The 56,004-nt window shown below is 58.7% G+C and carries 56 protein-coding genes and 6 tRNA genes (2 of these 62 cut by a window edge); 55 read left to right on the forward strand and 7 right to left on the reverse strand.

Annotated features, from left to right (window positions below; genetic code table 11):
- From secA to FEZ21_RS09480, 4 genes are all read left to right on the forward strand, one after another.
- Positions 1–2,575 carry the 3' portion of a preprotein translocase subunit SecA gene (gene secA / locus FEZ21_RS09465; protein ID WP_010655778.1) on the forward strand. 179 nt of this gene lie to the left of the window's left edge, so the window shows 2,575 of its 2,754 coding nt (coding positions 180–2,754); the start codon falls outside the window, past its left edge; it ends in the stop codon at positions 2,573–2,575.
- A gap of 116 nt (positions 2,576–2,691) precedes the next feature.
- A complete protein-coding gene (gene argJ, locus FEZ21_RS09470) occupies positions 2,692–3,909 on the forward strand; it encodes a bifunctional glutamate N-acetyltransferase/amino-acid acetyltransferase ArgJ (RefSeq protein WP_003442593.1) in 1,218 nt (405 codons plus the stop codon).
- Positions 3,910–3,958: 49 nt separating this feature from the next.
- Entirely contained in the window at positions 3,959–4,591 is a 633-nt protein-coding gene (locus FEZ21_RS09475; RefSeq protein ID WP_003442582.1) for a glutathione S-transferase, read from the forward strand.
- Positions 4,588–5,532, forward strand: a complete 945-nt coding sequence (locus FEZ21_RS09480; protein WP_160626938.1) for a Nudix family hydrolase — start codon at positions 4,588–4,590, stop codon at positions 5,530–5,532. The genes FEZ21_RS09475 and FEZ21_RS09480 overlap by 4 nt, the downstream gene beginning before the upstream one ends.
- A gap of 115 nt (positions 5,533–5,647) precedes the next feature.
- On the opposite strand, the gene FEZ21_RS09485 is transcribed toward FEZ21_RS09480, so the two are convergent.
- Positions 5,648–6,403, reverse strand: a complete 756-nt coding sequence (locus FEZ21_RS09485) for a hypothetical protein (protein ID WP_178092365.1) — start codon at positions 6,401–6,403, stop codon at positions 5,648–5,650.
- Positions 6,404–6,710: 307 nt separating this feature from the next.
- Between FEZ21_RS09485 and FEZ21_RS09490 the strand changes: the two genes are divergently transcribed.
- The 12 genes from FEZ21_RS09490 to FEZ21_RS09545 all read left to right on the forward strand — a co-directional run bounded on the left by FEZ21_RS09490 (position 6,711) and on the right by FEZ21_RS09545 (position 12,724).
- Positions 6,711–6,786: transfer RNA gene (locus FEZ21_RS09490), tRNA-Glu, on the forward strand.
- Between the two features lie 2 nt (positions 6,787–6,788).
- Positions 6,789–6,864, forward strand: a tRNA-Gly gene (locus FEZ21_RS09495).
- A gap of 103 nt (positions 6,865–6,967) precedes the next feature.
- Positions 6,968–7,043, forward strand: a tRNA-Glu gene (locus tag FEZ21_RS09500).
- A 5-nt stretch (positions 7,044–7,048) separates the two neighbouring features.
- A tRNA-Gly gene (locus FEZ21_RS09505) sits at positions 7,049–7,124 on the forward strand.
- Positions 7,125–7,227: 103 nt separating this feature from the next.
- A tRNA-Glu gene (locus tag FEZ21_RS09510) sits at positions 7,228–7,303 on the forward strand.
- A gap of 5 nt (positions 7,304–7,308) precedes the next feature.
- Positions 7,309–7,384: transfer RNA gene (locus FEZ21_RS09515), tRNA-Gly, on the forward strand.
- A 188-nt stretch (positions 7,385–7,572) separates the two neighbouring features.
- Positions 7,573–8,514, forward strand: coding sequence for a fatty acid desaturase (locus tag FEZ21_RS09520; protein WP_160626940.1), 942 nt, complete (start codon positions 7,573–7,575; stop codon positions 8,512–8,514).
- Between the two features lie 18 nt (positions 8,515–8,532).
- Positions 8,533–9,324, forward strand: coding sequence for a phosphate/phosphite/phosphonate ABC transporter substrate-binding protein (locus FEZ21_RS09525; protein ID WP_160626942.1), 792 nt, complete (start codon positions 8,533–8,535; stop codon positions 9,322–9,324).
- A gap of 124 nt (positions 9,325–9,448) precedes the next feature.
- Positions 9,449–9,997 carry a sigma-70 family RNA polymerase sigma factor gene (locus FEZ21_RS09530; RefSeq protein WP_160626944.1) on the forward strand — a complete coding sequence of 183 codons (549 nt, stop codon included), beginning with the start codon at positions 9,449–9,451 and terminating at the stop codon, positions 9,995–9,997.
- On the forward strand, positions 9,994–11,016 hold the full coding sequence (locus FEZ21_RS09535; protein WP_003442572.1) for an ABC transporter substrate-binding protein: 1,023 nt from the start codon (positions 9,994–9,996) through the stop codon (positions 11,014–11,016). The genes FEZ21_RS09530 and FEZ21_RS09535 overlap by 4 nt, the downstream gene beginning before the upstream one ends.
- A 26-nt stretch (positions 11,017–11,042) precedes the next feature.
- On the forward strand, positions 11,043–11,894 hold the full coding sequence (locus FEZ21_RS09540) for a proline/glycine betaine ABC transporter permease (protein WP_003442571.1): 852 nt from the start codon (positions 11,043–11,045) through the stop codon (positions 11,892–11,894).
- A complete protein-coding gene (locus FEZ21_RS09545) occupies positions 11,891–12,724 on the forward strand; it encodes a glycine betaine/L-proline ABC transporter ATP-binding protein (RefSeq protein ID WP_127196186.1) in 834 nt (277 codons plus the stop codon). Before FEZ21_RS09540 ends, FEZ21_RS09545 begins: the two co-directional genes overlap by 4 nt.
- Here FEZ21_RS09545 and FEZ21_RS09550 read toward each other — a convergent pair.
- Positions 12,717–13,343 (reverse strand): alanyl-tRNA editing protein, encoded by a 627-nt coding sequence (locus FEZ21_RS09550; protein WP_127196187.1) that lies wholly within the window; start codon positions 13,341–13,343, stop codon positions 12,717–12,719. The genes FEZ21_RS09545 and FEZ21_RS09550 overlap by 8 nt on opposite strands.
- 87 nt (positions 13,344–13,430) lie before the next feature.
- On the opposite strand from FEZ21_RS09550, the gene FEZ21_RS09555 reads away from it, so the two are divergent.
- Positions 13,431–14,357, forward strand: coding sequence for a LysR family transcriptional regulator (locus tag FEZ21_RS09555; RefSeq protein ID WP_003442568.1), 927 nt, complete (start codon positions 13,431–13,433; stop codon positions 14,355–14,357).
- 90 nt (positions 14,358–14,447) lie between these two features.
- Here the strand turns inward: FEZ21_RS09555 and FEZ21_RS09560 are convergent, their stop codons facing one another.
- Positions 14,448–14,864, reverse strand: a complete 417-nt coding sequence (locus FEZ21_RS09560) for a PA2817 family protein (RefSeq protein ID WP_003442567.1) — start codon at positions 14,862–14,864, stop codon at positions 14,448–14,450.
- A 62-nt stretch (positions 14,865–14,926) separates the two neighbouring features.
- Entirely contained in the window at positions 14,927–17,374 is a 2,448-nt protein-coding gene (locus FEZ21_RS09565) for an acyl-CoA dehydrogenase (protein ID WP_160626946.1), read from the reverse strand.
- 149 nt (positions 17,375–17,523) lie between these two features.
- Here FEZ21_RS09565 and FEZ21_RS09570 point away from each other — a divergent pair, with 149 nt between their 5' ends.
- From FEZ21_RS09570 to FEZ21_RS09580, 3 genes are all read left to right on the forward strand, one after another.
- Positions 17,524–18,147 (forward strand): glutathione S-transferase family protein, encoded by a 624-nt coding sequence (locus FEZ21_RS09570; protein WP_003442564.1) that lies wholly within the window; start codon positions 17,524–17,526, stop codon positions 18,145–18,147.
- A gap of 146 nt (positions 18,148–18,293) precedes the next feature.
- Positions 18,294–19,226 (forward strand): ABC transporter ATP-binding protein, encoded by a 933-nt coding sequence (locus tag FEZ21_RS09575; protein ID WP_003442562.1) that lies wholly within the window; start codon positions 18,294–18,296, stop codon positions 19,224–19,226.
- Positions 19,223–20,002 (forward strand): ABC transporter permease, encoded by a 780-nt coding sequence (locus FEZ21_RS09580; RefSeq protein ID WP_003442560.1) that lies wholly within the window; start codon positions 19,223–19,225, stop codon positions 20,000–20,002. The genes FEZ21_RS09575 and FEZ21_RS09580 overlap by 4 nt, the downstream gene beginning before the upstream one ends.
- A 218-nt stretch (positions 20,003–20,220) precedes the next feature.
- Here FEZ21_RS09580 and FEZ21_RS09585 read toward each other — a convergent pair whose 3' ends face one another.
- Entirely contained in the window at positions 20,221–20,736 is a 516-nt protein-coding gene (locus tag FEZ21_RS09585; protein ID WP_003442559.1) for a DUF2062 domain-containing protein, read from the reverse strand.
- A 133-nt stretch (positions 20,737–20,869) separates the two neighbouring features.
- On the opposite strand from FEZ21_RS09585, the gene FEZ21_RS09590 reads away from it, so the two are divergent.
- The 9 genes from FEZ21_RS09590 (at position 20,870) to FEZ21_RS09630 (ending at position 28,365) form a co-directional block, all read left to right on the forward strand.
- Positions 20,870–23,086, forward strand: a complete 2,217-nt coding sequence (locus FEZ21_RS09590) for a DNA internalization-related competence protein ComEC/Rec2 (protein ID WP_178092366.1) — start codon at positions 20,870–20,872, stop codon at positions 23,084–23,086.
- A gap of 118 nt (positions 23,087–23,204) precedes the next feature.
- Positions 23,205–23,840 carry a MotA/TolQ/ExbB proton channel family protein gene (locus FEZ21_RS09595; protein WP_003442555.1) on the forward strand — a complete coding sequence of 212 codons (636 nt, stop codon included), beginning with the start codon at positions 23,205–23,207 and terminating at the stop codon, positions 23,838–23,840.
- Positions 23,837–24,265 carry a biopolymer transporter ExbD gene (locus FEZ21_RS09600; protein ID WP_003442553.1) on the forward strand — a complete coding sequence of 143 codons (429 nt, stop codon included), beginning with the start codon at positions 23,837–23,839 and terminating at the stop codon, positions 24,263–24,265. The genes FEZ21_RS09595 and FEZ21_RS09600 overlap by 4 nt, the downstream gene beginning before the upstream one ends.
- On the forward strand, positions 24,265–25,275 hold the full coding sequence (gene lpxK, locus FEZ21_RS09605; protein ID WP_003442551.1) for a tetraacyldisaccharide 4'-kinase: 1,011 nt from the start codon (positions 24,265–24,267) through the stop codon (positions 25,273–25,275). Before FEZ21_RS09600 ends, lpxK begins: the two co-directional genes overlap by 1 nt.
- A gap of 26 nt (positions 25,276–25,301) precedes the next feature.
- Complete coding sequence (locus tag FEZ21_RS09610) at positions 25,302–25,487, forward strand: Trm112 family protein (RefSeq protein ID WP_003442540.1); 186 nt, start codon at positions 25,302–25,304, stop codon at positions 25,485–25,487.
- Positions 25,484–26,248 carry a 3-deoxy-manno-octulosonate cytidylyltransferase gene (gene kdsB / locus FEZ21_RS09615; protein WP_003442538.1) on the forward strand — a complete coding sequence of 255 codons (765 nt, stop codon included), beginning with the start codon at positions 25,484–25,486 and terminating at the stop codon, positions 26,246–26,248. Before FEZ21_RS09610 ends, kdsB begins: the two co-directional genes overlap by 4 nt.
- On the forward strand, positions 26,248–26,712 hold the full coding sequence (locus FEZ21_RS09620; protein ID WP_003442536.1) for a low molecular weight protein-tyrosine-phosphatase: 465 nt from the start codon (positions 26,248–26,250) through the stop codon (positions 26,710–26,712). Before kdsB ends, FEZ21_RS09620 begins: the two co-directional genes overlap by 1 nt.
- Positions 26,709–27,728 carry a UDP-N-acetylmuramate dehydrogenase gene (gene murB, locus FEZ21_RS09625; protein WP_160626948.1) on the forward strand — a complete coding sequence of 340 codons (1,020 nt, stop codon included), beginning with the start codon at positions 26,709–26,711 and terminating at the stop codon, positions 27,726–27,728. The genes FEZ21_RS09620 and murB overlap by 4 nt, the downstream gene beginning before the upstream one ends.
- A gap of 25 nt (positions 27,729–27,753) precedes the next feature.
- The gene (locus FEZ21_RS09630) at positions 27,754–28,365 is read left to right on the forward strand and encodes a hypothetical protein (RefSeq protein ID WP_029612302.1); all 612 of its coding nucleotides are present in this window, start codon (positions 27,754–27,756) and stop codon (positions 28,363–28,365) included.
- Positions 28,366–28,481: 116 nt separating this feature from the next.
- Here the strand turns inward: FEZ21_RS09630 and rne are convergent, their stop codons facing one another.
- Positions 28,482–31,700, reverse strand: a complete 3,219-nt coding sequence (rne, locus tag FEZ21_RS09635) for a ribonuclease E (RefSeq protein ID WP_160626950.1) — start codon at positions 31,698–31,700, stop codon at positions 28,482–28,484.
- A 707-nt stretch (positions 31,701–32,407) separates the two neighbouring features.
- Here rne and rluC point away from each other — a divergent pair.
- The 3 genes from rluC to FEZ21_RS09650 are packed head-to-tail and all read left to right on the forward strand — an operon-like array spanning position 32,408 to position 35,026.
- A complete protein-coding gene (gene rluC, locus FEZ21_RS09640; protein WP_003442528.1) occupies positions 32,408–33,367 on the forward strand; it encodes a 23S rRNA pseudouridine(955/2504/2580) synthase RluC in 960 nt (319 codons plus the stop codon).
- Positions 33,357–34,019 (forward strand): HAD-IA family hydrolase, encoded by a 663-nt coding sequence (locus tag FEZ21_RS09645; RefSeq protein ID WP_160626952.1) that lies wholly within the window; start codon positions 33,357–33,359, stop codon positions 34,017–34,019. The genes rluC and FEZ21_RS09645 overlap by 11 nt, the downstream gene beginning before the upstream one ends.
- Positions 34,020–34,039: 20 nt before the next feature.
- A complete protein-coding gene (locus FEZ21_RS09650) occupies positions 34,040–35,026 on the forward strand; it encodes a S49 family peptidase (protein WP_003442525.1) in 987 nt (328 codons plus the stop codon).
- A gap of 49 nt (positions 35,027–35,075) precedes the next feature.
- Here FEZ21_RS09650 and FEZ21_RS09655 read toward each other — a convergent pair whose 3' ends face one another.
- A complete protein-coding gene (locus tag FEZ21_RS09655; RefSeq protein ID WP_127196191.1) occupies positions 35,076–35,654 on the reverse strand; it encodes a nucleoside triphosphate pyrophosphatase in 579 nt (192 codons plus the stop codon).
- A 105-nt stretch (positions 35,655–35,759) separates the two neighbouring features.
- Between FEZ21_RS09655 and FEZ21_RS09660 the strand changes: the two genes are divergently transcribed.
- From FEZ21_RS09660 to dgoD, 23 genes are all read left to right on the forward strand, one after another.
- On the forward strand, positions 35,760–36,287 hold the full coding sequence (locus FEZ21_RS09660; protein WP_003442521.1) for a YceD family protein: 528 nt from the start codon (positions 35,760–35,762) through the stop codon (positions 36,285–36,287).
- Positions 36,288–36,300: 13 nt separating this feature from the next.
- Positions 36,301–36,483: a 50S ribosomal protein L32 gene (rpmF, locus tag FEZ21_RS09665; RefSeq protein WP_003442519.1), complete on the forward strand. Its 183-nt coding sequence runs from the start codon at positions 36,301–36,303 to the stop codon at positions 36,481–36,483.
- A 4-nt stretch (positions 36,484–36,487) separates the two neighbouring features.
- Positions 36,488–37,498 (forward strand): phosphate acyltransferase PlsX, encoded by a 1,011-nt coding sequence (gene plsX, locus FEZ21_RS09670; protein WP_127196192.1) that lies wholly within the window; start codon positions 36,488–36,490, stop codon positions 37,496–37,498.
- 126 nt (positions 37,499–37,624) lie between these two features.
- Positions 37,625–38,563: an ACP S-malonyltransferase gene (fabD, locus tag FEZ21_RS09675; protein WP_029612305.1), complete on the forward strand. Its 939-nt coding sequence runs from the start codon at positions 37,625–37,627 to the stop codon at positions 38,561–38,563.
- 16 nt (positions 38,564–38,579) lie between these two features.
- Positions 38,580–39,323: a 3-oxoacyl-ACP reductase FabG gene (gene fabG / locus FEZ21_RS09680; protein ID WP_010655790.1), complete on the forward strand. Its 744-nt coding sequence runs from the start codon at positions 38,580–38,582 to the stop codon at positions 39,321–39,323.
- A gap of 191 nt (positions 39,324–39,514) precedes the next feature.
- Positions 39,515–39,751 carry an acyl carrier protein gene (gene acpP / locus FEZ21_RS09685; RefSeq protein ID WP_003442511.1) on the forward strand — a complete coding sequence of 79 codons (237 nt, stop codon included), beginning with the start codon at positions 39,515–39,517 and terminating at the stop codon, positions 39,749–39,751.
- 111 nt (positions 39,752–39,862) lie between these two features.
- Positions 39,863–41,107, forward strand: coding sequence for a beta-ketoacyl-ACP synthase II (fabF, locus tag FEZ21_RS09690; RefSeq protein ID WP_010655791.1), 1,245 nt, complete (start codon positions 39,863–39,865; stop codon positions 41,105–41,107).
- A complete protein-coding gene (pabC, locus tag FEZ21_RS09695) occupies positions 41,107–41,925 on the forward strand; it encodes an aminodeoxychorismate lyase (RefSeq protein ID WP_010655792.1) in 819 nt (272 codons plus the stop codon). Before fabF ends, pabC begins: the two co-directional genes overlap by 1 nt.
- 3 nt (positions 41,926–41,928) lie before the next feature.
- Positions 41,929–43,014, forward strand: a complete 1,086-nt coding sequence (gene mltG / locus FEZ21_RS09700; protein ID WP_160626954.1) for an endolytic transglycosylase MltG — start codon at positions 41,929–41,931, stop codon at positions 43,012–43,014.
- A 22-nt stretch (positions 43,015–43,036) separates the two neighbouring features.
- Complete coding sequence (gene tmk / locus FEZ21_RS09705; protein WP_003442480.1) at positions 43,037–43,669, forward strand: dTMP kinase; 633 nt, start codon at positions 43,037–43,039, stop codon at positions 43,667–43,669.
- Positions 43,662–44,648 (forward strand): DNA polymerase III subunit delta', encoded by a 987-nt coding sequence (locus FEZ21_RS09710; protein WP_160626956.1) that lies wholly within the window; start codon positions 43,662–43,664, stop codon positions 44,646–44,648. The genes tmk and FEZ21_RS09710 overlap by 8 nt, the downstream gene beginning before the upstream one ends.
- A 32-nt stretch (positions 44,649–44,680) precedes the next feature.
- Positions 44,681–45,466: a TatD family hydrolase gene (locus FEZ21_RS09715; RefSeq protein ID WP_003442476.1), complete on the forward strand. Its 786-nt coding sequence runs from the start codon at positions 44,681–44,683 to the stop codon at positions 45,464–45,466.
- Positions 45,467–45,823: 357 nt separating this feature from the next.
- Positions 45,824–46,465: a TetR/AcrR family transcriptional regulator gene (locus tag FEZ21_RS09720; RefSeq protein WP_003442473.1), complete on the forward strand. Its 642-nt coding sequence runs from the start codon at positions 45,824–45,826 to the stop codon at positions 46,463–46,465.
- 95 nt (positions 46,466–46,560) lie between these two features.
- On the forward strand, positions 46,561–47,529 hold the full coding sequence (locus FEZ21_RS09725; RefSeq protein ID WP_160626957.1) for a GTP 3',8-cyclase MoaA: 969 nt from the start codon (positions 46,561–46,563) through the stop codon (positions 47,527–47,529).
- Positions 47,530–47,826: 297 nt separating this feature from the next.
- Positions 47,827–48,645 carry an SDR family oxidoreductase gene (locus tag FEZ21_RS09730; protein ID WP_160626959.1) on the forward strand — a complete coding sequence of 273 codons (819 nt, stop codon included), beginning with the start codon at positions 47,827–47,829 and terminating at the stop codon, positions 48,643–48,645.
- Positions 48,646–48,705: 60 nt separating this feature from the next.
- Positions 48,706–49,710, forward strand: a complete 1,005-nt coding sequence (locus tag FEZ21_RS09735) for a substrate-binding domain-containing protein (RefSeq protein WP_010655797.1) — start codon at positions 48,706–48,708, stop codon at positions 49,708–49,710.
- 12 nt (positions 49,711–49,722) lie between these two features.
- Complete coding sequence (araG, locus tag FEZ21_RS09740; RefSeq protein WP_003442459.1) at positions 49,723–51,255, forward strand: L-arabinose ABC transporter ATP-binding protein AraG; 1,533 nt, start codon at positions 49,723–49,725, stop codon at positions 51,253–51,255.
- A gap of 25 nt (positions 51,256–51,280) precedes the next feature.
- On the forward strand, positions 51,281–52,249 hold the full coding sequence (araH, locus tag FEZ21_RS09745) for an L-arabinose ABC transporter permease AraH (protein ID WP_127196200.1): 969 nt from the start codon (positions 51,281–51,283) through the stop codon (positions 52,247–52,249).
- Positions 52,250–52,362: 113 nt separating this feature from the next.
- On the forward strand, positions 52,363–52,968 hold the full coding sequence (locus tag FEZ21_RS09750) for a DUF4823 domain-containing protein (protein WP_003442451.1): 606 nt from the start codon (positions 52,363–52,365) through the stop codon (positions 52,966–52,968).
- Between the two features lie 15 nt (positions 52,969–52,983).
- Complete coding sequence (locus FEZ21_RS09755; RefSeq protein WP_003442449.1) at positions 52,984–53,550, forward strand: DUF1285 domain-containing protein; 567 nt, start codon at positions 52,984–52,986, stop codon at positions 53,548–53,550.
- Positions 53,551–53,794: 244 nt separating this feature from the next.
- Positions 53,795–54,784: a 2-dehydro-3-deoxygalactonokinase gene (locus FEZ21_RS09760; protein WP_160626962.1), complete on the forward strand. Its 990-nt coding sequence runs from the start codon at positions 53,795–53,797 to the stop codon at positions 54,782–54,784.
- Position 54,785: 1 nt separating this feature from the next.
- Entirely contained in the window at positions 54,786–55,415 is a 630-nt protein-coding gene (locus tag FEZ21_RS09765) for a 2-dehydro-3-deoxy-6-phosphogalactonate aldolase (protein ID WP_003442445.1), read from the forward strand.
- Positions 55,416–55,453: 38 nt separating this feature from the next.
- Positions 55,454–56,004, forward strand: partial view of a galactonate dehydratase gene (gene dgoD / locus FEZ21_RS09770; RefSeq protein WP_003442443.1) — the beginning only. It continues 598 nt past the right edge of the window; 551 of the gene's 1,149 nt are visible here — the first part of the coding sequence; it begins with the start codon at positions 55,454–55,456; the stop codon falls past the right edge of the window.

Raw genomic sequence — 56,004 nt, forward strand, 5'->3', positions numbered from 1 at the left:
CGACCAGTTGTTGCCAGAAGCCTTTGCGGTGTGCCGCGAAGCGGGTAAGCGGGTCATGGGCATGCGCCACTTTGATGTCCAGCTGATCGGCGGCATGACCTTGCACGAAGGCATGATCGCAGAAATGCGCACCGGTGAAGGCAAGACCCTGGTAGCAACCCTGGGTGTTTATCTCAACGCATTGTCGGGCAAGGGCGTACACGTTGTAACCGTGAACGACTACCTGGCTCGTCGAGATGCCAACTGGATGCGTCCGCTCTATGAATTCCTGGGCCTGACGGTCGGTGTTGTCACGCCGTTCCAGCCGCCTCAGGAAAAGCGTGAAGCCTATGCTGCCGACATCACTTACGGCACCAACAACGAATTCGGTTTCGATTACCTGCGCGACAACATGGCTTTCAGCATGGAAGAAAAATTCCAGCGCGAGCTCAATTTTGCCGTAATCGACGAAGTCGACTCGATCCTGATCGACGAAGCCCGTACTCCGCTGATCATCTCCGGCCAGGCCGAAGACAGCTCCAAGCTGTACACCGAAATCAACAAGCTGATCCCGCGCCTTGAGTTGCATGTCGAGGAAGTCGAGGGCGAAGTGACCAAAGCCGGTCATTTCACTATCGATGAAAAGACCCGTCAGGTTGAGTTGAACGAAGCCGGTCACCAGTTCGTTGAAGACATGCTGACCCAGATCGGTCTGCTGGCAGAGGGCGAGAGCCTGTACTCCGCACACAACCTGGGCCTGCTGACCCACGTCTATGCCGCATTGCGCGCCCACAAGCTGTTCAACCGCAACGTTGAATACATTGTTGAAGACGGTCAGGTATTGCTGGTCGACGAACACACCGGCCGTACCATGCCGGGCCGTCGTCTGTCCGAAGGCTTGCACCAGGCTATCGAGGCCAAAGAAGGCCTGAACATTCAGGCTGAAAGCCAGACCCTGGCATCGACCACCTTCCAGAACTACTTCCGTCTGTACAACAAGCTGTCCGGCATGACCGGTACGGCTGATACCGAAGCGTTCGAATTCCACCAGATCTACGGTCTGTCGGTGATGGTCATTCCGCCGAACAAGCCCCTGGCACGTAAAGACTTCAACGACCTGGTGTTCCTCACCGCTGACGAGAAGTACGCGGCGATTGTGGCTGACATCAAGGACTGCATGGCCAAGGGCCGTCCGGTGCTGGTAGGTACGGCCACCATCGAAACCTCCGAGCACATGTCCAACCTGTTGAAGCAGGAAGGTATCGAGCACAAGGTTCTGAACGCCAAGTTCCACGAAAAAGAAGCTGAAATCATTGCCCAGGCCGGTAGTCCTGGGGCACTGACCATCGCGACCAACATGGCCGGTCGTGGTACTGACATCCTGTTGGGCGGCAACTGGGAAGTGGAAGTGGCTTCCCTTGAGAACCCGACTCCGGAGCAGATCGCACAGATCAAGGCCGACTGGCAGAAACGTCACCAGCAAGTGCTGGAATCGGGCGGCCTGCATGTGATCGCTTCCGAGCGTCACGAGTCGCGCCGTATCGACAACCAATTGCGCGGTCGTGCCGGTCGTCAGGGTGATGCGGGTTCCAGCCGTTTCTACCTGTCCCTTGAAGACAGCCTGATGCGCATCTTCGCCTCTGACCGGGTGAAGAACTTCATGAAGGCCCTGGGCATGCAGTCCGGCGAAGCGATTGAGCACCGTATGGTGACCAACGCGATCGAAAAGGCGCAGCGCAAGGTTGAAGGCCGCAACTTCGACATCCGCAAGCAATTGCTGGAGTTCGATGACGTCAACAACGAACAGCGTAAAGTGATTTATCACATGCGTAACACGTTGCTTGCTGCGGACAATATCGGTGAAACCATCGCCGACTTCCGCAAGGACGTTCTTGAAAGCACTGTCAGCGCGCATATTCCACCGCAGTCGTTGCCGGAACAGTGGGACGTCAAAGGTCTGGAGTCGGCTATCGAAACCGGTTTCGGGGTGAAGCTGCCGATCCAGCAATGGCTCGATGAAGACGACCACCTGTACGAAGAAACCCTGCGTGAGAAGCTGCTGAACGAGTTGCTGGCGGCTTATAACGAGAAAGAAGAGCAGGCGAGCCCGGAAGCGCTGCGCACCTTCGAGAAACAAATTGTGCTGCGTGTACTGGATGACTTGTGGAAAGACCACCTGTCGACCATGGATCACCTGCGCCACGGTATTCATTTGCGCGGCTATGCGCAGAAGAACCCGAAGCAGGAGTACAAGCGCGAGTCGTTCAACCTGTTCTCCGAGCTGCTTGATTCGATCAAGCGCGATTCGATCCGTGTGCTGTCCCATGTACAGGTTCGTCGCGAAGACCCGGAAGCAGAAGAGGCTCGTCTGCGTCAGGAAGCGGAAGACCTGGCTTCGCGCATGCAGTTCCAGCATGCCGAAGCACCGGGCCTTGATCAGCCCGAAGCGCTGGCTGAAGTGCTGCAGGGGGCCGATGTTGAAGACGTCGTACCGGCTACCGAGCCTGTTCGTAATGAGCCGAAGCTGGGTCGCAATGAGCTGTGCTACTGCGGCTCGGGCAAGAAATACAAGCATTGCCACGGGCAAATCAATTAAAACCCGTTCCAACTGCTGAAGTACCTGCGCCGCGACCGGCATTAGCCGTCGCGGCGTTTTACCATTGAATTTGCGTGCTTTCGCGGCGGCGCACAGAACTTATTTAGGAGCGCGTCATGGCTGTTGGTCTTGGTCCTTTGCCTACTTTGCACCCGGTTGCCGGTTTTGAACTGGGTATTGCTTCTGCCGGTATCAAGCGTGTGGGACGCAAGGATGTCGTGGTAATGCGCTGCGCCGAAGGCTCCAGCGTTGCAGGCGTATTCACTTTGAATGCGTTTTGCGCTGCGCCGGTGATCCTGGCCAAGCAACGTTTTCAGGGCGCGATCCGCTACCTGCTGACCAACACCGGCAATGCCAATGCGGGCACCGGTACCCCGGGTCTGATCGCGGCTGCCCGTACCTGCGACAAGCTCGCTGAACTGGCAGGGGTTGATGCCAATTCGGTTCTGCCGTATTCCACGGGGGTAATCGGTGAGCCGCTGCCGGTCGAGAAAATCGAAGGCGCACTGCAAGCCGCGCTGGACGACCTTTCCGAGGACAACTGGGCACAAGCGGCCACCGGTATCATGACTACTGACACTTTGCCCAAAGGTGCCAGCCGCCAGTTCGAGCACGAGGGTGTAACCATCACCGTGACCGGTATCAGCAAAGGCGCGGGGATGATTCGTCCCAACATGGCCACCATGCTCGGGTACATCGCGACCGACGCCAAGGTTTCCCGTGAAGTGCTGCAAAACCTGCTGCTTGACGGCGCCAACAAGTCGTTCAACCGCATCACCATCGATGGTGATACGTCGACCAACGATTGCTGCATGTTGATTGCTACCGGCAAAGCCGACCTGCCTGAGATCACCGAAGCCAACGGCCCGCTGTTCGCTGCCCTGAAGCAGGCAGTGTTAGAGGTCTGCATGGAAGTGGCGCAAGCCATTGTGCGTGACGGTGAAGGTGCAACCAAGTTCGTCACTGTTGAAGTGAATGGCGGCGCTAACCATCAGGAATGCCTGGACGTGGGTTACACCGTTGCCCATTCGCCACTGATCAAAACGGCACTCTTTGCATCTGATCCGAACTGGGGTCGCATCCTGGCCGCTGTAGGCCGTGCTGGCGTACCTGATCTGGACGTGAGCAAAATCGACGTGTACCTGGGTGAGGTATGTATCGCCAGCGGTGGTGCGCGTTCGGTCAGTTATACCGAAGAGCAGGGCTCGGCAGTGATGGCCCGGGAAGAAATCACCATTCGTATCGAACTGGGTCGCGGTGTGTGCAGTGAAACCATCTGGACCACTGACCTGTCCCACGAGTACGTGAAAATCAACGCCGAATACCGCACTTAAATCCGGTTCTGCAACAAGTACCCTGTATTCGTCAAAAGGACGGCCCACCATGAGCTTGCATCTGATCATTGGCGACAAGTTGTACTCATCCTGGTCCTTGCGTGCCGCTCTGGCGCTGGAACTTGCAGGTGTTTCGTATAGCGAACAGATGATCAAGCTGGGTCAGCCCGATACCCGGGCTTTGATCCTGCAGTACTCGGCAACGGGCAAAGTACCCCTGTTGCAGACCGAACACGGCACCATTGCCGATTCTCTGGCAATTGCCGAATACCTGAATGAGCAATTCCCGGCCGCTCAATTGTGGCCGGCAGATATCGCCGCGCGGGCCCAGGCCCGATCGGCATGTGCGCAAATGCACAGCGGCTTTTTTGGCTTGCGGGCAAACTTGCCCTTTGATTTGAGCCACGATCAGGCGTTGGCGTCCATGCCTGCCGAAGCTCGGGCCGATATCGAAAGAATCAGTGCGTTGTGGGCAGAGTGCCGCGCACTGGCAATCGAAAGCGGGCCGTATCTGTTCGGGCCTCCGAGCCTGGTGGACGCTTTTTTCGCACCGGTGGCAGTCCGTCTTCATACCTATCGTGTAGCTCTGTCGGCTGAAGATGCCGCCTATGTTGAAGCCATTTACCAATGGCCCGCGTTCAAAGCCTGGCAACAGGCCGGATTAGAGGAAGTACAAGGGTGAAACGAGTTCATGTGGCTGCGGCCGTTATTCGAGGTACAGACGGTAAAATCCTGATCGCACGTCGTGCAGATTCCCAGCATCAAGGCGGGCTTTGGGAGTTTCCTGGCGGCAAGGTTGAGGCTGGTGAGTCGGTTGAGGCTGCTCTGGGTCGTGAACTGCAAGAAGAGTTGGGGATCAGGGTTGAATCGGCTCGCCCCTTGATCAAGGTGCAGCATGATTACCCTGACAAACAGGTCTTGCTGGATGTCTGGGAAGTCTCGGCCTTTGCAGGTGAGCCACATGGGGTAGAAGGCCAGCCAGTGGCCTGGGTCTCTGCGCGCGAATTGGCTGATTACCAGTTTCCGGCGGCTAACGAGCCGATCGTGGCCGCTGCCCGTTTGTCTGATCAGTACCTGATTACTCCGGACGGGCTGGAAACGCCGGAACTGCTACGGGGGCTGAAGAAGGCCATTGCTGGCGGCATCAAACTGGTTCAGCTGCGAGCCCCCAATGGTTATGACCCCAAGTACCGTGATCTGGCTGTAGATGCTACGGGGTTGTGTGCGGGCAAGGCGCAACTGATGCTCAAGGGGCCACTGGAGTGGCTGGGTGACTTTCCTTCGGCGGGCTGGCATTTAACTGCTGCGCAACTGCGTAAGTACGCGTCCAAGGGGCGGCCTCTGGCGAAAGATCGCTGGCTGGCAGCCTCATGTCACAACGCAGAAGAGTTGGCGTTGGCTGAGCAAATGGATGTGGATTTCGTGACCCTGTCACCGGTTCTGCCCACTCAGACCCACCCTGATGCGCAACCTTTGGGTTGGGAGCAGGCTCAGCAACTGGTTGCCGGCTTCAGCAAGCCGGTATTTTTGCTGGGCGGCCTGGGGCCGGATGATCTTCAACAGGCATGGGCGATTGGTGCGCAAGGTGTTGCCGGGATTCGCGCACTCTGGCCTGAGGCTTGATACGCAATCTGCAGGGGTTCTGGCAGTCGAGTGATTGCGCCCTGATTTAAAACGCTGCGCCTGAATAACCAAACCCGGCGCCTGCCGGGTTTTGCTATGCAGGGCGCGTCGGCCTTCAGTCGTAAATGGCTTTTTTCTTCCAGTCGCCGTCGGTCTCATCTGTTCTGAGTCCCTCGGTCAGTTCATTGACCTCGTCCGTGGACGGCTCAAGCCCGTTCTGCAACATTGCGTTGGCGCGGGCCAGCTGAGCTTCAAACGCCTTGAGCTGGGCGCTGTACTGCGCGTCAGGCTGTTTACGCAGGTATTGCACGCCACGCTCAAAGGCCAGGCGCGCCTGGCCCGGCTGATTCTGCTGCAGGGCCAGCTGGCCAAGGTTGTTGAAAAATTCGATATGCAAGATCACCAGCAGGTGACGGATTTCTTTGAGCCACTGCTTGGCTTCGTTGGTCGCCAGCACTCGATCCTTGGTGGCGCGGGTGATCTGGCCGTGCAGTGTTTCCAGCTGGAAACGCACATCCTTGGCTTTGGCTTCGGTGAGAATCGGGCGCGGAGGGTTGTTGACCGGTATCGACTCGCCTTGCGCGAGCAGGGCATTGAGCTCGGCAACCCGGGCTTTCAATGCAGCACTGGATTTGTTAAGGAGTAACAGTCGCTGGGTGGCGTTGAGCTCGAGCCGAGTCAGTAGAAGTTTCAGGGCAGGGGACATCATTTGCCCTGGAAACGTTTCGTTCACTTCACTCAGGCGACGGATGCGGTCGTTGAGCTCGACCTTGAGGCGGGCTTTTTCCAGGTTTTTGTTTTCCACCACATGGTTCATGTAACCGATGGCGATCAGAAGTGCGATCCCGCCTATGACAAGCAGGGCGATCATGGAAGGAGTCAACGTTAGAACCTCTTCAGGGTGGTCTGCCGGCTCTATAAAAAGAAGCTGGGAATCGATAGGTACAAATTGCCATCACCTAATGCTGTCAATCATAACGCCTTGGGAGATGACGGAATATAGACGTCAGGAGTTCGGCGACATACTGCGCATGAAAAAGCCTAAAGGAGAGGGAAGTCATTGATTTCAATATATTTTAAGAATGGGGTTGACGACTTCCCAATCCATCCCTAGAATGCGCGCCAATTGCAGCGTAAAGCGAACAGCCAAACGCATGTAACCAGTGAAGTTGTAGCGTGTCCCCTTCGTCTAGTGGCCTAGGACACCGCCCTTTCACGGCGGTAACAGGGGTTCGAGTCCCCTAGGGGACGCCATTGCGGGAATAGCTCAGTTGGTAGAGCACGACCTTGCCAAGGTCGGGGTCGCGAGTTCGAGTCTCGTTTCCCGCTCCATTTTTAAGCAATCACGCTCTCGGGCGGGGTTGAGTGAAAGCCAAAGCATTTACTTCGGTAAATGCGGTTGACACTGAAATGTACAGTGTACGTTTCGGGCAACGTCCCCTTCGTCTAGTGGCCTAGGACACCGCCCTTTCACGGCGGTAACAGGGGTTCGAGTCCCCTAGGGGACGCCATTATTGCGGGAATAGCTCAGTTGGTAGAGCACGACCTTGCCAAGGTCGGGGTCGCGAGTTCGAGTCTCGTTTCCCGCTCCATTTTTAAGCAATCACGCTCTCGGGCGGGGTTGAGTGAAAGCCAAAGCGTTTACTGCGGTTAATGCGGCTGACACTGAAATGTACAGTGTACGTTTCGGGCAACGTCCCCTTCGTCTAGTGGCCTAGGACACCGCCCTTTCACGGCGGTAACAGGGGTTCGAGTCCCCTAGGGGACGCCATTATTGCGGGAATAGCTCAGTTGGTAGAGCACGACCTTGCCAAGGTCGGGGTCGCGAGTTCGAGTCTCGTTTCCCGCTCCAAATTTTGTTTTTTGGAGCTACGCAGTTGCAAAAAACACCAGAAAGCAGCCTTCGGGCTGCTTTTTGCGTTTCAGCGTTTTAATCCCCCCGGTACCCCCGCCAAACGCTCTAAGCCCATAACCAAACGATCTGCAAGAAAAGTACGACTCGCGCCACAGATGGATTCAAACCTGTGTTGAGTTCCGCAGATGTCGCATTATTTCGATAGCGCCCAGCGCCGGGACATCCTGGCCTTGTCCCGCACATTCACCGGCCGGACCCAATGGCCCACATGGTTATTGTTGATTGCCGTACCCGGCGCATGGTTTGCCTTGCTGCTCGGCAGTTCGCTGATTGGCAGTTGGTGGACCAGCGGATTGCTGATTCCGGTTGTAGTGTTGTGGATGTCGCTGCAGCACGAATTGCTGCACGGTCATCCCACCCGCTTTGAGTGGTTCAACAAGCTGCTGGGCTATGCCCCTTTTGCCGTGTGGTATCCATACACCCTGTACCGCGACAGCCATTTGTTGCATCACCGCGACCATGACCTGACTGTGCCGGGGGTTGATCCGGAAAGCCGCTATTTGAGCCAGGCGCGATGGCAAGGCAGCTCTAAAATGCTGCGCGGCGTGCACTGGTTGAACAAAACCGTGCTGGGACGACTGCTGCTGGGGGCGCCTCTGTCGTTGGCCGGCCTGGCTGGACAAGAACTGCAGCGCTTGCTCAGTGGTGATGCCCGAGCCTGGCGCATGTGGCTGACCCACGGTTGTCTGACGCTGCTGATGTTTGCTTTTATTGCCCGCTACAGTGAAGTGACAGTTTGCCAGTATGTATTTTTTGTCAGCGTACCGGCGCTGTCGGTGGGCGCCATTCGCTCCTTTTATGAACATCGGCCCGCTGTACGTCCCGAGCAGCGCACGGTGCTTAACGAAGCGGGCTGGCCCTGGACCTGGCTGTTCCTGAATCTGAACCTGCATCTGGTGCACCATGATCTGCCTGGTGTGCCATGGTTCTACTTGCCCGCAATCTATCAGGCGCGGCGTGCCCAATGGCAACAACGCAGTGGCGGCTTTCTGGTACGGGGGTATGGCGAATTGATTCGTGGTCACGGCCTGCAGCCGATTGATAGCCCGCAGCACCCGTTCAATTGAACCCACAGGGAGCACCCGATGCCGGGACGTTATGCAGAACTCGTGATGTACGTTGCGCCGCAACCGGTGAAGGTTGCCAGTGAGCAGTGGCTGACTCGAATTGTGGAGCTACTGGATGTACCTCGTCGTGATGGCCGGGGGCTGGAGTTGCTTGAGTTGTTAAGGTCCCCGGATCTGTTGCTGACCCAGACCTGTGGTTACCCGCTGATGACCCTGTTGCGCGGTCAGGTGCAGCTGGTGGGTCGCCCGCGCTATGAACTGAATGACAGCAGCGCGGGCAACCACTGCAGTTTGATCGTCAGCCGCGCCACCGACCCGCGTACCGATCTGGCTGACTTCAAGGGCAGTCGCGGGGTGATCAACGACCTGCACTCCAACAGCGGCATGAACCTGTTTCGTCACCGTCTGGCGCCGTTGCAGCAGGGTGGACGATTCTTTGCCAGCGTGGCCATCAGCGGTGCCCATCAACAAAGCCTGCGCCATGTGCGTGAAGGATGGGCTGACCTGGCTTGCATCGACAGTGTCACCTTTGACTGTCTGGCCCGTTACGCCCCGGCAGAGGTCGCGGGCTTACGCACTGTGGCACGTACCGAAAACAGCCCCACCTTGCCTTACATCACCGCGCTCGGCACCGGGCGCGGTGGTGCAGAGCAGATTCGCCGGGCAATGAATCAGGCTTTGCAGCAATTGCCGCAGGTCAGGGCTGTATTGGGTGTGCAGGAAGTATTGCCGGTCAGCGAAGTGGATTATCAACCTGTGCTCGATCTTCAGCGAGTCGCCACCGAATGTGGGTATGCAGTACTGGCTTAGATGTTTTTTAGTCAAATAACGAATAACTAAATGTGTTTTTAGTATTTAAATTGAATAAAGGCCTTTGATAGGATCGCCGCACCGGATCACCGGACATACCGTTTTTACTTCTTTTGGAGCCTTTATGTCCGGCGCCGACACCTCTCACCGAGACTATGTGGGACTGCTTTATCGCACCCATCATGGCTGGCTGCAGGCGCGTTTGCGCCGCTACCCCGGTTCCAGCAGCTACGCTGAAGACATTGCGGCCGAAACCTTTACCCAGCTTTTGAGCGTCGGGCAGGGGATGTCGATCCGCGAACCCCGTGCCCTTTTGACCACCATTGCCCGACGCTTGATTTACCAGCGCTGGCGCCGCCGAGACGTGGAGCAGGCGTATCTGATGAAGATGCAGCATGAACTTGCGCTTTGTTCGCCATCACCCGAGGCGCTGGCCCAGGCTCATCAAACCTTGCAGATGATTGACGCGCTGCTCGACGGTTTGCCGCAAAAGGTTCGGAACACTTTTCTGCTCTCAAGGGTCAATGGTCTTACGTATCCAGAAATAGCGGCGCAGTTGGGTATTTCCCGGCGCTCTGTCAGCGATTACATGAGCCTTGCCCTTGGCCGCTGCTTGATAAGCGACGCTGCACTGCCGAAACAAAGCCCCTTCATAACAAGAGACTCGCTATGAACAACCTTAAACAATGGCTCGGCGGCACGCTGCTGGCACTGGGGATCGCAACGCAACCGGTATTGGCCGCGCCTGCGGCTGCACCCGTGCACTTCGGTGATATCACTTGGGAAAGCGGCAGCCTGATCACTGAAGTACTGCGTTTAATTACCGAAAAAGGCTACGGCGTGGCCACGGATACCTTGCCCGGCAGTACCGTCAGCCTCGAAGCGGCGCTGGCCAAAAATGACATCCAGGTGATTGGCGAAGAATGGGCAGGGCGCAGCCCGGTGTGGGTCAAGGCCGAGGCTGAAGGCAAGGTGTTCGGTCTGGGTGACATCGTCAAAAACGCCAGTGAGGGTTGGTGGGTGCCGGAGTACGTGGTCAAGGGCGACCCTGAAAAAGGCATCAAGGCCGTGGCCCCCGACTTGAAGTCGGTAAAGGATCTGGCGCGCTATAAAGAAGTATTCCGCGATCAGGAAGACCCGAGCCGCGGGCGTTTTCTCAATAGTCCGACCGGCTGGACCTCTGAAATTGTAAACAGTCAAAAGCTCAAGGCTTATGGCCTGGACAAGGATTTTGTAAATTTCCGCACCGGCTCGGGCGCTGCGCTGGACGCAGAAGTCAGTTCTTCGATTCGCCGTGGCAAGCCCGTGTTGTTTTACTACTGGTCGCCAACCCCGCTGATCGGGCGCTATAAGCTGATCAAGCTGGAAGAACCGGCGTTTGATGCCGAGGCCTGGAAAACCCTGGCTGATGCCAGCAACCCCAACCCCAAAGGTACGAGCTCATTACCGGCAAAACTGGCCATTGGCGTATCGGCCCCCTTTAAAGCTCAATACCCGCAGTTAGTGGAGTTCTATGAAAAAGTCGATTTCCCTATCGACCTGTTGAACACCACCCTGGCCCGGATGAGCGAAAAACGTACCGAGCCACGCAAGGCGGCAGAAGCCTTTTTACGTGAACAGCCGCAGATCTGGCATGCCTGGGTCACCCCCGATGCCGCGGCCAAGGTCGATGCGGCCCTCAAAGCCGATTAACGCTTTCAATCAAGCAAGAGCACGGCATGTTCCCTGAAAATTTGACGTTTTCCATCGCCGGTTGGGTCAATGATGGAGTTGATGCACTGGTGAGCAATTACGGGGATGTGTTCCGGCACATCTCCGACACTTTGCTTTGGGCCATTATCAACCTCGAAACCCTGCTGCGCCTGACACCCTGGTGGTTGATGCTGGCCATTGTCGGTGCCATAGGCTGGCACGCCACACGTAAAATCCTCAGTACCCTGTTGATTGTCGGCCTGTTGTTTTTAGTGGGGGCGGTCGGCCTGTGGGACAAACTCATGCAAACCCTGGCATTGATGATGGTGGCCACGGTTATTTCGGTGTTGCTGGGGATTCCGCTGGGGATTCTGGCGGCCCGCAGCAATCGCTTGCGTGCGGTGATGATGCCGTTGCTGGACATCATGCAAACCATGCCCAGTTTTGTGTACCTGATTCCGGTGCTGATGCTGTTCGGCCTGGGCAAGGTTCCGGCGATCTTTGCCACGGTGATCTATGCCGTGCCGCCACTGATCCGTCTGACTGATCTGGGCTTGCGCCAGGTCGACCGGGAGGTGATGGAAGCGATCAACGCTTTTGGTGCCAATCCATGGCAGCAACTGTTCGGTGTGCAATTGCCGCTGGCCATGCCCAGCATCATGGCCGGGATTAACCAGACCACCATGATGGCGCTGTCGATGGTAGTCATCGCCTCAATGATCGGTGCCCGGGGGCTGGGTGAGGATGTGCTGGTGGGTATTCAGACACTCAACGTCGGCAAAGGCCTTGAAGCGGGGCTGGCGATTGTGATTCTGGCCGTGGTTATCGACCGGATCACCCAGGCCTATGGCCGTACTCGGCACGGGGAGCAAAAATGACCCCGGTGGCCCTCGACAAGATCGAAGTACGCAACGTTTTCAAGGTGTTTGGCAGCCGCGAAAAAGAAGTCATGACCCTGCTCCGGGAGGGCCTGAAAAAGGAACAGGTACTGGCGCAAACCGGTTGTGTGGTGGGGGTCAATGATCTGTCCTTGTCGATTCGCGCGGGTGAGGTGTTCGTCATCATGGGGTTGTCCGGCTCGGGCAAGTCGACGCTGGTGCGCCACCTCAACCGTCTGATCGACCCCACCAGCGGCCAGATCCTGGTGGATGGTGAAAACATCCTGGATTACGACATGCCTGCCTTGCGCCAGTTTCGACGGCACAAAATCAGCATGGTGTTTCAGGGCTTTGGCTTGCTGCCCCATCGCAACGTGCTGGAAAACGTGGCCTACGGCCTCAAGGTGCGCGGCGAGAGTAAAGGTCAGTGCAATGAGCGGGCGCGGCACTGGATATCGATGGTAGGGCTGCAGGGCTATGAACAGGCTTTCGTGCAGCAACTGTCGGGAGGCATGCGCCAGCGAGTAGGGCTGGCGCGGGCTCTGGCGACTGACACCGACATTATTCTGATGGATGAAGCCTTCAGCGCCCTGGACCCGTTAATCCGTGCAGAAATGCAGGATCAGCTGTTGGAGCTACAGCGAACCCTGGAAAAAACCATTGTTTTTATCACCCACGACCTGGATGAAGCGCTGCGTATTGGTAATCGCATCGCCATGCTCAAGGACGGGCAGCTGATTCAGGTGGGGACGCCGCAGGAAATCCTGCTGAGCCCCGCGGACGATTACGTGGAGCGTTTTGTACAACGTCACCGGGCCAGGCTTATTTGACCTCATAGCGCACGGACAGCACGCCCTTTTTCTGGCCAACCGACAGCACGCTGACGGCATGTAACGCGGCCAATGAGCGGACATGGGTGCCGCCACAGGGATAACCCGGCAAGTCGCCAAAGCGGATAACCCGTTGCCCGGAGTCGTGCTGCATGTGCCTTGGCAAGTCGGCTCTGATCCATTGCTCAAGATGCTGTTCGATGGTTTCGGGCTCCAGCTCTTGCGGATTATCGCCGGGGGTGAAGCTTACCCGGCATTCGCCCGGCCAGTGGTGGGCCTTGGCGGGAATCCAGCCTGCCTGCTCACCCAGCACGCCAATCAAGTGTCCGGCCGAGTGCAGGCGCGCATTTAGATGGCGGCGTGTCGCGTCAACTTCTGCCCGTGCCGGGCCTGGCAAAACCGGCTGTTTGAGGTAATGCACGATGGCGTCCTGTTCTTGCAGTACTTTCACCACTTCACTGTCTGCAATCCAGCCAGTATCAGATGGCTGCCCGCCGCCCTGAGGGTGGAAGGGCGTGGCATTGAGGACCACTGCAAAGCCGTCTTCGTGGGGCGTACAGCGCAGAACCTCGACCTCTGCGGTCAGTGCGTCATCGGTAAAAAACAGGCGTTGGGTCATGGTTCTATCCTGGAGGGTTTCTTTTTCCAGTATAGGGGCGGCCCTTGAGTGTGATAATCCATCCAAATTTCAATGGACCTGTGCGTTGTGAGCATAAATCTCCCGCTGTCGTTATTGGCTGAAATGGTGATTTTCGTAAAGGTGGTCGAGGCCGGGAGTTTTTCCGCAGCTTCGCGTCAGCTTTCAATGTCGCCTTCAGCGGTCAGTCGCAGTATTTCGCGGCTGGAAAAAGCTCTGGCCATCCGTTTGCTGCAACGGACTACGCGCAAGTTGCGCCTCAGCGATGCCGGAGAAGAGGTTTTCAAGCGCTGCCTTGAGGTAACGGGCGCGGCGCAGTCAGTGATGGATTTAAGCGGGCGCTTTACCCTGGAGGCCGAAGGGCTGATCCGGGTCAGCGTGCCCAAAGCCGTGGGTCGCTATGTGATACACCCGCATATGCCCGAGTTCTTGCGGCGCTATCCCGGGGTTGATGTGCAATTAATTCTTGAAGATCGCTATGTCGACCTGATCGATGACAACGTTGACCTGAGCATCCGCATTACCGATCAGCCGCCACCGGGCCTGGTGGGACGCCAGCTGTTTGTGATTGAGCATTTGCTGTGTGCCACGCCGGGTTATCTGGCAGAGCACGGGGTGCCGCAACAGCCTGAGGACCTGCGTGATCACAGCTGTATTTATCTGGGGGAGACCCCGGCGGATGCGCGCTGGAAGTTCAGGCAGGGCGCCAAGTCAGTGACAGTCGGGGTACGTGGCCGTTATGCGGCCAACCATACGGGCGTAAGGCTGGACGCGGTGTTGCAGCATATCGGGATTGGCAGTCTGCCGTACTTCACGGCGTGTCAGGCGCTGGAGCAGGGGCTGATTGTGCAAGTGCTGCCGGCGTGGAATTTTATCGCCTCCTACCACGGAGCTGCGTGGTTGTTGCATGCCCCTTCGCGCTATATGCCACCCAAATTGCGGGTGTTTATCGATTATCTGGTGGAGCGCCTGGGGCAAGAACCGCTGCGGCCCTGACAGTGGCATGGGGGCATCAGTACTGGAGGCACAAAAAAGCCCGCCAGGTAAACCGGGCGGGCTTTTAGAATCGGGCGCCTGGCGCGTCAATCAGTGCTGCGGGCTGTCTTCGTTGGTCGGTAGCGCCATAAATTGCTTTTCCTGGTTCCAGTCGAATGGTTCGCCGTTTTGTTCGGCTTCAAAGCGACGTTCTTCCAGGGCTTCGTACATGTCCAGCTCTTCATCGGACAAGAAGTTAAAGCACGCGCCGCCGAAGAACCACAGCAAATCGCGAGGTACCAGGTGGGCGATTTGCGGATAGCGTTCGATCACCTGACACAGGATATCCTGGCCCAGATACTGGCTGCTGTCAAAGTCGGTCAGCAGGCCGCTTTTCATTTCATCGAAGCGTTCCAGGAACAGGGCATGGCTTTCTTCCGGGATCTGTTCGGCATCACCGACAGCAACCAGGATACTGCGCAACATATCGAGCAGGGCTAGGTTATGGTTGAGATCGTTGGTGGCCATTGCGGTGTCCTCTAGAGCAAAACGGGCGCCGGAGTATAAAGCCCCCGGCGCCTGCTGTCCTGCTAGCGAATCTTTCCTTCGCTGTGGGTGAGCTGCTCTTTGCTGAAGTCATCCACGTCGATCACCTTGCGCCGCGCGGCTTCTGCGGTGCGTAAAGTCTCGGCTTCGGCCGGTTGCAGTACACCTGCCTGCAATGCCGAATCGATAGGCGGTTCGCCCGCAGCCGGTTTGACCTGGCCGCTTTTCAATCCGTCGTGGAGTTTTTTGTGCAGTGGATGTGCGGCTTTGAGCAGGTCGCAGGCGTGTTGCAGGGCGCCTACCGCATCGTCCGGTGACTGCGGGCGATAGCAGCCGGCAAGCACGGCTTCCAGGGCCGGATCGCCTTTGGTGCGACCCAGTACGGCGGCCACTTCAGCATCCAGTGCATCCGACGGTCCGGTATGGCGACGGCCGAACGGGAACACCACGACCCGCAACGCACAGCCCAGCGCACGGCTCGGGAAGTTTTTCAGCAGTTCGTCCAGGGCACGTTCGGCGTGGCCCAGGCTTTCTTCCATGGCCCACCGGAACAGCGGGTTGAGGTACTCGGGGGAGTCCAGATCGTGATAGCGCTTCAGGGCGGCCGAGGCCAGATACATGTGGCTGAGCACATCACCCAGGCGCGCCGACAAGCGCTCGCGACGTTTAAGTTCACCACCGAGCAGCATCATGCTCAAGTCTGCGAGCATCGCAAAGGCCGCTGCCTGACGGTTCAGGGCGCGGAAGTAACCCTGGCTCAGGGCATTGCCGGGGGCGTGTTCGAAACGGCCAAGGCCCAGGTTCAGCACCAGGGTGCTGGCCGCATTACTCACGGCAAAGCCGATGTGCTTGAGCAGCAGGCCATCAAACTCCAGCAGGGCCTGGTCTTTGTCTTCACGCCCGGCCAGGGCCATTTCCTTGAGTACAAAAGGATGGCAACGAATCGCGCCCTGACCAAAGATCATCAGGTTGCGCGACAGAATGTTCGCACCTTCCACGGTGATGAAAATCGGCGCCCCTTGCCAGTTGCGCCCCAGGTAATTGTTGGGCCCCATGATGATGCCCTTGCCGCCATGCACGTCCATGGCGTGGCCGATGCATTCACGGCCGCGCTCGGTGAGGTGGTACTTGAGGATGGCCGACAGCACTGAAGGTTTTTCGCCCAGGTCCACGGCATTGGCAGTCAGCATGCGCGCGCTGTCCATCAGCCAGGCATTGCCGCCAATCCGTGCCAGGGCTTCCTGGATGCCTTCAAAAGCGGCCAGGGGCACGTTGAACTGTTCACGTACTTGCGCGTACTGGCCGGTCACCAGGCTGGTGAACTTGGCAGCCCCGGTGCCGACCGCGGGCAGTGATATGGAGCGCCCGACCGACAGGCAGTTCATCAACATCATCCAGCCTTTGCCGAGCATTTCCTGGCCACCGATCAGGTAGTCCAGCGGGATAAACACGTCTTTGCCCGAGTTCGGGCCATTCATGAATGCCGCGCCCAGCGGCAAGTGCCGGCGCCCGATCTCAACCCCCGGGGTATCTGTGGGGATCAGTGCCAGGCTGATGCCCAGGTCTTCTTTGTCGCCCAGCAGGTGGTCCGGGTCGTGGGCCTTGAACGCCAGGCCCAGCAGGGTGGCAACGGGGCCGAGGGTGATATAGCGCTTTTCCCAGTTCAGGCGCAGGCCGAGTACTTCTTCGCCTTGCCACTGGCCTTTGCAAATGATCCCGGTGTCGGGCATGGCGCCCGCATCGGAGCCCGCCAGTGGACCGGTCAGGGCAAAACAGGGGATATCATCGCCGCGGGCCAGTCGTGGCAGATAATGGTTGCGCTGCTCGTCGGTGCCGTAATGCAGCAGCAGTTCCGCCGGGCCCAGGGAGTTGGGGACCATTACCGTAGAGGCCAGATCACCGCTGCGGGTAGCCAGTTTCATGGCGACCTGGGAATGGGCGTAGGCCGAGAAACCCTTACCGCCGAACTCCTTGGGAATGATCAGGGCAAAAAAACCGTGGGTTTTGATATGGGCCCAGGCCTCGGGTGGCAAATCCATGGCCTGACCGATTTCCCAGTCGCTGACCATTGCACACAGTTCTTCGGTCGGGCCATCGATGAAGACTTGCTCTTCTTCGGTCAACTGCACCTTGGGGTAGGCCAGCAACTGTTCCCAGTCGGGACGGCCACTGAACAGCTGGCCATCCCACCATACGGTCCCGGCATCGATGGCATCGCGTTCGGTTTGCGACATGGGCGGCAGGGTTTTCTGAAACCAGTTGAACAGGGGCGCGGTGAACAGTTTGCGGCGCAGGTCGGGCAGCAGAAGCAGGGCAGCGGGAACCGCCAGTAATACCCACAAAATAACCAGTAGCCAGCCTGGTACATGGCCGATGATGCCCATGGCCAGCAGATAAACCGCCACCACGGCCATGGACGTCAGGGGCGCGATGCGGCGGTGGGCCAACCAGGCTACACCCACGATCAAAACCAGAATCCACAACAACAGCATATTCAATCCTCCGTGAGGCCATTCAGGCACCCTTGTGAGCTTAGTCGCAAGTCCATATCAAGGTAGTTGCAATAGTGACCTCATGCGGGAGACGGAGTTCGACGTCCCGGCGTAGACTCCTGTGGCGTCTATCAATCAGGAGTTGAGTCATGCTGAAAGTGTGGGGTCGCAAGAATTCGTCAAATGTCAGAAAGGCCTTGTGGTGTATTGAAGAGCTGGCACTGCCCTACAGTCGGGAAGAGGCAGGTGGTGCGTTCGGCGTGGTAAACAGCCCGCAATACCGGGCGTTGAACCCGAATGGACAAGTGCCGACGATCGAGGATGACGGCTTCGTGCTGTGGGAATCCAACGTCATCGTGCGTTATCTGACCGCCCAATATGGCGCGGACACGTCCTGGTATCCCACCGATCCCAAGGTGCGGGCCCAGGCGGACAAATGGATGGACTGGACCAGCACTTCCTTTGCCGCAGCCTTCCGCCCGCTATTTTGGGGTGTCTTGCGTACTCCGGCCGAGCAGCAGGATTGGGTGGCGATCAATGCCGCCATCCAGGCTTGCGGGCAGTTGCTGGAAATCGTGGATCAGGCCCTGTCTGAAAAACCTTACTTGTCGGGTGATGAAATCGGTATGGGTGACATCCCGCTTGGCTCGTTCATCTACGCCTGGTTTGAAATGCCCATCGAACGTCCGTCCCTGCCGCATCTCAATGCCTGGTATGAGCGTTTGAAACTGCGTCCTGCCTACCGCAGTGCGGTCATGACTGCGTTGACTTAATACCTACTATTAATACGGGCGACTGTACTTGTGCGGCCGGGCCAAGCACCATACGAGGTGTTTAAAGGCCTTGCCGGACTTGTCATGCAGACAGTTCGTCCTTACTTGGGTCTCTCCCTTTCCTTCATCTTGGTGCGTAATCCGATATGAGTTCCGCTCTGTCCATACGGCAGCTAACCAAAACCTACGGCAACGGTTTCCAGGCCCTGAGTGGTATCGATCTGGATGTTGCTGAAGGTGACTTTTTTGCCTTGCTGGGCCCCAACGGCGCCGGCAAATCCACCACCATCGGCATTCTCTCTACCCTGGTCAACAAGACCAGCGGCACAGTGAATATCTTCGGCCATGATCTCGATCGTGACCCTGCGGCACTCAAACGCTGTATTGGCGTGGTGCCGCAGGAGTTCAACTTCAATCAGTTTGAAAAGACCTTCGATATCGTGGTGACCCAGGCCGGGTATTACGGTATCCCGCCGAAAATCGCCAAGGAACGCGCCGAGAAGTACCTGACGCAACTGGGGCTCTGGGACAAGCGCGAAACCCCTTCGCGTTCGTTGTCGGGCGGCATGAAGCGGCGCCTGATGATTGCCCGGGCACTGGTGCACGAGCCGCGGCTGTTGATTCTCGACGAGCCCACTGCAGGCGTGGACATTGAGCTGCGTCGTTCAATGTGGACCTTCCTCACCGAATTGAATGAGCAGGGCACCACCATCATCCTCACCACGCATTACCTGGAAGAGGCTGAGCAGCTGTGCCGCAACATCGGGATCATCGATCACGGCACCATTGTCGAGAACACCAGCATGCGTCAATTGCTGGGCCAGCTGCATGTCGAGACCTTCTTGCTTGACCTGAAGAAGCCGCAGGCGGTGCCGGTGCAACTGATCGGTTATCCGAGCCAGTTGCTCGACGATCACACCCTGGAAGTGCAGGTGGATAAAGCGGTGGGCATTACCGGTCTGTTCACTCAGTTGGCCGCTCAAAACGTTGAAGTGGTCAGCCTGCGTAATAAAACCAATCGTCTTGAGGAGTTATTCGTGTCGCTGGTCGAGAAAAACCTGGCAAAGGTGGCGATATGAGCTCGGAGCTGCGCCCCAACCTGATTGCGTTGAACACCATTATTTATCGTGAGGTGCGGCGTTTTACCCGCATCTGGCCGCAAACCCTGCTGCCGCCTGCGATTACCATGGTTTTGTATTTTGTAATTTTCGGCAACCTGATCGGTCGGCAAATCGGTGATATGGGTGGCTTCACCTATATGGAGTACATCGTACCGGGCCTGATCATGATGTCGGTGATCACCAACTCCTACGGCAACGTGGTGTCGAGCTTCTTTGGCGCCAAGTTCCAGCGCTCGATTGAAGAGCTGATGGTATCGCCGGTATCGCCCCACACTATTTTGATCGGCTTCACGGTCGGCGGGATTCTGCGCGGGTTGATGGTGGGCGTGATCGTGACTCTGCTGTCACTGTTCTTCACCCATTTGCAGGTGCATCACCTTGGCCTGACCATAGTTGTGGTGGTGCTGACGGCAACGATCTTCTCTCTGCTGGGGTTTATCAACGCCGTATTTGCGCGCAACTTCGACGATATCTCGATCATCCCGACGTTCGTGCTGACGCCGCTGACGTACCTGGGCGGGGTATTTTATTCAATTACCCTGCTGCCGCCGTTCTGGCAGACCGTATCGCTGGCCAACCCGGTGCTGCACATGGTCAACGCCTTCCGCTACGGCATTCTTGGGGTTTCGGACATAAAGATCAGCGTGGCCCTGACCTTTATGGTGGTGGCAACGATCGTGCTATACATCGCTTGCGCACGCTTGCTGGTCAGTGGTCGCGGGATGCGCCAGTAGTCTTTCATCAGCATGCAAAAGGCCCCGTAGCGGCTAATGCTGTTCACATGAATAAACCCTGCCTTGGCAGGAGCGAGTTTGTCTCGCGATGATTGTTAACAAGAATGCGTGTTTACAGGTTGAACACGGCGCTCTGGAGACCATCGCGAAACAAGCTTGCTCCTGCAGTTGAGACAGCAGGCGTTTAAGTGAGCAGCATTACCCTTACGGGGCCTTTTTTATGGGCGCTTGTTATGTCGGCGTTTCCATTGGCGGCTGACCCACCAGCGCCAGTACAACTGGGTCAGGCAATAGGCCAGCGCCCCGAGTACGACGCCACACACCACTGACCCAAGCAAAAATGGCTGCCACAGGGTGGACAACTGGCTGCTGATCCATTCCCAGGTCAGTTCGTCGGGCAGTGAGCGGGCCGGGACATTCATCAGCCATGCCCCCATTTGGTAAGTGCAATAGAACACGGGGGGCATGGTGATCGGGTTGGTCAGCCAGACCAGACTCACCGAAATGGGCATGTTGCTGCGCACCGTGATCGCCAGAAAGGCGGCCAGCAGCATCTGGAAAGGCATGGGAATAAACGCGGCGAAGATCCCCACCGCCATTGCACGGGAAACGGAGTGCCGATTGAGGTGCCAGAGGTTGGGATCATGCAGCAAGGTGCCCAGGAAACGTAAGGACTTGTGTTCCCTGATGCTGGCCGGATCCGGCATGTAGCGTTTGAAAATCCGCCGTGGCATAGGCTTCTCGCTCGGAGTAAGAGTGCAGTATGCCCAAGTTAAGCTAGCCGCTTGTTCAGACTTTGTGACAATTCTTAAAACCTGGAGCGCAGCTTCCGACTAATCCGATAAAACGGCTTTATTGGATCGGGTTATGCATACGGGAATGTTGGCACTGGCGTCGGGTTTGATGGCGTTGCGGTTTTTACCCGGGTTGCCACCGGGCGGGTGGTTGTTGTCAATGCTGGTTGCGGGACTGTTGCTGCTCATCTTTCGTTTCTATCCGTTTGGGCTGTTCCTGATCGGGCTGACATGGGCCTGTTTTCAGGGGCAGAGTGCACTGGATGATCGATTGCCCGGCGCGCTGGATGGTCGAACGCTGTGGGTTGAAGGGCGTGTAGTCGGGTTGCCCCGGCAGACTGATAGCACCGTGCGCTTTGAATTGCGCGATGCCCGCTCGCGGCACACTGCTTTGCCCGGGACTATCCGGCTGGGCTGGTACGGCGGGCCGCCGGTCAACAGTGGCGAGCGCTGGCGGCTGGCGGTGAAACTCAAGCAGCCCCGGGGTCTGCTTAATCCCCAGGGCTTTGATTATCAGGGCTGGTTGCTGGCGCAGCGGATTGGCGCGACTGGAACTGTCAAGGCGGGTCAACTGCTCGAACCGGCCAGTCATGCCTGGCGCGACGATTTGCGCAAGCGTGTGCTGCACACCGATGCCAATGGGCGAGCGCCGTGGCTCGCCGCGCTGGTCATGGGCGACAGCTCGGGCCTGAGCAGTGACGACTGGAGGCTGCTGCAGGCAACCGGAACCGTGCACTTGCTGGTGATCTCGGGTCAGCACATTGGGCTGTGTGCCGGACTGATTTACGGTCTGGTCGCCTGGTTGGCACGCCGTGGCTGGTGGCCGCGGCGTCTGCCATGGCTGCCATGGGCCTGTGGCCTGGGGTTTGCCGGCGCGCTGGGTTACGGCTTGCTGGCAGGCTTTGAAGTACCGGTTCAGCGGGCATGCGTCATGCTGGGGCTGGTGCTGATATGGCGTCTGCGGTTTCGTCATCTGGGGGTTTGGCTACCGTTTTTGCTGGCGCTCAACGGGGTGTTGATCATTGAGCCGCTGGCCAGTCTGATGCCGGGATTCTGGCTGTCCTTCGCCGCCGTGGCGGTGCTGATTTTCACCTTCAGTGGGCGCCTGGGGCCCTGGGACTGGCACGTGGCATGGGCCCGGCCCCAAGCAATGATTGCCCTGGGGCTGTTTCCGATGCTCTGGATCCTGGGCTTGCCCATCAGCCTGAGCGGCCCGCTGGCCAATCTGGTGGCTGTGCCGTGGATCAGTCTGCTGGTATTGCCCACGGCACTTCTGGGCACGTTGCTGTTACCGGTGCCCTGGCTTGGCGAAACCCTGCTTTGGGTGTCAGGCGGTTTGCTTGATGGGTTGATCAGGGGGCTGACCTTGCTGGCCGGGTATTTTTCCCCCTGGTTGCCTGTAACAGTTCCCTTGGCAGTGTGGCTGTTGAGTGCTTTCGGGGCGCTGCTGTTGATGCTGCCGGCAGGCGTGATACTGCGGCCGCTGGGGTGGCCGCTGGTGCTGCTCGCAGTTTTCAGCCCGCGTGAGCAAATCCCTCGCGGTCAGGTTGAAGTGTGGCAGCTGGATGTGGGGCAGGGGCTGGCCATTGTCCTGCGCACCCGCAATCACGCCGTGCTTTATGACGCGGGACCGAAAGTAAGGGATTTTGACCAGGGCGAGCGGGTGGTGGTGCCGGTGTTGCGTTCCCTGGGGATAGCCAGGCTGGACCTGATGCTGATCAGTCACGCGCACGCCGATCACGCCGGCGGGGCCCTGGCGGTACAGCAGGAAGTCGGTGCCCTGCGGGTCATCGGCGGTGAGTTGCCGGGGTTGGCGGAGCCATTGCGGGCGCAGCCTTGTACCAGCGGCGAGAGTTGGGAGTGGGATGGCGTGAAGTTTTCGCTCTGGCAGTGGTCAGGGGCGAGTGACAGCAATCAGAGGTCCTGTGTGATGCAGGTTGAAGCCGGCGGCGAGCGGCTTCTGCTGACGGGGGATATTGACGCCCGGGCCGAACGGGCCTTGTTGCAAACTTCGTTGGGCGTTCCCACCCGCTGGCTGCAAGCCCCGCACCACGGCAGTCGCACGTCATCCTCGGTGGATTTGCTCAAGGCCCTGGCACCCCGGGTGGTGCTGATCTCCCGGGGCCACGGCAACAGCTTTGGCCATCCGCACCCTCAAGTGCTGGCGCGCTATCAGGGGTTGGGGGTGCAGATACTGGACAGTGCCGAGCAGGGAGCGCTGCGGTTTCGCTTGGGCACCTTCGGCAAGGCTGAGAGTCTGCGCGATCAACCCCGTTTCTGGCGTGACTGATGCTTGAAGCCGGCTGCTGTGCGTTGCATGCCCAAGCGGCGAGACAGGCATGGCTGCTACAAGAGGGAGAGTTCAATCATGTGGTAAAGTGGCGCACTTTTTCGAGGGGATTTTCACTGTGTGGGAACTGGTCAAATCCGGCGGCTGGATGATGCTGCCGATCATTCTGAGCTCTGTTGCCGCGCTGGGCATTATTGTCGAGCGCCTGTGGACCCTGCGTGCCAGCCGCGTGACTCCGCCCCATCTGCTCGGGCAGGTCTGGGTCTGGATCAAGGACAAGCAGCTGGACAAGGAAAAACTCAAGCAATTGCGCGCCGATTCGCCATTGGGTGAAATCCTGGCTGCCGGCCTGGCGAACTCCAAGCATGGTCGCGAGATCATGAAAGAATGCATCGAAGAGGCCGCCGCCCGGGTCATTCACGAGCTTGAACGTTACCTCAATGCATTGGGCACCATTGCCGCCATGGCGCCGTTGCTGGGACTGCTGGGCACGGTTCTGGGCATGATCGATATTTTCAGTTCGTTCATGGGCTCGGGCATGACCACCAACGCTGCGATACTCGCGGGCGGTATTTCCAAAGCGCTGATTACCACTGCTGCGGGACTGATGGTCGGTATTCCGGCGGTGTTCTTCCATCGCTTTCTGCAGCGCCGGGTCGATGAACTGGTGGTTGGCATGGAGCAGGAAGCGATCAAACTGGTCGAAGTGGTGCAAGGCGACCGCGAAGTCGACATGGTCGGGAGCAAAGTGTGAAGTTTCGCCGCAAACCACGGGAAACGGTCGATATCAACCTCGCGTCGTTGATTGACGTGGTGTTTATCCTGTTGCTGTTCTTTGTCGTAACCACCACCTTTACCCGCGAAACCCAGTTGCGGGTGGATCTGCCGGAAGCCGTCACCGGCTCGCCCAGTGACGAGCAGAACACCAGGCAGCTGGATATCGCCATCAGCGCAGACGGGGTGTTTTCGGTGAACGACCAATTGCTGCCAAAAAACGATCTGGCGAGCCTGATCGAGGCCCTGCAGAGGGAGTCCGGTGGCGATACCAGCTTGCCATTGTCGATCAGTGCCGATGGCAAGACCCAGCATCAGGCGGTCATTATTGCGATGGATGCGGCCGGCAAGCTCGGCTTCAGCCATTTGCGCATGACCACCGTTGAGGCGCAGGCGCCTCACTGATGGCCATGTCAGATCGTTTGCTGCGTGCCTGGTATGCCGGGCATCCGCTGCTCAAGCTGTTGAGCCCGCTGGAATGCCTGTACCGCAAAGTGGTAGAGCGCAAGCGCGCGCGTTTTATCGCGGGAGAGGGCGAGATCTATCGTGCGCCCGTACCGCTGGTGGTGGTAGGCAATATCACCGTCGGCGGTACCGGTAAAACACCGCTGATTTTGTGGCTGATCGAGCATTGCCAGCGCAATGGTCTGCGGGTTGGGGTGGTGAGCCGTGGATATGGCGCCAGGCCGCCTCAATTGCCGTGGCGTGTCAGCGCCGAACACAGCGCCAGAATAGCGGGGGACGAGCCCTTGCTGATCGTGCAGCGAACCGGCGTACCATTGATGATCGACCCCGATCGCAGTCGTGCGGTTCAAGCCTTGCTGGCCAGCGAGCCACTGGACCTGATTCTTTCGGACGACGGTTTGCAGCATTACCGCTTGGCCCGGGATCTGGAGTTGGTGCTGATCGATAACGCCCGGGGCCTGGGCAATGGTCATTGCCTGCCGGCGGGGCCGTTGCGGGAACCGGCGGAGCGATTACTGAGTGTGGATGCGGTGCTGTATAACGGCGCTGCCAGCGACCCGCAAGGTGGATTTGCGTTTCAGTTGCAGCCGACTGCGCTGATCAACCTGCTCAGTGGCGAGCGCAAGGCGCTGGACTTTTTCCCGCCTGAACAGGCCTTGCATGCCGTGGCAGGGATCGGTAATCCGCAGCGTTTCTTCACCACCCTCGAAACGCTACACTGGCGGCCAATCGCCCATGCTTTTGCAGACCATGCGCCCTATAGTGCCGAGGTCTTGAATTTCATGCCGCCATTGCCTCTGGTCATGACCGAAAAGGACGCGGTGAAGTGCCGCGACTTTGCGTCACCTGACTGGTGGTACCTGGCGGTTGACGCTGTTCCGTCCGAAGCCTTCGTGCTGTGGTTTGACCGGCAGTTATTGCGTCTTTTACCCAATCGTCTTTTGCCCTAACCGATCTTTATTCAGGGGAACATTTTATGGACACCAAGCTGCTCGATATCCTCGCGTGCCCTGTTTGCAAAGGCCCGCTCAAGCTCAGCGCCGATAAAACCGAGCTGATCAGCAAGGGTGCAGGCCTAGCTTACCCGATCCGCGACGGGATTCCGGTGATGCTTGAAACCGAAGCCCGCACCCTCAGCACTGATGAGCGTCTGGATAAATGATTCCGGTTTTTACCGTCGTAATTCCCTCGCGCTTCGCGTCGACCCGTTTGCCCGGCAAACCGCTGCTGACGATTGCCGGCAAGCCGATGGTTCAACACGTCTGGGAACAGGCCTGTAAAAGCAGTGCGCAGCGGGTGGTAGTGGCCACTGACGATGCGCGCATTGTCGAGGCTTGCAAGGGGTTTGGTGCCGAAGTATTGCTGACCCGTGCCGATCACGAGTCCGGTACCGATCGCCTGGCCGAAGTGGCCACCCAGCTGGGGCTGGCCAGCGATGCCATAGTGGTCAATGTGCAGGGCGACGAGCCGCTGATTCCACCGCAACTGATTGATCAGGTCGCGATCAACCTGGCGGCCCACAGCGAAGCAAGCATGGCGACGCTGGCCGAGCCGATCACAGACGTCGAGACCCTGTTCAACCCGAATGTGGTCAAGGTGGTCAGTGATATCAACGGGCTGGCGCTGACATTCAGCCGGGCTACCTTGCCCTGGGCCCGTGATGATTTCGCTTCGCACCCGGAGCAGTTGCCTGCCGGCGTGCCCTATCGTCGCCATATCGGGATCTACGCCTATCGCGCCGGTTTCCTGCATGACTTCGTCAGCTGGGGCCCTTGCTGGCTCGAAAACACCGAGCGTCTGGAGCAGCTGCGGGCACTTTGGCATGGTGTACGAATCCATGTGGCCGACGTGCTCGAGTCGCCTGCGGCCGGTGTCGATACCATTGAAGACCTCGAGCGCGTTCGGCGTTTGCTGGAGGCTTGATGCGCGTCCTGTTCGTTTGTCTGGGTAATATCTGTCGCTCTCCTACGGCCGAAGGCGTACTGCGCCACAAGTTGCAGGTAGCGGGTCTGGCCGGGCGTGTTGAAGTGGCTTCTGCAGGAACGGGCAACTGGCACGTAGGCGGGGCACCGGACAAGCGTACCCAGCGCGCAGCCATGCGGCGGGGTTACGATTTGTCGGCGCAGCGTGCGCAACAGGTGGTCGCGGCCGACTTCAATCACTATGACCTGATTCTGGCCATGGACCTGAGCAACCTGCGCGACCTTAAAGCCTTGCAGCCTGCCAACGGCAAGGCCGGGCTTGACCTGTTCCTGCGTCGTTTCGATGGCGTTAAAGACGAGGTGCCCGACCCTTATTACGACGGTGAGGCAGGCTTTGAAGAGGTGCTGGATCTGGTTGAGTCTGCATGCGATTTGCTGGTGATTGAACTGAAGGGGCGTTTATGAGTTTGCTGTTGCAGGTTGATGAGTCGCTCAAGCCGTTCAATAGCTTTGGTGTGGATGTGCGCGCGAGCCTGTATGCCGAGGCCTGTAGCGATGACGACGTGCGCGAGGCATTGCAGTGCTCGGCGCAGCGCAATTTGCCTTTGCTGGTGATCGGCGGCGGTAGCAACTTGCTGCTGACCAGGGATGTCCCTGCGCTGGTGCTGCGCATGGCTAGCCGTGGCATTCGCCAGGTTGAAGACGATGGTCGGGAAGTGGTGGTCGAGGCCGAAGCGGGCGAGGTGTGGCATGCCTTTGTGTTGTGGACCCTGGAGCAAGGCCTGTCGGGGCTGGAAAACCTCAGTTTGATTCCTGGAACCGTGGGTGCCGCGCCGGTACAGAACATCGGCGCTTACGGCGTTGAGATCAAGGACGTTTTTGCGGGGCTGACCGCACTTGATCGGCAAACCGGCGAGCTGCGCGATTTCACCCTGGCGGACTGCGACTTTGGCTACCGTGACAGCGTGTTCAAACAACAGCCGGGGCGCTGGGTGATTCTGCGGGTCCGGTTTGTCCTGAGCCGTGCCGCAAGGCTGCATCTGGAGTACGGACCTGTACGCCAGCGCCTGAGTGAGCAGGGTATCGAACAGCCGACGGCGACCGACGTGAGCCGTGCCATCAGCAGTATCCGCAGTGAGAAGCTGCCGGACCCGGCGGTACTGGGTAACGCAGGCAGCTTCTTTAAAAATCCGCTGGTGTCAGCTGCGCTGGCCGCTGAGCTGAAACTGGCGCATCCCGGCATTATCGGTTACCCACAAGCTGATGGCCGAGTGAAGCTGGCCGCCGGCTGGTTGATCGAAGCCGCGGGGTGGAAAGGCTTTCGTGAGGCTGACGCCGGAGTGCATCGTTTGCAGTCGCTGGTATTGGTCAACTATGGCTCGGCCAGCGGTTTGCAGTTGCTGGCCCTGGCCCGACGCATTCAGGAAGATATCGAGCGGCGCTTTGCGGTGCAGCTGGAGATGGAACCGAACCTGTATTAATGGCTTCTCCCGATCTGGATAATAAATGAAGCAAATACCGGCATGGGCGTTAGCGCTGACCCTGGTGACATTAACCGGGTGTACGACAGCTCCGCCCAAAGACCAGGGCAATCTATGCAGTATCTATCGTCAGTATCCTGCCTGGTACAAGGACTCGGTCGCGATGCAGAGCCGCTGGGGAACGCCTCCCCATGTGGCGATGGCGATCATGAAACAGGAAAGCAGTTTTGTCGCTGATGCGCTTCCTCCCCGCGCTTATCTGTTGTGGGTAATCCCGTGGGGCAGGGTCAGCCCGTCATACGGCTACGCGCAAGCTCAACCGCCGGCCTGGAAGGATTTCGAGCGAAGCATGGGCAGTGGCGGTTCTCGCGATAACTTTGCCGATGCCATCATGTTTATCGGATGGTATGCCGCAGGTACCCAGCAGCAGTTGGGGATTTCCAAATGGGATACCTACAACCAGTATCTGGCGTATCACGAGGGCAGGGGCGGTTACAGTCGCAATACATACCGTGCCAAACCCTGGCTGATGCAGGTGGCCCGTAAAGTTGAGCAGCAGTCGAAAACCTATGGTGCGCAGCTTAACCAGTGCCGCGGCGAGCTGGAGCGTAACAGGCGTTCGTTCTGGTTCTTCTAGCTCCCCGCAATTCATTGTAGGAGCAAGCTCGCTCCTGCAGTTGATGCGGTAGACAACGGAAATAAAAAAAGCCCCGCCAGTTCAGAACTGGCGGGGCTTTTTAGTGGCCTGCAGGTTTAGACGAGTGGTTTAGACTCGTGTTCCTTGCCTTCGGCTACGGTTTCGCCAGCAGCTGCCTGAGCGGCAGCAGCGGCGGCTGCTTCACGCTTGCGGCGACGTACTTCGCGCGGGTCGTTAGGAGCGCGACCGTTGCTTGGTGCGGTGCTGGCAACCGGAGCTGCAACCACTACTTCAGTCACTTCAGTCGCGACAACAACTTCTGCCGGAGCAGGTTGTTCAACTACAGCTGTCTCGATCACGGCGGCTTCAGCCACTACGACTTCGACAGCCACAGGTTCAGCCACAGGAGCCGGAGCTGCCTCGACAATAGCCGGCTCGGCAATCGGCTCGCGTACAAAACGGGCTTCCTTGACGTGCTCTGGCGCTTTTTCGATGGCTGGTGCCTCAACAACCGGTGCTTCCACGCTTGGCGCTTCTACTGCCGGTGCTTCGACTACCGCTTCAACCACTGGCTCTGGCGCAGCTACAACAGGCGCTTCGACTGCCGGGGCAGGCTCGGCAACTACCTGAGCTTCAGGCTGTGCTTGCGGTGCTGCAGGCACTTCAACTTCTGGTGCCTTGACTGCTTCGACCGGGGTGACCGCTTCAACAGCTGGCGCTTCAACTACGGGTGCTTCAACCACAGGGGCTTCTACAACCGGTGTTGGCACAATGGCTACTTCAGTTGTTTGAACCTTTTCAGCAATCACGGTTTCTGCCGGAGCCGATTCCTGGACGGTCTGGGTAGCACGCTCGGCCTGTTGATTGGCCTGGGCTTCAGCAGGAGCGCTGATGACCGAGCTGGCAACGGCTTCAGTGACGGCCAGACCGGCAGCCAGTTCAGTGGTGGAAGGAGCGTTTTCGGCAGTGCCTTCTTCGCTGTTTTCTTCCGAGCCTTCAATCACGTTGCCATTGGCATCGCGTTGACGCTCACGACGGTTGCTGCGACGACGCTGGCCACGGGAGCGGCGGCGTGGACGATCGCCTTCGGCGTTGTCCTGCGACTCGTCCTGGGATTGCTCTTCGTTCGACAGAGCTTCTTCGTCTTCTACGGCTACTGGCTGTACTTCCCGTGGTGCACGTTCTTCGCGGGGAGCACGCGGCTGGCGTTCTTCCCGTGGAGGGCGCGGTGCGCGCTCTTCTTCGACGACGACGGCTGCAACGGCTGCAGCAGGAACGGCATCCAGAGGCTCGCGCAATTCGCGAACGCGCTCTTCACGGGCTTCGCCGCGCGGTTTGCGTTCTTCACGAGGTGCGCGTGGAGCACGTTCTTCACGAGGTGGACGCGGTGCGCGTTCTTCACGGGCAACTGCAGCTACCGGAGTTTCTTCGCGCGGCTCGCGGACTTCGCGTGGTGCGCGTTCTTCTCGCGGTGCACGCTCTTCGCGTGGCTTGCGCTCTTCATCGCGACGGCCATTGCGATTGCGGCTTTGCTGGCGACCATTGCGGCGCTCTTCATTGCGCGCAGGACGCTCTGTCGTTGCCGGCTTCTCAACCACGGTCGGAGCAGCAGGCTCTTCCTTGGAGGCGAACAGGCTTACCAGCGATTTGACCAGGCCTTTGAACAGGCTTGGCTCGGCGATGGTAGCGGCAGGTGCAGCAGCAGGAGCCGGTGCAGCGGCTTCGGTCGGAACCGGTGCCGAGGTGCGCGGCGGTGCTGTTTTGACTGCAGCTTCCTGGCGAACCAGAGTGCGAGTGGCGGCAGCCGGCTGAACTTCTTCCACTTCCGCAGCAGCGGCAGCGATTTCGTAGCTGGACTGGTTGGTGTGGGCTTCCGGGCTGTCATCACGCAGGCGCTGAACTTCGAAGTGCGGCGTTTCGAGGTGATCGTTCGGCAGAATGATGATGCGTGCACGGGTCCGCAGTTCGATTTTGGTAATCGAGTTGCGCTTCTCGTTGAGCAGGAATGCAGCAACCGGGATTGGCACCTGGGCGCGCACTTCGGCAGTGCGGTCTTTCAGGGCTTCTTCTTCGATCAGGCGCAGAATGGCCAGCGACAGCGATTCAACGTCACGGATGATGCCGGTGCCATTGCAGCGTGGGCAAACGATGCCGCTGCTTTCGCCCAGGGATGGACGCAGGCGCTGACGGGACATTTCCAGCAAGCCAAAGCGCGAGATACGGCCCACTTGTACGCGGGCACGGTCTGCTTCCAGGCACTCGCGGACTTTTTCTTCCACGGCGCGCTGGTTTTTGGCAGGGGTCATGTCGATGAAGTCGATGACGATCAGGCCGCCGATGTCGCGCAGGCGCAACTGACGGGCGATTTCTTCAGCCGCTTCAAGGTTGGTTTGCAGTGCGGTTTCTTCGATATCGCTGCCTTTGGTGGCGCGCGCCGAGTTGATGTCGATGGACACCAGGGCTTCGGTCGGGTCGATAACGATGGAGCCGCCGGAAGGCAGTTCAACGACGCGCTGGAAGGCGGTCTCGATCTGGCTTTCGATCTGGAAACGATTGAACAGCGGAACGCTGTCTTCGTAGAGTTTGATTTTGCTGGCGTACTGCGGCATCACCTGGCGGATGAAGGTCAGGGCTTCGTCCTGTGCTTCAACGCTGTCGATCAGTACTTCGCCGATGTCCTGGCGCAAGTAGTCGCGGATGGCGCGGATGATCACGTTGCTTTCCTGATAGATCAGGAATGGCGCGGAGCGGTCCAGGGAGGCTTCTTTAATGGCGGTCCAGAGTTGCAGCAGGTAATCGAGGTCCCACTGCATTTCTTCGCTGCTGCGGCCCAGGCCTGCAGTGCGCACGATCAGACCCATGTCGGCCGGAGCGATCAGGCCGTTCAGGGCTTCGCGCAGCTCGTTGCGTTCTTCACCTTCGATGCGACGGGAGATACCGCCGGCACGCGGGTTATTAGGCATCAGAACCAGATAACGGCCGGCGAGGCTGATGAAGGTGGTCAGGGCTGCGCCCTTGTTGCCACGCTCTTCTTTCTCGACCTGCACGATAACTTCCTGGCCTTCGCTCAGGACGTCCTTGATGTTGACGCGGCCTTCAGGAGCTTTCTTGAAGTACTCGCGGGAGATTTCCTTAAGTGGCAGGAAGCCGTGGCGCTCAGAGCCAAAATCGACAAAGGCAGCCTCAAGGCTTGGTTCGATGCGAGTAATACGGCCTTTATAGATATTGGCTTTCTTCTGCTCGCGCGCGCCTGACTCGATGTCCAGGTCGTAGAGGCGTTGGCCATCTACCAGTGCAACACGCAACTCTTCAGGTTGAGTTGCGTTAATCAGCATTCTTTTCATGTTGTACCGTCGGTTTCCGGGCTACCGGAAACGGCGTTCGGCACACACGACTTCTCATGGTCGGTGTCAGGTGCGTCAGGAGCAGTTGGCCACTCCTGTGTCCAGCGAGGTTCGACCAATGGGGGCGAAGTCGCGACTTACGCTTCCTGCTTGCTGTGGTGACTTAAGCACTCAGTCAGGAGGAGGAATCAACCAGCGGCTGTGGACGAGATGAAGCGTCTTGATAAAGCCTATTGCTACACAGTCCGGCGGTTGTGCATCTCCACCCTACACGTATCCCTGATAATTCGGGTGCTGCCGCGCGCAGAATCCGCAGCGGGTTGGCATTTACCGTGTTCTCCAAAAGGGGAGTTCACGCATCATGGCTAATAAAGGCGATGTTTCCGAAGCATTCGCTTGATATGCCCGAAGCTGACTGCACTTTGTGAACTGGCCGTGAATATCGGCGTAAAAGGCGAGTTTGCACTCTGCTTTCCAGGCTCGCTTCAGGCCTCATGTCACCTGCGCTTGTTACAACTCCAGGTGTTCCGTATCCAGCAAAAGCCCCGTAGGACGGCCTCGCGTCCTGATTAAGAGCGTTGGGCAGGGCCGGTTATTCACCGTTAATCCGCTGTCCAGGCCGCTTTTGGCGGCGTTCGCGACTATAGCAGCAATGATTAAGTGCTTCAATTCCATAAAAAATTGTTATCATTCGCGGCATGACGACCACTACCCCCCCGACCCCCAGCGTCCAGCTGCTTGAGGTCTCGCCGGAATATGCCGGCCAACGCATCGACAACTTTTTACTTGCACGGCTCAAGGGTGTTCCCAAGACCTTGATTTACCGCATTTTGCGTAAAGGCGAAGTGCGTGTGAACAAGGGGCGGATCAAGCCCGAGTACAAGCTGCAGGCGGGCGATATCGTGCGCGTGCCGCCGGTTCGCGTGCCGGAACGCGATGAGCCGGTGCCGGTGGCTCAAGGTTTGTTGCAGCGACTCGAAGCCGCCATTGTCTACGAAGACAAGGCGCTGATAGTGCTGAACAAACCGGCCGGTATCGCTGTGCATGGCGGTAGCGGTCTGACTTTTGGCGTAATTGAAGCCTTTCGTCAGATGCGCCCCGATGCCAAGGAACTGGAACTGGTGCATCGCCTGGATCGGGACACTTCCGGCCTGTTGATGATTGCCAAAAAGCGCAGCATGTTGCGTCACTTGCATGCCGCATTGCGCGGTGATGGTGTCGACAAGCGCTACATGGCGTTGGTGCGCGGTAACTGGGCGGCGTCCATCAAGCAGGTGCGAGCACCGCTGATGAAGAGCAACCTGCGTTCCGGCGAGCGTATGGTTGAAGTCAACGAAGAGGGCAAGGAGTCGGTCACCGTGTTCAAGGTGCTGCGTCGCTTCGGTGATTTTGCAACCATGATCGAGGCCAAGCCGATTACCGGCCGTACTCACCAGATTCGAGTGCACACATTGCATGCCGGTCACTGTATTGCCGGTGACACCAAGTATGGCGATGAAGGGTTTTCTAAAGAAATTCGCGATCTGGGTGGCAAGCGGCTGTTCTTGCACGCTTACATGCTGACGGTGCCTCTGCCTGAGGGTGGCGAGTTGAAGCTGCAGGCTCCGGTTGACGAAATGTGGGCCAAGACCGTGGAGCGCCTGCTGAGTGCGCCATGAGTACAAGCTGCTGATCTTCGACTGGGACGGTACGCTGGCCGACTCCATCGGTCGGATTGTCGCCGCGATGAAGGTCGCGGCACATCGCGCAGGCCGTCCTGAGCGTGATGAAGAGGCGATCAAGGGAATTATCGGCCTTGGTTTGCCTGAGGCCATCCTGTCGCTTTATCCCGATATGTCGGACGCCCAGGTGATTGCCTTTCGCCAGCACTATGCGGATGTCTACATGGCTATGGATGCCGAGCCGTCACCGTTGTTTGCGGGGGTGGCTGAGTCGCTCGAGGCCTTTCGTGCCGAGGGTTACCGTTTGGCAGTTGCTACGGGCAAGGCGCGCCGGGGGCTTGACCGGGTGCTCAGGGCTCATGGCTGGGAAGATTTTTTCGATATCACCCGCGCTGCCGATGAGACCGCCAGCAAGCCTGATCCATTGATGCTGAATCAAATCCTGGCCCATTGCGACATGCAGCCCGGACAGGCCTTGATGGTGGGGGATGCGTCGTTTGATTTGCTGATGGCCCGCAACGCCGGTATTGATTCAGTTGCAGTGAGCTATGGTGCTCAGTCAATGGAGCGCTTGCTTGCATTTGAGCCGCGGTTGGCGATCGACAGTTTTCCCGAATTGCGTACCTGGCTCAATTGTCAGGTTAATTAAAGTCTTTGCTGGGGTAGAGCATGGTTGATCAATGGAAGGCGCCTTCAGAGTCTGAGCCGGCTGCCGGCGATGACAAAAGCTGGAAGCTGCTGGAAAAAACCCTGTTGGCAGGTATTCAGGAGCAGCGTCGGGCGCGTCGCTGGGGCATTTTTTTCAAGGTGCTGACCTTTTGTTATCTGATTACGGTGCTGATCCTGTTTTCTCCGTTGGTGGATATGGAACGCAGTGCTACCAGCAGCGGGTATACCGCTTTGATCGATGTGCGCGGCGTGATTGCGGACAAAGAGGCTGCCAGTGCTGACAATATTGTCACCAGCCTGCAGGCTGCGTTCGCCGATCCCAAGGTCAAGGGTGTGGTGTTGCGTATCAACAGTCCGGGCGGCAGTCCGGTGCAGTCGGGCTATGTCTACGATGAGATTCGCCGTCTGCGCGGCTTGCACCCTGATATCAAGGTGTATGCGGTGATTTCCGATCTGGGTGCCTCGGGTGCCTATTACATTGCCAGTGCGGCAGATGAAATTTACGCCGATAAAGCCAGTCTGGTGGGCTCGATCGGGGTGACGGCAGCAGGCTTTGGTTTTGTCGGTGCAATGGACAAGCTGGGCATTCAGCGCCGCGCTTACACCTCTGGCGAACACAAAGCCTTTCTTGATCCGTTCGAGCCTGAAAAACCGGACGAGACCAAGTTCTGGCAGGGCGTGTTGAATGTCACCCATGAGCAGTTCATTGCCAGCGTCAAGCAGGGGCGTGGTGATCGCCTTAAAGACAAGGATCATCCCGAGCTGTTTTCGGGGCTGGTCTGGACCGGGCAGCAGGCATTGCCTCTCGGCTTGATCGACGGGTTGGGTAATGCCAGTTCGGTTGCCCGTGATGTGATCGGTGAAAAAGAACTGATCGACTTCACTGTGCAAGAGTCGGCGTTTGACCGCTTCTCGAAAAAGCTGGGCGCCAGTGTGGCTGAACAGTTGGCGATGTGGATGGGGTTCCAGGGGCCGACCCTGCGCTGATCCATGGATGATTTAAAAAAACCGGCCTTTTCAGGCCGGTTTTTTTGTTTTACGGAATCGCCACGCCTTGCGCGAGCAGCATGTCGACCAGGCGGATAAGTGGCAGGCCGACCAGGCTGGTGGCGTCATCGCCTTCGGTGCGCCTGAACAGGCTCACACCCAGACCTTCCGCTTTGAAGCTGCCTGCGCAGTCATAGGGTTCTTCGGCAAGCAGGTAGCGTTCGACCTGTTCCGGGGTGAGGGTGCGCATGTGCACGGTGAAGGGCACGCAGTCGGTCTGATAGTGGCCTGTCTGGCTGTTGAGCAGGGTCAGTCCGGTGAGGAAGGTTACGCTGGCGCCGCTGGCGTCCAGAAGTTGCTGGCGGGCCTTGTCAAACGTGTGGGGTTTGCCGATGATTCGTCCGTTGAGCGCTGCAACCTGATCGGAGCCGATAATCAAGTGGTCGGGGTGACGGGTGGCAAGTGCTTCGGCTTTTTGCCGGGACAGGCGTTTCACCAGTTCGACGGCTGATTCGCCGGGGCGGTGGCTTTCGTCTATATCGGGGGAGCTGCAGCTGAAAGGCAGGCGCAGGCGAGCCAGCAGATCACGGCGATAAGCCGAGCTTGAAGCGAGTAATAAAGGCAGCATGCGCGTCTCCTGTGGGCGGTCAGGGATTCTAACGATCGTACAGGATGTCGCACAGGCACAATTTCCTTTGACAGGTGAAGGGGTCGTCCCTAGAATGCTGCGCCTATGTTGAATGACCCGATTCCACCTCACGTTGACCCGCGCAAATTAGCTGATCGTGGCACTACCCTCCAAGGTGAAGTGTTGCTGGCTGATTTGGAGAGACTCTGCGACCCGCTTTCCGATACTCTCGGAACGGTCCAGGCGAAATTTGTTTTTGAACGAGATGAACGTAGGTCTGTGGTCATCCACAGCTCTATCGACGCCGAAGTCAAAATGGTTTGCCAGCGTTGTCTTGAGCTGGTCACCCTGCCGATCCACAGCGAGTGCAGTTATGCTGTGGTGAAAGAGGGTGCGAACACCCAGTCGTTACCGCAAGGTTATGACGTGCTGGAGCTGGGCGAGGATCCTTTGGATCTGCTGGCACTGATCGAGGAAGAGCTTCTGCTCGCCTTGCCCATTGTGCCTGCTCATCATCCGGAAGAATGCCAGCAGCCGGCGGGTCTCGATGAGCCCGATCCAGGCGAGGACGAGGTAACGCGGTCCAACCCGTTCAGTGTATTGGCGCAGTTAAAGCGTGACCCAAACGTTTAGGAGTTAATTAATTATGGCTGTTCAGCAGAACAAAAAATCCCGCTCTGCCCGTGACATGCGTCGTTCGCACGATGCTCTTTCGGCTAGCACTCTGTCTGTAGAAAAAACCACCGGTGAAATTCACCTGCGTCACCACGTATCGCCAGAAGGCGTATACCGTGGTCGTAAAGTGATCGACAAGGGCGCTGACGAGTAATCACTTGTCCGTTCAGGTCATCGCGATCGACGCAATGGGCGGGGACTTCGGTCCCCGCAGCATTGTTCAGGCCAGTATTGCTTGCCTGTCTGCTACTCCCTCGTTACACCTGACCCTCGTCGGTCAACCCTCCGAACTTGAAAATCTGATTGCCAGCTATCCGGCTGTGGATCGCACGCGCCTGACTATTACCCCTGCTTCAGAAGTGATCGCCATGAATGAGCGGCCTTCGCTAGCTTTGCGCAGCAAGCCCGACTCTTCTATGCGTGTGGCGCTGGAGTTGTTGCGTGACGGCAAGGTGCAGGCATGCGTGAGCTCAGGTAATACCGGGGCGCTGATGGCGCTGTCGCGGCATGTGCTTAAAACCTTGCCGGGGATTGATCGTCCGGCAATGGTGGCAGCGGTGCCGACCCAAACCGGCTACTGTCAGTTGCTGGATCTGGGGGCCAATGTTGATTGCACTGCCGGGCAGTTGTTTCAGTTTGCCGTGATGGGCTCGGTGGCGGCGCAGGCGCTGGGTATTCTGCGTCCGCGGGTCGCCTTGCTCAATATAGGCACCGAGGACGTCAAGGGTAATCAGCAGGTCAAGGAAGCGGCGGTATTGTTGCAGTCGGCGCCTGGCCTCAATTACATCGGCTTTATTGAGGGTGACGGGGTGTACCGGGGTGAGGCCGATGTGGTGGTGTGCGATGGATTTGTCGGCAATATCTTGCTCAAATCCAGCGAAGGTCTGGCGACGATGATTTCGAGCAGGATCCGGGCGGTATTCAAGCGTACGCTGTTCGGCCGGTTTGTCGGTGCGCTGGCGTTACCGTTAATGCGGCGTTTGCAGGCTGATCTGGCGCCCGCCCGGCATAATGGTGCGAGTTTTCTCGGTTTGCAGGGCATTGTTATCAAGAGTCACGGTTCGGCAGGTGCTCAGGGCTTTCAGAGTGCAATAGAGCGCGCACTGATTGAAATCCATGAAGACCTGCCAAAGCGTTTGTATGGACGCCTTGAAGGGTTGTTGCCGTAGGCGTTTTGCCGGCCGGGTACTGAAATGTGACCGCCCGGTCTAATCAGCCATCCAACTGTCAGTTTCTTGCGTCCGCCACGGCAGGACGTCAATTCTCCGACGACAAGATCATTAGGGGCTTGTTACATGTCTACATCCCTCGCATTCGTCTTTCCAGGGCAGGGTTCGCAGTCCCTCGGCATGTTGGCCGAGCTGGGCGCGGCTCATCCGCTGGTCATTGATACCTTCAAAGAAGCTTCTGATGCTCTGGGTTACGACCTGTGGGCCGTGACCCAGGAAGGGCCGGCAGAAAAACTCAATCAAACTGATGTTACCCAGCCAGCCATTCTGACTGCCTCGATTGCCCTTTGGCGTCTGTGGCTGGCCGAAGGCGGCAAGCGTCCGGATTATGTTGCCGGTCACAGCCTGGGTGAATACAGCGCTCTGGTGGCTGCCGGCTGTCTGAGCCTGGCGGATGCGGTCAGGCTGGTTGAGCGTCGCGGGCAACTGATGCAGGAAGCTGTTCCGGCCGGTCAGGGCGCCATGGCGGCGATTCTGGGGCTCGAAGACGCCGTTGTGCTGCAAGCCTGTGCTGAAGCTGCCCAGGGTGAAGTGGTCAGCGCGGTTAACTTCAACTCGCCGGGTCAGGTTGTAATTGCCGGTTCCAAGGCTGCCGTCGAGCGTGCCATGGAGCTGTGCAAGGCCGCCGGAGCCAAGCGTGCGCTGCCATTGCCGGTCAGCGTACCTTCGCATTGTGAGTTGATGCGTCCTGCCGCAGAGCGCTTCGCCGAGTCGATTCAAGCGATTGATTGGCAGGCGCCACAGATTCCTCTGGTGCAGAACGTCAGTGCGGCCATTGTGCAAGATCTGGAAACCCTCAAGCGCGATCTGCTCGAGCAGCTGTACAAGCCGGTGCGCTGGGTTGAATCGGTACAGGCGCTTGCAGCCAGCGGTCCGGTTGACTTGGTTGAGTGCGGTCCGGGCAAAGTCCTGGTAGGCATCAGCAAACGTTGCGCAGAAGGCGTAACCACTCACAACTTGAATACCCCAGATGCCTTCGCCGCTGCGCGTACGGCACTGGCTTGAATTAGGAGAAGCCTGCATGAGCTTGCAAGGTAAAGTTGCACTGGTAACCGGCGCCAGCCGTGGTATTGGCCAGGCTATTGCCCTGGAATTGGGTCGTCAGGGCGCCGTTGTAATCGGCACTGCTACGTCGCAAGCCGGTGCCGAGCGCATTGCTGCCACCCTGAAAGAACACGGTGTTCAGGGTACCGGCATGGAACTTAATGTTACCAGCGATGAATCAGTTGCCGCGGTGCTGAACAGCATTCAGGAACAGTTCGGTGCGCCGGCGATCCTGGTCAATAATGCCGGCATCACCCGCGATAACCTGATGATGCGGATGAAAAATGACGAATGGCATGACGTCGTCGATACCAACTTGAACAGTCTGTTTCGCCTGTCCAAGGGTGTTTTGCGCGGCATGACCAAGGCCCGTTGGGGACGAATTATCAGTATTGGCTCTGTTGTGGGTGCCATGGGCAACGCAGGCCAAGTAAACTATGCCGCCGCCAAGGCTGGCCTGGAAGGTTTCAGCCGTGCGCTGGCACGTGAAGTGGGCTCGCGCTCGATCACTGTGAACTCGGTAGCGCCAGGGTTTATCGATACCGATATGACCCGCGAGTTACCGCAGGCACAGCGTGAAGCCTTGCTGACACAGATTCCGCTGGGCCGTTTGGGTCAGGCACAAGAGATCGCAAACGTGGTTTCTTTTCTGGCCTCTGACGGTGCAGCCTACGTGACCGGAGCTACAATCCCGGTCAACGGCGGGATGTACATGAGTTAAATGTGACGGATTGCTTCAAAAAAATGTCATACGAGCTGTCTAAAATCCGTTATAAAGCTGCAATCTATTTATAGGCAGAGGGCCGTTGAGGGATGAGTGCAAAGCTTTCAGTTGAAAAACTGAAAAGTCTTTCGATACACTTGCCCGCTGGCCAGCTGCCTGAATTTGTCCATTAGGAGTGAAAACAAGGTATGAGCACCATCGAAGAGCGCGTCAAGAAAATCGTAGCCGAGCAACTGGGCGTTAAAGAAGAAGAAGTAGTAAACACTGCTTCCTTCGTTGAAGACCTGGGTGCCGACTCCCTTGACACCGTTGAGCTTGTGATGGCTCTTGAAGAGGAATTCGAGACTGAAATTCCTGACGAAGAAGCTGAAAAGATCACGACCGTACAAGCTGCTATCGATTACGTGACTAACCACCAGGCTTAATTGCTTGTAATCGTTGCTCGCTGTTATGGAAAAACCGCACTGCCGCTCTGGCGTGCGGTTTTTTCTTTAGGTGTGATGCAAAGTGTCGTCAATAGAATAAAGGAGAGTGCTGTGTCGCGTAGACGCGTCGTAGTCACCGGTATGGGGATGTTGTCGCCGCTGGGTGCAGATGTACCAAGCTCCTGGCAAGGCATTCTGGCAGGCCGAAGTGGCATTGGTCTGATCGAACACACGGATCTTTCTGCCTATTCCACCCGTTTTGGCGGCTCGGTACAGGGTTTTAACGTTGAGGATTACCTCTCCGTCAAAGAGTCCCGAAAACTTGACCTGTTTATTCAATACGGATTGGCAGCCGGATTTCAAGCTGTGCGTAATTCCGGCCTTGAAGTCACAGATGCCAATCGTGAGCGCATCGGTGTAGCAATGGGCTCCGGTATTGGTGGTCTGACCAATATCGAAGAAACCAGCCGTACCCTGCATGAGCAAGGCCCGCGACGGATCTCTCCGTTTTTCGTGCCTGGCTCGATCATCAATATGATTTCCGGCTTTCTGTCTATCCACCTGGGTACGCAGGGTCCGAACTACGCCATTGCCACAGCCTGTACCACGGGTACGCACTGCATCGGCATGGCGGCACGCAACATTGCTTACGGCGAAGCCGACGTAATGATTGCCGGCGGCGCCGAGATGGCCGCGTGCGGTCTGGGCATGGGCGGCTTTGGTGCCTCGCGTGCGTTGTCGACCCGTAACGACGACCCGACGCGTGCCAGCCGTCCCTGGGACAAAGGCCGTGACGGTTTTGTGCTTTCTGATGGTGCCGGTGCGCTGGTGCTTGAAGAGCTTGAGCATGCCAAGGCCCGTGGTGCGACCATCTATGCCGAACTGATAGGTTTTGGCATGAGCGGTGATGCTTATCACATGACCTCGCCTCCGGCTGACGGTGCGGGCGCTGCACGCTGCATCACCAACGCCTTGCGCGACGCCAGAATTAACGGCGATCAAGTGCAGTACATCAACGCCCATGGCACGTCGACACCTGCGGGTGACCTGGCGGAAGTGTCGGCGATCAAGTCGGTGTTTGGCGAACACGCCTACAACCTGGCGGTGAGCTCGACCAAATCCATGACCGGTCACTTGCTGGGTGCTGCAGGCGCGGTAGAGGCAATCTTCAGCGTGCTGGCGATCAACAGCCAGATAGCTCCGCCGACCATCAACCTCGATGAGCCGGATGAAGGCTGCGACCTCGATTTCGTGCCGCACAAGGCGCGGGAAATGCCGATCGATGTAGTGCTGTCCAACTCATTCGGTTTTGGCGGCACCAACGGCTCGTTGGTGTTCCGTCGGTTCACCGACTGATGCAAAGCTGGGTCGACGGCCAGCCAGCGAACGCCTTGGCGTCGCTTAAAGACCGTGGGCTGGCCTACGGTGATGGTCTGTTCGAGACCATTGCCGTCAAGGCCGGCAAACCGCAGCTGCTGGACCTGCACTTGCAGCGTCTGGCACTCGGTTGTACCCGACTGGCGATTGTTGCGGATCAGGCATTGATCCGCAGCGAATTGCTGGCGTATGCGCAGGCCATGGGGGAGGGCGTTCTCAAGCTCATCCTGACCCGTGGCGACAGTCTGCGCGGTTACAGCGCCAACCCCGAGGCGCAACCTCGAAGAATTCTTCAAGCCGGTCCGGCTGCTACTTACCCGCAGGCCCATGCCGAGCAGGGCATCCAGCTGTTTGACTGCGCCACCCGTCTGGCCGAGCAGCCGCTGTTGGCGGGGCTCAAGCACCTTAATCGCCTGGAACAGGTGATCGCCCGTTCTGAATGGCAAGACCCGGCCTACGCCGAGGGCTTGATGCGCGACACCTCGGGCCGGATCATCGAAGGTGTGTTCAGCAATCTGTTTCTGGTCCGCGACGGTGCCTTGCTCACCCCCGACCTGCAGCGTTGCGGTGTGGCCGGCGTGATGCGCGCAGCGCTACTGGCCGAGGCCGGACAGCTGGGCATCCCTTGTCATGTTTCTGACATCAGCCTGAAGCAATTGCAGCAGGCCGATGAACTCTTTCTCTGCAACAGCGTATATGGCATCTGGCCTGTTCGCGGGTTTGCAGAGCTGAGCTGGCCGGTGGGGCCGCTCACCCGTAAACTGCAAGGCATTGCTCGCACCCTATTGGATGTTTGATTCGTGAAACGTAAATTCTTGGTGCTGCTGGAGACAGGTCTGGTGCTGGCGGGATTGTTGCTGGGCGCTAGCGCCTGGAAGCTCAACTCGGCGCTGGAACAACCGCTTAACCTGACACAAGAGCAACTGCTCGACGTACCGGCTGGCGCCACGCCGACCGGCACCTTCAATCGGCTAGAGGCCGACGGCACGCTGGATGACGCTTTCTGGCTGCGCCTGTACTGGCGTTTCAACCTCGAGGGCCAGCCCCTGCACAGCGGTGAGTACCGCATGACTCCCGGCATGAGCGCCCAGGACCTGATTGGCCTGTGGCAGCGTGGTGAAGTGGTGCAGTACAGCTTGACCCTGGTCGAAGGCTGGAACTTCCGCCAGGTACGCAGCGCCTTGGCAAAACACGAAAAAATCGAGCAGACCCTGGACGGTTTGAGCGACAGCGAAGTCATGGCCAAACTCGGTCATCCCGGAGAATTCCCGGAAGGCCGGTTCTTTCCGGACACCTATCGCTTCGTGCGGGGCATGACTGACGCTCAATTGCTCGAAAAATCCTACAACCGTCTGGAGAAAGTGCTGGCCGAAGAATGGGAGCAACGAGACCCGGACGTACCCTATGCCGACCCTTACCAGGCGCTGATCATGGCCTCTCTGGTAGAGAAAGAAACCGGTGTGCCCCAGGAACGCGGGCAGATTGCCGGGGTATTCGTGCGCCGCATGAAAATCGGTATGCCGCTGCAAACCGATCCCACCGTGATCTACGGGCTGGGCGAGCGCTACAACGGCAAGCTCACCCGTAGCCATCTGCGTGAACCCACGCCGTACAACACCTACACCATTCCGGGTTTACCGCCGACACCGATTGCCATGGTCGGGCGTGAAGCGATTCATGCCGCCTTGCACCCGGTCAGTGGCAGCAGCCTGTATTTTGTTGCCAAGGGCGATGGCAGCCACACCTTTTCCGATGATCTGGATGCGCACAATAATGCCGTGCGCGAGTTCCAGATCAAGCGTCGTGCCGACTACCGTTCAAGTCCGGCGCCGACCCCGGCAGCGGAGCCGGTGAGCCCTGCGGCCGAGCCGCAAAGCCCGCAATGACATTGATTAAGGATTGCTGCCTGTGACTGGCTTGTTTATTACCCTGGAAGGCCCCGAAGGCGCGGGCAAAAGCACCAATCGCGAATACCTGGCCGAGCGCCTGCGCAGCGCCGGTATCGACGTGGTTCTGACCCGCGAGCCCGGCGGCACGCCATTGGCCGAGCGAATTCGCGAGCTGTTGCTGGCACCCAGCGATGAAGCCATGTGCGCCGACACCGAGCTGCTGCTGGTGTTTGCCGCCCGTGCCCAGCATCTGGCCGAGGTGATTCGTCCGGCACTGGCCCGTGGCGCCGTGGTCTTGTGCGATCGTTTCACCGACGCCACTTATGCCTATCAAGGTGGCGGCCGCGGTTTGTCGCAAGAGCGTATCGCCAGCCTTGAAACCTTCGTGCAAGGTTCATTGCGCCCGGACCTGACCCTGGTGTTTGATCTGCCGATTGAAGTCGGCATGGCCCGGGCCAGCGCCCGTGGGCGGCTTGATCGCTTCGAGCAGGAAGGCCGGACATTCTTTGATGCGGTGCGCAGCACCTACCTCAAGCGTGCCGGGGCTGAGCCCGGGCGTTATCGTCTGGTGGATGCCGCCCAGTCACTGGAAAACGTACAAGTGCAGCTGGATGCCTTGTTGCCAGAACTGCTGGAACTGCACCGTGGCTGAGGCTTATCCGTGGCAGGACGGCCTGTGGCAGCAAATGGCCGGGCGTGCCCAGCATGCTCACGCCTATCTGTTGCACGGGCCGGCGGGCATCGGCAAGCGCGCGCTGGCCGAACGCCTGATGGCCAGCCTGTTGTGCAAGCAGCCGGTCGGGCTGGAGGCCTGCGGGGCGTGCAAGTCCTGCTCGTTACTGGCTGCGGGCAGTCATCCCGACAACTACATCCTGGAACCCGAAGAAGCCGACAAGGCGATCAAGGTTGACCAGGTACGGGATCTGGTCAGCTTTGTGGTGCAAACCGCGCAGTTGGGCGGGCGTAAGGTGGTGCTGGTCGAGCCGGTTGAATCGATGAACATCAACGCTGCCAACGCCCTGCTCAAAAGCCTTGAAGAACCGTCCGGCAATACCATTTTGTTGTTGGTCAGCCACCAGTCCAGTCGCCTGCTGCCGACCATCCGCAGTCGTTGCGTGCAACAAGCCTGCCCACTGCCGGGCGAGGCCCTGAGCCTGGAGTGGCTGGCCGGGGCATTGCCCGAGTGCAGCAGCGAAGAGCGGGCTGAATTGCTGACGCTGGCAGCGGGCTCGCCCCTGGCCGCGGTCAAGCTGCAGGCCCAGGGTGTGCGTGAACAGCGGGCTGCGGTAGTGGCCGGGGTAAAAAAACTGTTGAAGCGCGAGCTGTCAGCGACGCAACTGGCGGAAAGCTGGAATGCCATACCATTGCTGCTGCTGTTTGACTGGTTTTGCGACTGGTCGAGTTTGATCCTGCGTTATCAGTTGACCCAGGACGAGTCCGGTCTTGGTCTGGAAGACATGCGCAAAGTACTGCAGTACCTGGCGCAGAAAACCCCGCAGGACAAAGTCCTGAATATTCAGGACTGGATTCTCGCCCAACGGCAAAAAGTGCTGAGCAAAGCCAACCTCAACCGGGTGTTGTTGCTTGAGGCACTCTTGGTGCAGTGGGCGGGTCTGCCCGGCCAGCGCTGATTTGATTGAATTGTGAAACAGGTGATTTTTGTATGCTCGTAGATTCCCATTGCCACCTCGATCGCCTTGATCTGAGTGCCCATGACGGTTCGCTGGACGCCGCCCTTGAAGCGGCACGCCAGCGCGGTGTCGGGCACTTTCTGTGCATTGGCGTGAGTGCCGACAATGCGGGCGATGTCAAAGCCCTGGCGGATCGCTATGCCGATGTCGATTGCTCGGTGGGTGTCCACCCGCTGGATGTTCAGCCAGGGGCCGCGCCAGCGCTGGACTGGTTGCTGAACGAGTTGAATCACCCGCGGGTGGTGGCCATTGGCGAGACGGGTCTGGACTATCACTACGAGCCGGAAGCCGCCGAGTTACAGCAACTGTCGTTTCGGGTTCACCTGGAGGCGGCGCAGCAGACCGGCAAACCTGTGGTGATCCATACCCGTGGAGCTCGCGCCGATACCCTGGCCATGCTGCGTGAAGCGGCGCTGCCCAATGCCGGCGTGTTGCATTGCTTCACCGAAGACTGGGACATGGCCAGGGCTGCGCTGGACATGGGCTATTACATTTCGTTGTCGGGCATTGTCACCTTCCGGAATGCCGACGCCCTGCGCGATGTGGCCAGCAAAGTCCCGGCGGATCGCCTGCTGGTTGAGACCGACTCGCCGTATCTGGCGCCGATTCCCTATCGTGGCAAGCCGAACCTGCCGCAATACGTGCGCGAAGTCGCCGAATTTCTGGCCATGTTGCGCGGCGAGTCCTACGAGCGTTTTGCCGAGCAGACCACCGAAAACTTCAAGCGCCTGTTCCCCCTGGCCCGGGTTCAGGGCTAGCCTCCAACGCCTTGCGGGAGCGAGTGGGTGAGTGGCAAAAAAAAACCCGGACTCTGGGGAATCCGGGTTAAGACCATTAGGAGTAAAACAAAGGCCTACATTCCATTGTCGCCTTGATCGGCGAAACACTTGGGGGGGATGCTGCGCCGACTCCTTAAGTATTGGTCAGCTTTGTTGAACGTCCAGTCTCTGTTGGTCATTTTTTAAACAGATTTGGAATACGCGTGATTCGTTTGAGTGCTCATAGTGTTTATATGAAATTCTCGGTAAACGTCTATACGCAGGATGGTCCGTGCAATTTAGCGTGACTAATGCATAATACTCCGCTTCGATTTTGACCCGAACAGACCTTTTCTTATGCACAAAGAACCCCGTAAGGTCCGTGAGTTTCGTCGCCGCGAGCAAGAAATTCTCGATACCGCGCTCAAGCTGTTCCTCGAACTTGGTGAAGACAGCGTCACCGTCGAGATGATTGCTGATGCCGTAGGTATCGGCAAAGGCACGATTTACAAGCACTTCAAGTCCAAGGCCGAGATCTATTTGCGCCTGATGCTCGACTACGAGCGCGATTTGAATGAATTGCTGCAATCCGCTGACGTTGATAAAGACAAAGAGGCGCTGTCGCGCGCCTACTTTGAATTTCGCATGCGTGATCCCCAGCGCTACCGCTTGTTTGACCGCCTCGAAGAAAAGGTCGTCAAAGGTAATCAGGTGCCTGAACTGGTTGAAGAGCTGCACAAGATCCGTGCTTCCAACTTCGAACGCCTGACCCTGCTGATCAAGGGTCGCATCAGCGAAGGCAAGCTCGAAGACGTGCCACCTTACTTCCACTATTGCGCGGCCTGGGCGCTGGTGCACGGCGCTGTAGCGCTGTACCACTCGCCGTTCTGGAGCAACGTGCTGGAAGACCAGGAAGGGTTCTTCCAGTTCCTGATGGACATCGGCGTGCGCATGGGCAACAAGCGCAAGCGTGATACGGACACCCCGGCTGTCGAGTAAGGCTGCAAGGCATATACTTGGATCTGGGTCTTGCCAAAACTTGATTTCTAAGTCAAGTTTTGGCGCGCTCTATATTCCCCATGCCGGAGTCATCCATGATTGTTGATCGCCAAGGCAGACGTTTTCGCAATTTGCGTATCAGTCTGACCTCTGCCTGCAACTACGCCTGTACCTACTGCGTGCCCAACGGCAAGCGACTGGTCGCAGCGCAGGATGAACTGTCGGCCGAGGCCATGGTGCGCGGGGTGGCCTACCTGATCGAAGCCGCAGGCATCGAGCGCTTGCGTATTACCGGCGGCGAACCACTGGTCAGTCCCAAGCTCGAAACCTTTATGCGTGAAGTTGGCCAGTTGGGCCTGGGTGATATCAGCCTGACCACCAACGGCCAACTGCTTGCGCGAAAATTGCCGCTGCTGGTGGACGCCGGTATTCGCCGCCTCAACGTATCCCTCGATACCCTTGATCCTGTTGCGTTTCGCACCATTGCCCGGGGCGGCGATCTGCCGACCGTCCTCGACGGCATGCAACAGGCCAGCGCAGCGGGGATGAAAATCAAGGTCAACATGGTGCCGTTGCACGGGCAGAACCTGGATCAGGTCATGCCGCTGCTGGAGTACTGCCTTGAGCGCGGCTATGAGCTGCGCTTTATCGAACTGATGCGCATGGGGCATCTGGCCAGTGATGGCAACGCCTTCCTGCAACAGTTCGTCAGCCTGCAACAACTGTTGTCGCTGATTGGCGAGCGCTATGAATACCTGCAGGCCGATGCACCGGTGGATGCCACTGCGGTGCGCTACCAGATCCCGGGGTTTGGTCACTTCGGTGTGATCGCCAACGAAAGCGTCCCGTTCTGCCGTACCTGCTCGCGGTTGCGGCTGTCGTCCACGGGCTGGCTGCATGGCTGTCTTTCGTCGAGCAATCGCCACTATGTCGGCGACCTCCTGAACAAACCCCGCCACCAGGCCCTGCCAGCCCTGCAAAGCTTGTTGATGAAAGCCCTGGGCGACAAGCAGGACGTTGCCTTCTCGGGCGGCGCCACTGTGATGAAAATCATCGGCGGCTAAGCCCCCTGTGTATCAATGCCCGCAGGAGCGAGCCCTTGACCGGCCCGTGAGCCAGCTTTTACATCTGATCCCTTTATATGGGATGCAAAATTATATATTGAGACTTTTCCGTTTCCGGGTTTATAGTCGGCAGCAGCTCCACGCACTCACACTAAAAAAATAAAACAGGTGAAGTGATGCCCAGATATCCCAGGATTCCCCTGCGCGCCCGTGCGACTCCCCCATTCCCCAGATTTCTCGGCCGGCCATCGACAGATGTCCGGTTTTCGTCGTGCTTTCATTTTGGAGTCCTGATCCATGGCTGAAGCCCTTTCACTGCCGCCGGCAGTCGAGCCGCCCCGTGGCGAGCGCCTTAAAAACAAGGTGGTGCTACTGACCGGCGCCGCCCAGGGTATCGGCGAGGCCATCGTTGCCAGCTTCGTCTCGCAACAGGCGAAAATGGTCATTAGCGATATCCAGGTCGAGAAGGTCGAGAAAGTCGCAGCCCATTGGCGTGAGCAAGGGGGCGACGTGCAGGCCATCAAGGCCGACGTGTCCTGCCAGGCCGACCTGTATGCCATGGTCGCGCTGGCCATGGAACTGCATGACCGGGTCGATGTGCTGGTCAATTGCGCCGGGGTCAACGTGTTCCGCGATCCGCTGGAAATGACCGAGGAAGACTGGCGTCGCTGTTTCGCCATCGATCTGGACGGCGCCTGGTATGGCTGCAAGGCGGTATTGCCGCAAATGATTGCGCAGGGCATCGGTAGCATCATCAACATTGCCTCCACCCATTCGAGCCATATTATTCCGGGCTGCTTTCCGTACCCCGTGGCCAAGCATGGCCTGCTGGGGCTTACCCGCGCGCTGGGCATCGAGTACGCCGCCAAAGGCATCCGCGTCAATGCCATCGCCCCCGGTTACATCGAGACCCAGTTGAACGTCGATTACTGGAACGGTTTCGCCGACCCCCATGCCGAGCGCCAGCGCGCCCTTGATCTGCATCCGCCGCGGCGTATCGGCCAGCCGCTGGAAGTGGCAATGACGGCTGTATTCCTGGCCAGCGATGAGGCGCCGTTCATCAACGCCTCCTGCATCACCATCGATGGCGGGCGCTCGGTGCTTTACCACGACTGATCCCGCATCCGGACCTGTCAGGCTTTCAAACACCTCAAAAATAACAACAAGGAGTTTGCCATGTACCGTCGTCCCTTCATTCGTACCCTGTGCTGCGCGGCCCTGGCGGCCAGCGCATTGAGTCTGAGCAGTGCCTTGCTGGCTGGCGATCCGGTAAAGATCGGTTTTCTGGTCAAACAGGCGGAAGAACCCTGGTTCCAGACCGAATGGGTGTTCGCAGAAAAGGCCGCCAAGGACAAAGGCTTCGAGCTGATCAAAATTGCTGTGCCGGATGGTGAAAAGACCCTGTCGGCCATCGACAGCCTGGCAGCCAACGGCGCCCAGGGCTTTGTCATCTGCCCGCCGGATGTCGGTCTGGGCCCGGCGATCATGGCCAAGGCCAAGGCCAACGGTTTGAAAGTCATCGCTGTCGATGACCGCTTTGTCGATGCCAACGGCAAGTTTATGGAAGAGGTGCCGTACCTGGGAATGGCAGCCTTCGAAGTCGGCCAGAAACAGGGCAATGCGATGGTCGCCGAAGCAAAAAAACGCAACTGGGACTGGAACGACACCTACGCCGTAATCAACACCTTCAATGAACTGGACACCGGTAAGAAACGCACCGACGGCTCGGTCAAATCCCTCAAGGACGCGGGCCTTGCCGATGATCATATCCTGTACTCGGCGCTTAAAACCCTCGATGTCCCCGGCAGCATGGATGCCACCAACTCGGCACTGGTCAAACTGCCCGGCGGCGCGAAAAACCTGATTATTGGCGGCATGAACGACAGCACCGTGCTCGGCGGGGTACGGGCCACGGAAAGCGCCGGTTTCGCCGCCGCCAACGTCATCGGGATCGGCATCAACGGTACCGACGCCATTGGCGAACTGAAAAAGGCCAACAGCGGTTTCTACGGCTCCATGCTGCCGAGCCCGCATATCGAAGGCTACAAGACCGCAACCATGATGTTTGAGTGGATCACCGAAGGCAAAGAGCCGCCTCTGTACACCGCCATGGACGAAGTAACGCTGATCACCCGGGACAACTTCCAGGAAGAGCTGACCAAGATCGGTTTGTGGAATTGAGTCGAGGTCACTATGCCGCAGCCATTAGCCACTCAAGCACTGACAAGCAATACCGACAGCCTGCGCTTCAACGGCATCGGCAAGCATTTCCCCGGGGTCCAGGCGCTGGCCAATATCAGCTTTGTCGCCCATCCCGGCCAGGTGCATGCACTGATGGGCGAGAACGGTGCCGGTAAATCCACCCTGCTGAAAATCCTTGGCGGTGCCTACGCGCCAAGCAGCGGCAACCTGCAGATCGGTGAGCAGTCGCTGGTCTTCAGATCCACCGCTGAAAGCATCGCCAACCGGGTCGCGGTGATCCATCAGGAACTGCATCTGGTACCGGAAATGAGCGTGGCCGAGAACCTGTTTCTCGGCCATCTGCCGGCGCGCTTTGGTCTGATCAAGCGCGGCGAATTGCGGCACCAGGCCCTGCAGTTGCTCAAGGGGCTGGCCGATGAAATCGATCCGCAAGAGAAGGTTGCCCGCTTGTCCCTGGGCCAGCGGCAACTGGTGGAAATCGCCAAGGCGCTGTCCCGCGGGGCTCATGTCATTGCCTTCGATGAGCCCACCAGCAGCCTCTCGGCGCGGGAAATCGACCGCCTGATGACCATCATCGGGCGCCTGCGGGATGAGGGCAAAGTGGTGCTCTACGTGTCCCACCGCATGGAAGAAGTATTCCGCATCTGCAACGCGGTCACGGTGTTCAAGGATGGCCGCTATGTTCGCACCTTCGAGCAGATGAGCGAGCTGAGCCACGACCAGCTGGTGACCTGCATGGTCGGCCGTGACATTCAGGACATCTATGACTACCGCCCCCGTGAGTGTGGCGAAGTGGTGCTCAAGGTCGACCGCCTGCTCGGGCCGGGGTTGCGCGAGCCGGTGAGTTTTGCAGTGCGCAAGGGCGAGATTCTCGGCCTGTTCGGGCTGGTGGGCGCCGGGCGTACCGAGCTGTTGCGCCTGCTCGGCGGGCTGGCCCGTCACAGTGGCGGCCAGGTAGAACTGCAAGGCGTTGCGCTCAAGCTGCGCTCGCCCCGGGATGCGATTGCTGCCGGGGTGCTGCTGTGCCCGGAGGATCGGAAAAAGGAAGGCATCATTCCTTTGGCCAGCGTCGCGGAGAACATCAACATCAGTGCCCGCGGCGCCCATTCCACCCTGGGTTGCCTGTTGCGCGGGGTATGGGAGCGCGACAACGCCGACCGGCAGATCCATGCCCTGAATGTGAAGACTCCGACGGCGTCGCAGAAAATCATGTTCCTGTCCGGCGGCAATCAGCAAAAAGCCATTCTCGGGCGCTGGCTGTCGATGCCGATGAAAGTGCTGCTGCTTGACGAGCCGACCCGGGGCATCGATATCGGCGCCAAGGCCGAGATCTACCAGATCATCCATCGTCTGGCCGCCAGCGGAATTGCGGTGATAGTGGTGTCCAGCGACCTGATGGAAGTGCTGGGGATCAGCGACCGCATTCTGGTTTTGTGCGAAGGCGTGGTCAGCGGTGAGCTGCCAAGAGCCCAGGCCAATGAATCGAACCTGTTGCAAATGGCCTTGCCCCGCCAGCGCGGCTAACGGCGTGACCCACTGAGAGGTTTGTATGACAACCCAAGATTCGACACTGGCGACACCCCGTAAAAAACTCGACATGCGCCGCTTCCTCGACGATTGGGTCATGTTGCTGGCAGCGTTTGCGATTTTCCTCCTCTGCACCTTGCTGATCGACAACTTCCTGTCGCCGCTCAACATGCGCGGCCTGGGCCTGGCCATCTCCACCACCGGGATTGCTGCCTGCACCATGCTCTATTGCCTGGCGTCGGGGCATTTCGATCTGTCCGTGGGATCGGTGATTGCCTGCTCCGGAGTCGTTGCCGCGGTGGTCATGCGTGACACCGACAGTGTGTTCCTGGGTGTCTGCGCGGCGCTGGGCATGGGCCTGATTGTCGGTCTGATCAACGGCATCGTTATCGCCAAGTTGCGGGTCAACGCGCTGATTACCACCCTGGCCACCATGCAGATCGTGCGCGGACTGGCGTATATCTTTGCCAATGGCAAGGCGGTGGGGGTGTCCCAGGAAGCGTTTTACGTCTTTGGTAACGGCCAGGTGTTCGGCGTGCCGGTGCCGATCCTGATCACCATCGTCTGCTTCCTGTTCTTTGGCTGGCTGCTCAACTACACCACCTATGGCCGCAACACCATGGCCATAGGCGGCAATCAGGAAGCGGCGCTGCTGGCCGGGGTCAATGTCGACCGCACCAAAATCATCATCTTCGCCGTACACGGGCTGATTGGCGCGCTGGCCGGGGTGATCCTGGCTTCGCGCATGACCTCGGGCCAGCCCATGATCGGGCAGGGCTTCGAGCTGACCGTGATCTCGGCCTGTGTACTGGGCGGGGTGTCGTTGAGCGGCGGGGTGGGGATGATCCGGCATGTGATCGCCGGGGTGCTGATTCTGGCGATTATCGAGAATGCGATGAACCTGAAGAACATCGACACGTTCTACCAGTACGTGATTCGCGGTTCGATCCTGTTGCTGGCGGTGGTGATCGACCGCTTGAAGCAGCGCTGACTCTGAATACCGGCTGCCACAGGTTTTGCGCCATGGCATGCAGCAAACTGGCGCGCAAACTGCATTACGCGACTATTCGCCGGTTTTCTGTCACCGGCCATCGGGAGATCAGGATGCGTAGTCTGTTTGTGGTGCTGTCGGCGCTGGCGCTGGGTGGCTGTATGACGGTCAGCGATCTGGGGGAGGGCGCACGTTATCAAATGAGCGACGCCGGTCTGCTCGATCACAGCAATACCCGGCGCAGCAATTCACTGCGCATCCAGCCGGACTCCTATATCTACATTGCCCAGGGGCCATTCGCCCCCGTAGGCGATCCTTATGTACGGCCCAATGTGGTGGCTGAAGAAGCCTATAACGGCTTTATCGAATACTTCCCCATGGTGCGCCGCGCCAAAGCGCCGCTGGGGCTTGACCAGGCCATGACTGAAGCCCGTGGCTATGGAGCGCATTACTTGCTCTACACTCGCTTTGCACGGGCCGACGACCGTATCGGCAACAGTGACGAATGGCTGGATCAGGAAGAAATCAGCCGCCTGGGGGTTGATGGCGGCGTGATCCAGGTGATGTTGATCGAGACCAGCACCCAGTACCTGATCGATACCGCGACCATTCGCAGCCGTGGCGGCTTGCTGACGTTCCATGAGCAAAAGCCGGCGGACCTGATCGGGCCGCCGCTCGCCAAGTACGCGCGCAGCTTGATAGGCTTGAGCGACCAATAAGACCAGGAGAGCAGCATGAGTGAGCCGGTAGACGTCAGTAACCTGTTGGCGCAAATTCCCAAAGCCGACAAAGGCCTGCCTCCGGTTCATCTATGGGATACGGCATTCTGCGGTGATATCGACATGCGTATCGCCCGTGACGGCACCTGGTACTACATGGGCACGCCGATTGGCCGCAAGCCCATGGTCAAACTGTTCTCGACCATCATTCGCCGCGACGGCGATGATTATTTCCTGATCACCCCGGTGGAAAAGGTCGGGATCAAGGTCGATGACGCGCCGTTTGTGGCGGTCACGCTTGAGGTTCAAGGGCAGGGCGAGCAGCAGGTACTGCGCTTTACCACCAATGTTGAAGAACAGATCACCGCCGGCAGCGAACATCCGCTGCGCATCGTGATTGACCCCGACACCCAGGAACCCGCGCCCTACCTGCTGGTGCGGCGCAACCTTGAAGCGCTGATCCACCGCAATGTGTTCTACCAACTGATCGAGCTGGCGGTTGCCCGGCCCATCGACGGCCAGAGCTGGCTGGGGGTCTGGAGCAGCGGCGTGTTCTTCCCTATAGGCCCCGAGCCGGTCTGAATCCCTGCGCCACACCTGTAACAACCTGTGGGAGCCGGCTTGCCGGCGATTGCCTGTGCGCGGTGAACCAGACCTGCGCACTGTTGCATCGCCGGCAAGCCGGCTCCCACAAGGATTCTACGGATACATTGCCATCCCTATATATGGGAGTGCAATTTATATATTGAGATTTGGCCGCCCCAAGGTTTATAGTCGCCTGCACTGATTCACAGCATTCACTGCTAAAAACAAAACAGGTGAAGCGATGCAGGCGCAATTGATCGCCCTCGATTGGGGGACAACTTCCCTTCGTGCGTATTTACTCGGATCCACCGGCCAGGTGCTGAAAGTGCGCACCCTGGCCTGCGGCATCATGCAGTTGCCCGGCACTGCCCGGCTGGTCGCAGGCCAGTGGTGCGCTGACGGCTTTGAGCTGGCGTTCGACGATGCCTGCGGCGACTGGCTGGATGCCAACCCGGGAGTGCCGGTGATTGCCTGTGGCATGGTCGGCAGTGCCCAGGGCTGGTGCGAAGCGCCTTACCGGGAAACCCCGGCCAGCCTCAATGCCCTGGGCACGGCCTTGCAGAGGGTACGCAGCGTGCGCGGTGTCGACCTGCATATCGTGCCGGGTGTCATCCAGCGTTCAGCCTTGCCCAATGTGATGCGCGGCGAAGAAACCCAGGTGCTGGGGGTATTGCAAAGTTTCCCGCAACTCAACGACTGCTTGATCGGCTTGCCCGGCAGCCACTCCAAATGGGTGCAGGTGCAGGACGGCAATCTTGTGCACTTCGATACCTTCATGACCGGCGAGCTTTATGCCGCCGTCTGTGAACACACAATTCTGGGGCGCACCCAACAGCGCTCCGAGCAGTTTGATCCAGCAGCCTTTGATCGCGGCGTACAGGTGGCCTTGTCACCCGACGGCAGGCTCGGGCCGCTGTCGACCCTGTTCAGCGCCCGTACTCTGGGGCTGACCGGGCAGTTGAGCCCCACCCAGCAACCCGACTATGTGTCCGGCCTGTTGATTGGCCACGAGCTGTCAGCGTTGGGCGGCGCGGTACGTGAGCGCCGAGGCGCAGCGCCGATGCCCGCGATCATCCTGATTGGCAATTCCCGACTCTGTGAACGCTACCAGCGGGCCCTGGCCGCCTGCGGGTTCGCGGATGTGCGCCTGGCTGAACAGGCCACCGAGCAAGGTTTATGGCACCTGGCCCAAGCCGCCGGGTTACTCCGTCACACGCAACTGGAGGGCTGAGATGCTCAAGCAAGCACTGGCAAAAAACGGACTGATCGCCATTCTTCGTGGGCTGCGTCCACAAGAGGCGCAGGCCATCGGCAAGGTGCTGTATGACGCGGGTTTTCGTACCCTCGAAGTGCCACTTAATTCCCCCGAGCCGTACGAAAGTATCCGCATTTTGCGCAGTACCCTGCCTGCCGACTGTCTGGTCGGTGCCGGCACGGTGCTGACCCCGGCCCAGGTCGAGCTGGTCAAGGCGGCGGGCGGGCAGGTGATTGTGATGCCCCACAGTGACCCGCAAGTGTTGCGTGCGGCCAAGGCGGCCGGTCTGTACCTGTCACCGGGAGTTGCGACACCGACCGAAGCCTTTGCTGCACTGGCCGAAGGTGCCGATGTACTGAAAATGTTCCCGGCCGAGCAAATGGGCCCGGCCGTGGTCAAGGCCTGGCTGGCAGTGTTGCCTGCAGGAACTTTGCTGATCCCGGTCGGCGGGATTACCCCGGACAACATGCAGGTATTCCTTGATGCCGGGGTGTCCGGTTTCGGGCTGGGTTCGGGGCTGTTCAAGCCCGGCATGAGTGCCGAGGACGTGGCGGTTACCGCCAAAGCTTATGTGCAGGCCTGGAATGCCCGGCGCAAGGCTGACTGAAAGGCGCTTGCGCCCCATCGAACAAGAGAGACAAGACGATGAAAATTACCAAACTGACTACCTATCTGGTCCCGCCGCGCTGGCTGTTCCTGAAAATCGAGACCGACGAAGGCGTCACCGGCTGGGGCGAGCCCGTAGTCGAAGGCCGGGCCCACACCGTGGCGACTGCGGTGGATGAATTGTCGGATTACCTGATCGGCAAAGACCCGCGCAATATCGAAGACATCTGGACAGTGCTCTATCGCGGCGGTTTTTACCGTGGCGGCGCGGTGCACATGAGCGCACTGGCCGGTATCGATCAGGCGCTGTGGGACATCAAGGGCAAGGCGCTGGGGGTGTCGGTCAGCGACCTGCTGGGCGGCCAGGTGCGGGACAAGATCCGTGTGTATTCGTGGATCGGCGGCGACCGTCCGGCCGACACGGCCAGGGCCGCCAAAGAAGCGGTCAGCCGCGGCTTTACGGCGATAAAGATGAACGGTACCGAAGAGCTGCAGTTTGTCGACAGCTTTGAAAAGGTCGATCTGGCGCTGGCCAACGTGGCCGCGGTGCGGGATGCCGTGGGCCCTAACGTGGGGATCGGCGTGGACTT

It is taken from the genome of Pseudomonas sp. 9.1(2019), from assembly GCF_009910445.1.
GTDB lineage: Bacteria > Pseudomonadota > Gammaproteobacteria > Pseudomonadales > Pseudomonadaceae > Aquipseudomonas > Aquipseudomonas paraversuta.

Excerpts from the sequence above, each read along its gene's own strand:
- FEZ21_RS09765 (WP_003442445.1), top strand. The coding sequence starts at position 54,786 with ATGCTCAAGCAAGCACTGGCAAAAAACGGACTGATCGCCATTCTTCGT.
- FEZ21_RS09545 (WP_127196186.1), top strand. The coding sequence starts at position 11,891 with ATGACCCCGGTGGCCCTCGACAAGATCGAAGTACGCAACGTTTTCAAG.
- FEZ21_RS09485 (WP_178092365.1), bottom strand. The coding sequence starts at position 6,403 with ATGATCGCCCTGCTTGTCATAGGCGGGATCGCACTTCTGATCGCCATC.
- acpP (WP_003442511.1), top strand. The coding sequence starts at position 39,515 with ATGAGCACCATCGAAGAGCGCGTCAAGAAAATCGTAGCCGAGCAACTG.
- FEZ21_RS09540 (WP_003442571.1), top strand. The coding sequence starts at position 11,043 with ATGTTCCCTGAAAATTTGACGTTTTCCATCGCCGGTTGGGTCAATGAT.
- fabG (WP_010655790.1), top strand. The coding sequence starts at position 38,580 with ATGAGCTTGCAAGGTAAAGTTGCACTGGTAACCGGCGCCAGCCGTGGT.
- FEZ21_RS09715 (WP_003442476.1), top strand. The coding sequence starts at position 44,681 with ATGCTCGTAGATTCCCATTGCCACCTCGATCGCCTTGATCTGAGTGCC.
- FEZ21_RS09570 (WP_003442564.1), top strand. The coding sequence starts at position 17,524 with ATGCTGAAAGTGTGGGGTCGCAAGAATTCGTCAAATGTCAGAAAGGCC.
- FEZ21_RS09755 (WP_003442449.1), top strand. The coding sequence starts at position 52,984 with ATGAGTGAGCCGGTAGACGTCAGTAACCTGTTGGCGCAAATTCCCAAA.
- FEZ21_RS09610 (WP_003442540.1), top strand. The coding sequence starts at position 25,302 with ATGGACACCAAGCTGCTCGATATCCTCGCGTGCCCTGTTTGCAAAGGC.
- FEZ21_RS09565 (WP_160626946.1), bottom strand. The coding sequence starts at position 17,374 with ATGCTGTTGTTGTGGATTCTGGTTTTGATCGTGGGTGTAGCCTGGTTG.
- FEZ21_RS09730 (WP_160626959.1), top strand. The coding sequence starts at position 47,827 with ATGGCTGAAGCCCTTTCACTGCCGCCGGCAGTCGAGCCGCCCCGTGGC.
- FEZ21_RS09575 (WP_003442562.1), top strand. The coding sequence starts at position 18,294 with ATGAGTTCCGCTCTGTCCATACGGCAGCTAACCAAAACCTACGGCAAC.
- FEZ21_RS09525 (WP_160626942.1), top strand. The coding sequence starts at position 8,533 with ATGCCGGGACGTTATGCAGAACTCGTGATGTACGTTGCGCCGCAACCG.
- murB (WP_160626948.1), top strand. The coding sequence starts at position 26,709 with ATGAGTTTGCTGTTGCAGGTTGATGAGTCGCTCAAGCCGTTCAATAGC.
- fabD (WP_029612305.1), top strand. The coding sequence starts at position 37,625 with ATGTCTACATCCCTCGCATTCGTCTTTCCAGGGCAGGGTTCGCAGTCC.
- FEZ21_RS09550 (WP_127196187.1), bottom strand. The coding sequence starts at position 13,343 with ATGACCCAACGCCTGTTTTTTACCGATGACGCACTGACCGCAGAGGTC.
- FEZ21_RS09630 (WP_029612302.1), top strand. The coding sequence starts at position 27,754 with ATGAAGCAAATACCGGCATGGGCGTTAGCGCTGACCCTGGTGACATTA.
- FEZ21_RS09530 (WP_160626944.1), top strand. The coding sequence starts at position 9,449 with ATGTCCGGCGCCGACACCTCTCACCGAGACTATGTGGGACTGCTTTAT.
- FEZ21_RS09725 (WP_160626957.1), top strand. The coding sequence starts at position 46,561 with ATGATTGTTGATCGCCAAGGCAGACGTTTTCGCAATTTGCGTATCAGT.
- kdsB (WP_003442538.1), top strand. The coding sequence starts at position 25,484 with ATGATTCCGGTTTTTACCGTCGTAATTCCCTCGCGCTTCGCGTCGACC.
- lpxK (WP_003442551.1), top strand. The coding sequence starts at position 24,265 with ATGGCCATGTCAGATCGTTTGCTGCGTGCCTGGTATGCCGGGCATCCG.
- rluC (WP_003442528.1), top strand. The coding sequence starts at position 32,408 with ATGACGACCACTACCCCCCCGACCCCCAGCGTCCAGCTGCTTGAGGTC.
- FEZ21_RS09650 (WP_003442525.1), top strand. The coding sequence starts at position 34,040 with ATGGTTGATCAATGGAAGGCGCCTTCAGAGTCTGAGCCGGCTGCCGGC.
- FEZ21_RS09620 (WP_003442536.1), top strand. The coding sequence starts at position 26,248 with ATGCGCGTCCTGTTCGTTTGTCTGGGTAATATCTGTCGCTCTCCTACG.
- FEZ21_RS09535 (WP_003442572.1), top strand. The coding sequence starts at position 9,994 with ATGAACAACCTTAAACAATGGCTCGGCGGCACGCTGCTGGCACTGGGG.
- FEZ21_RS09585 (WP_003442559.1), bottom strand. The coding sequence starts at position 20,736 with ATGCCACGGCGGATTTTCAAACGCTACATGCCGGATCCGGCCAGCATC.
- FEZ21_RS09580 (WP_003442560.1), top strand. The coding sequence starts at position 19,223 with ATGAGCTCGGAGCTGCGCCCCAACCTGATTGCGTTGAACACCATTATT.
- araG (WP_003442459.1), top strand. The coding sequence starts at position 49,723 with ATGCCGCAGCCATTAGCCACTCAAGCACTGACAAGCAATACCGACAGC.
- FEZ21_RS09660 (WP_003442521.1), top strand. The coding sequence starts at position 35,760 with ATGTTGAATGACCCGATTCCACCTCACGTTGACCCGCGCAAATTAGCT.
- FEZ21_RS09655 (WP_127196191.1), bottom strand. The coding sequence starts at position 35,654 with ATGCTGCCTTTATTACTCGCTTCAAGCTCGGCTTATCGCCGTGATCTG.
- FEZ21_RS09750 (WP_003442451.1), top strand. The coding sequence starts at position 52,363 with ATGCGTAGTCTGTTTGTGGTGCTGTCGGCGCTGGCGCTGGGTGGCTGT.
- argJ (WP_003442593.1), top strand. The coding sequence starts at position 2,692 with ATGGCTGTTGGTCTTGGTCCTTTGCCTACTTTGCACCCGGTTGCCGGT.
- rpmF (WP_003442519.1), top strand. The coding sequence starts at position 36,301 with ATGGCTGTTCAGCAGAACAAAAAATCCCGCTCTGCCCGTGACATGCGT.
- araH (WP_127196200.1), top strand. The coding sequence starts at position 51,281 with ATGACAACCCAAGATTCGACACTGGCGACACCCCGTAAAAAACTCGAC.
- FEZ21_RS09735 (WP_010655797.1), top strand. The coding sequence starts at position 48,706 with ATGTACCGTCGTCCCTTCATTCGTACCCTGTGCTGCGCGGCCCTGGCG.
- FEZ21_RS09475 (WP_003442582.1), top strand. The coding sequence starts at position 3,959 with ATGAGCTTGCATCTGATCATTGGCGACAAGTTGTACTCATCCTGGTCC.
- rne (WP_160626950.1), bottom strand. The coding sequence starts at position 31,700 with ATGCTGATTAACGCAACTCAACCTGAAGAGTTGCGTGTTGCACTGGTA.
- FEZ21_RS09560 (WP_003442567.1), bottom strand. The coding sequence starts at position 14,864 with ATGGCCACCAACGATCTCAACCATAACCTAGCCCTGCTCGATATGTTG.
- FEZ21_RS09720 (WP_003442473.1), top strand. The coding sequence starts at position 45,824 with ATGCACAAAGAACCCCGTAAGGTCCGTGAGTTTCGTCGCCGCGAGCAA.
- FEZ21_RS09520 (WP_160626940.1), top strand. The coding sequence starts at position 7,573 with ATGTCGCATTATTTCGATAGCGCCCAGCGCCGGGACATCCTGGCCTTG.
- FEZ21_RS09590 (WP_178092366.1), top strand. The coding sequence starts at position 20,870 with ATGCATACGGGAATGTTGGCACTGGCGTCGGGTTTGATGGCGTTGCGG.
- pabC (WP_010655792.1), top strand. The coding sequence starts at position 41,107 with ATGCAAAGCTGGGTCGACGGCCAGCCAGCGAACGCCTTGGCGTCGCTT.
- FEZ21_RS09760 (WP_160626962.1), top strand. The coding sequence starts at position 53,795 with ATGCAGGCGCAATTGATCGCCCTCGATTGGGGGACAACTTCCCTTCGT.